The sequence below is a fragment of the Solibacillus palustris genome, assembly GCF_022549215.1.
Lineage (GTDB): Bacteria > Bacillota > Bacilli > Bacillales_A > Planococcaceae > Solibacillus > Solibacillus daqui.
This window is the reverse complement of sequence record NZ_JAKZFC010000007.1, coordinates 57,672-115,342: the sequence shown is the minus strand read 5'-3', so window position 1 is coordinate 115,342 and position 57,671 is coordinate 57,672. Positions and strand designations below refer to the sequence as shown.

Below are 57,671 nucleotides of genomic sequence, written 5' to 3'. Positions count from 1 at the left end.
AATGGAAGCGAAAAACAAGTTTATGAGGATTACGAATAAAACGGAATGCTCGATCGATTCACATCTTCAAGTAATGTCCGCTGCCTTAATGACAGAAAAAGATGTAGCGATCCTCATTTCCTATTCAGGTTCAACAAAAGATACGATCGAAGTGGCAAAAGTAGCAAAAGAACGCGGCGCAAAAATTATTTCCATTACAAGATTCGCAAAATCCCCTTTGACGAGCTTCTCGGACATTACTTTGCTTAGCGGTGCGAATGAAGGTCCACTTCAAGGGGGGAGTTTATCTGCAAAAATCGCGCAACTGTATCTTTTAGATCTTCTCTACTTTGAATATTTTAAACGAACGATTACGGAAGCAGTTCCCAACAAAGAACGAACTGCAAAGGCTGTTATTGAAAAAATGCTATAACGTAAAGATCTATAAAGTTATTTAATTAAACTGTTACGAAAAGTCAGGACCGTTTTGACTGATCGTAATAGTTTTAACTTGATACAGTAGAAGTCCCCCAGCGTAATATTACTGACAGTATAAATAAATGATGAGCATCTCAAGTAGGATCGAGTGATTCAACTAAGGAGATGCTTTTTTAGATGGTAAAAAATACACTTCCGATTGTCTTCAGTTCAATTTATGAACAATACTTAGTTAAAGAAAGACGCCTAACGATTGAATAGCAAAGCAAAAGAAAATATTGGTTGTATTGAAGACTGAAGATAGAAGGTTTATTTAATAAGTTTCATATTTTGTAATTGGAGTGTGAAGGGAAATACTTGATTTTTTAATGTATGGATAACGATGCCTAATTCCAATTTTTGTTATAAAATAAAATATACATAGTGTTGATTTTATTCAATTACAAATAACTGGATAGGGGGAGAAGGTTGAAAAAATTACTGGTGATTCTTGCTGTTGTGGGGCTTTTCCAATTTGCGAGCATTGTTTATTATGAATCAAAAATGCTGGAGAAACCGATTGTGATAGCTACTGAAGTCAATGGTGATACGAATCAAATTAACATCTCGTTTATTTCAAATTTGATGCGACCGAGTGAGTTGCAAACCATTGAAATTGATGGGATGCACTTCTATCCGGGGCATAATGATTGGTTTATGTATAATCCTTCAATGCAGCCAATTCAAGACCAAAGCTATGCCAAGTATGCGTATTATGCGATTTTTGCCCCAACCATTGGGCTACAAACGAAAGAATTAGCCAATCAATTAGCAAACGCAACAGAGGGAACATTGTATTTTACAGATGGCTATTCAGAGAAAGTCACGCTAACACATCGAAAAACAGCGCATAACGATTTCCTTGAATTTATCAGAAGCTCAGCTGGATCAAATGGCACGGAGGCACGCTATCGGCTACGTAAATCATTTACATTAACGGATGTGAACGTGGTGGGGGATAGGGTCGAACTGACAAGCTTCCAAATTAATAACAAGGAAGTGTCGCTACCTTTAGTGCAACCGATTGAATTAGATCGAAAAGATACGATTTTTCTTGCTACAACAGATGGTATGTCACGCTTTCAAATGGATCATTTTACAATTGACTTGGTTGGATTAGATGAATATAACAATGAAATCGTATTAACGCACAGCAATAGTTTAAATAGTCTTCCAAGTGCAGAGTGGGTAGAGGAAGTCGTGAAGGAGCGAGGGGAAAAATGAATTTTCATAGGCGTATCGTAATTAGTATGCTGTTTCTATTCATTGATTTTAATATAAATGGATTCGATATCATTCCGGATTTTATTGGCTATGTAATCGTGGCTTTTGCGTTTTCGAAGCTGACAGTTCCATACGCAGCGGTCGGCATGTATTGCGCGGTGCCATTGATGATAAATTCATTTGTCGAACTATTTCTACCAAAAACACAAGGGCTGTATTTATATGAGCCAGTCGCGTTCCCGATGCAAGTAGTGCAGATTGCCATCGGATTACTTTATATTTTCTATTTAGCCTGCATTTTTAGTGTGTCAAAAGAAATTGTACCAACGAAAAAAAGTATTTTTCCAAAGCTTTTTATTGGCCTGCATCTGTTGACACAGCTACTAATTTCAGTAGGCATTCACCTAAATATTAATGAGGTGGAAAATTATATTCCTATTTGGATCTTCATCTATCTACTTTTCTATGTCTTTTTCTTCGGCTTTTTATGGCGACGGGAATATATAGAGCTGGAGCTTCAACAGAAAAACAAACAACCCTTGCCGAGTAATTAGTTACGGGAGGTGTATAGTCTGGATTAGAATAAGCTATTGAAATAGCTATGAAAGGAGCAATACGATGTTCTTTATTCAAATGTCCGGTTTCCCAGGCTCGGGGAAGTCTACATTAGCACTAGAAATTGCCAATCGAACGGGCTGTATTATTGTAGACCATGATGTTACGAAAACGGCATTATTACAGTCGGTGGTTGAAGGCGAAATTGAAGAAAACGCTACCGGTAAAATTGCCTATAATATGGATTTTGCTTTAGTCGATTTTTATTTAGCACAGGGGAGAAGTGTCATTTTAGATAGCCCATGTTTATATAGTGAAATCATTGAGAGAGGTACTGCAATATCTCGCAAATTTGAAGTTAAATACAAATATATCGAATGTTATCTCAATGATTTTTCAGAGATAAATAGTCGTTTAACAAGTCGTCAAAAGCGATTAAGTCAAATTTCTGAGGTGAAATCCGTCGAGGCTTTTCATAATGCACTTAAGCATTGTAAAAAACCGCTGAATGACGATTTTCTTACGGTAAATAGCAAGGAGCCGTTAAATTCTTATATAAATCAAGTAATGGAATATATTTATAAGTAAACATGCAACAAAATTATTCAAAAGGAATTTTGCGTTTATTGAATAAATAGTATGCTTAAAGTTTTAGTTATTGACATATTTAAGAAAATATTAAATTTCTATAATTCATATAATTAATTAAGGTGAAATCATTAACTCTTGTTTGTTTCAATTTGCAGTTACGGAAAAAAAATTGTTTCATTTTAAGGGGGAAATATTGTATGGACGAAAAAGATAACTCTGCAAAAAATAAAAATAAAGAGGATATAAAAATTTCAATTATAATACCCGCCCTTAATGAAGAAAAGTACATTGGAAAATGCCTAGCATCGATTTCAAAAGCCTCGAAATTATTTGAAAATCAACTTGAAATCATTGTTGTGTTAAATCGATGTACAGACAGAACAGAAGAAATTGCAAAATCTTATAACTGTATTGTAATAAAGAATAACGATAAAAACCTATCTAAGATTAGGAACGCAGGTGTTGAAATAGCTAGAGGTGAAATCATCGTTACAATTGATGCAGATACACAGATGAACGAACTTTTGTTGTCTAAGGTAGAAGAGAACTTAATATCTGGAAAGTACATTGGCGGCGGAGTTACAGGGAAATTTGACAGAATGTCTTTAGGAATTTTTGTTTCAACTTTGTTATTAATTGGACCACTATTATTTAAATATGGTGCAATTTCTGTGGGAATCTTTTGGTGCTACAAAGAGGATTTCAAATCGATCAAGGGATTTAATGAACGTATGCTTATGGCAGAAGATGCAGATTTCGCTAAACGATTAAAAGAGTGGGGAAAAAAGAAGGGAAAAAAATACGGGACGATTCAAAATGGGATGATAACTTCAACTAGAAAGTTTGATAAACATGGAGACTGGATTTTACTTAAACGTCCGAAAATGATCTTAGCTTATCTAAAGGGAACAGACCAAAAATATGCAGATGAAGCATATTATGAAAATCAAGATAGATAAAAATAGTAATACCATAAGATTGTTTATAAGTTAAACTAAAGCTGATTTCAAGATGAGAGATAAAAAAAGGGAAACAGATTGTGAAATAATATACTTAACTAAACAGGAGCTTTAATCTAAGAAGGATTAAAGCTTTTTTGCTGAAGTAACAAACCCTTTATTCAAATACAACCATTTCTCCGACGTCTATAAATCCAAATCGCTTATAGATATTTTTCCAATCATCTGAAGCCTGTAATATAAAGGATTTCCCAACTCAACTATTGAATATATAAAGGATTAAAATACATAAAAATAAGGACTGGTTAACTAGAATGGAGATAACTTATAAAAGCTTTTTTAGGGAAGAACTGTCAGTAAAAGAGATTCAAGAAGCTATGGATAACGGAGAAATAACTTCAAAAGAATTAGTAATGTATTATTTGTATAGAATAGCAAAGTATGATCAGGATGGACCAAAAATTAATTCTATGCTTGAAATAAATTCTGAAGCGATATTTATTGCAGAAGCACTAGATAATGAAAGACAATTAAAAGGTGTAAGGGGACCTTTACATGGTATTCCAGTTGTACTCAAGGACAATATTGAAACGAATGATTTGATGCATACAAGTGCAGGAACAATTGCATTAGAAAATTATTTAGCTAATCACGATGCATTTCTTGTGGAAAAGCTCCGTGAAGCAGGTGCTGTTATATTAGGTAAGGCAAACATGACAGAATTAGCAAATGGAATGTCCAGTGAAATGTGGGCAGGGTACAGTTCTAGAGGAGGACAAACATTAAATCCATATGGTGATTCTAAACTTTTTGTTGGAGGCTCTAGTTCAGGGTCGGCAGTCGCAGTTGCTTCAAATTTTTCAATGTTATCTGTAGGAACCGAAACAGATGCATCAATTCTTAGTCCTGCAATTCAAAACTCGGTAGTCGGTATCAAGCCCACTGTTGGTTTAATTAGTCGAAGTGGTATAATTCCTTTTACATATTCTCAGGATACTGCAGGTCCCTTTGCTAGAACCGTTGAAGATGCAGCTATTTTATTAGGCGCATTAATAGGTATCGATAAGAAAGACGTTGCTACATATAAAAGTGAGGGTAGGTTACATCAAGATTATAAAAGTTATTTAATTCCAAATGGATTAAACGGTGCTAGGATTGGAATTTATAATAATGCTCCAAAAGAATATTATGAATCCGGTGAGTATGACGAACATTTATTTGAGAAAGCTATTCAAGTTATAATTGAACAAGGTGCAACCGTTATTGAAGACATCGAGATTCCTTCTTTCCATAGAAAATGGAATTGGGGTGTAACCTTATATGAATTAAAGCATAGTCTAGATAATTATCTTTCTAAATTGCCATCCCATATGCCGGTACATTCAATAATAGAATTGATTCAGTTTAATAAAAGTATAGAAGGCAAAGCATTGAAATATGGGCAGGACAAATTGGACAATAGAGTGAGATTTCCTAATACATTAAGAAATCCAGAGTATTTAAACGCAAAAATTGAAGACTTATATTTTTCTCAGGAACAAGGAATTGATTACGCATTGAAAAAATATGAATTAGATGCAATTCTTTTCCCTTCATATATTGGGTCTACAATTAGTGCTAAAGCTGGATATCCATCTATAGCTGTACCAGCTGGATATATGGAAAATGGAAGGCCATTTGGTATAACTTTTTCGGGCACTTCTTTTAGTGAAGAAGTTTTAATAAAATTTGCATTTGCATTTGAACAGGCAACCAAGTTCAGGAAGGCTCCAAAATTTGATGAAAAGTGTTAATATCTTATCCACGATATGGCGCGATTGTACAATAACACTTAGATTTTCAAACGACTTTACTGTTATTTTTTTTAGGATAGGTAAGTATCTTCAATAAAAATTAAACAACTATATTACTAACCCCGTCCTAAATTAGAACGGGGTAATTTTGTTTGAGCTTGTATAATTAAACAACTTTTTTTCATTTCACAGTTGTATGAATTAATATTGCTAAAAACTAGTTTTCAATTGAATATTGCTTCACCTTGTCAACCGCATTTAAAAGCTTGACGGTCACGATATCCGATTCTTCGATATGCTGCATCAGGATGGTATTCGTTTCGTCAAAAATAGAAGTTGAGCGCTTAAAATTATTAAGCACTTGTTCATTCGACTGCTTTTGTTTAGTAATTAAACTTAACAATGAGTGAATCTCAACTTGTACATTGTCAATCATGCCTAGTAAATGATCAATTTTTTCCGATGTTTCAGAGGTTGTTTTCATACCTTGTTCAACGATGTGCATATTGCGACTTGTATTTTCAGAAACCTTTTCAATTTGTAACTGCGTGTCCTTTGTTAGACTTACAATATTTTCAGCGCTCTGTTTTGTACTTTCCGCTAATTTTCTCACTTCGTCTGCTACAACAGCAAAGCCCTTGCCATGCTCTCCAGCACGTGCAGCCTCAATTGAAGCATTTAACGCCAGTAAGTTTGTTTGGTTTGAAATCGTACTAATGACCGTTACGATATCCTCAATTTCTTTTGAACGAATACTTAATTCGTTCATATTATGAGCCGTTTTTTTCGATTCTTGTCCTAATTCATCAATGATTGATTTGACGTCTGCTACGGCTTCGTGACTTTTTTGCGATACGTCCACCATCACATTTGATACCTCGATTAAATTACTGCTTTTATTTAGCGCATCAATAGAAATCTCATTGGATTGATGCGTACTTTGTTCTACCTGATTAAATTCCGCAAGAATATCCTTCACCATTGCACCCAATGTAAGATGTTGGCTATTTACTTTGTCATGCTGCTCAATCGCTAAAATGAGCTCTTTATGTAGTTCGTTTAAAAAAATCTGAAACGCATGATCTTTTTTATCTAATTTGGAATTTAAATCATCAATTTTTTGCTTAAATAAATCGATATCCTCTTTTTTTGATGTGAATATAGAAAGCATTGTCGTACCTCCATAAGATGAATTTACTATATATCTTTTTGGAAAAGTATAACATAAATTTCCTGTAATGAGCGGATGTATAGTTAATTCATTTGAAAAAATTGTGACGAAATTAAAGTAGTTCACAAATAAGCACTACTTTTTTTCTATAAATGCTATTTCTTATGTACGTATGTATTGAGCAAAATACACTAAAAAACTACGTCCATACGCTTAAAATTCGAAATTAAATAGAAAAACATACAACGCTTCTTTTCTCAGAAGGGCTGTATGTTTATGTATTCGATGCTTATCAAATTAGCAATTACTCATACCAAACTTCAAATTCAATTTCCTTTCCATTTTCAAAGATATGAATGGTTTCATATGCTTTATCTAATTTAAGGGCATAGACAATATCGTCAATTTCATCTGGTGTTTGATCGTCTTTTTGAGTGATTTGTACATTTAAAAGATTGTCCGATGGCTCTATCTCAACTGATACTGTGCCTGTCGCATTTAATAATAAATAACTCGTGCCGGTTTCGCTGTAAATAAACGAAGCAAATTTATCATCTTCTGTTATATCAACTAATGATTGCACGTCCTCATTGACATTTTCAACCTTGTCAATCGTTGGACCTTTTGCTTCTTTTTCACTACATGCCGCAAGTAATACTATGGTTGTAAGTACTAATAGCCATTTTTTCATTTTTGTCACCTACCTTAGCTTAACGCTACCATAACTCATGAAATACGTGCCACTATAAACGATTCAAAATCAAATAGAAAAAAGGCATATGAAATACAGTAATTTCATATGCCTAGGTGAATATTGGTTTAAAAATACTTCTAGACAATTCACTTATTGTGATAAATTAACCTCTAAATATGCTCATAATAGAACTGAATTGTTTGATCATATTAAGGCCATTATTAATTGTCCCCATATGACCCATAATCGTATTTAAATGATCGGGTCTTTCATTAGGACGTTGCATTGGCATTTGCTGATATGGCGAAAAAGGCTGCTGTCCCTGCCCATAACTATAGGGATTTTGCGGATACATTGGGTAATTAGAATTTCTTGGTGGTGTAAATGAATTTTGCATTGGATATCCAAATGGTTGTCTAGCAATAGGGGGAGGCCCAAATTGCTGTTGAGGCATTTGCATTCTATTTTGTCGCGAATAATATGTCACAGTGCTCACCTCCAATATAAAATAAATCTCAAAATAGTATATGTTGGCACGTTATTTCAACCTAGACGTTCAAAGGACTTTCATTATCTAAAAAATGCCGCGTAATTTTACGGCGATTCTTCTTTGTTTGAAGTGAAATAAAATAAGCCTTCTATCGGATGAATCTTAGGATAGAAGGCATACGTATCAATTTTGAAGGCAAATTCTGTTATTTAAATTCATTTTTTCGGGCTTTGAAAGCTTTTTCCTCCCTTATTTGCTTTTCCATTTGGGCAATTGACGATTTGCGGTGCGCATTTTTCTCCTCTAAATGTTCTAGTTCCTCGGGTGTTGCAAATTCCATGCTAATTTCAGCTTCTTGCATATTTTCCTTCGTATTATTTATCATTTTTCCTACACTAAGCCCATTTTTGGATGGCTTATTAAAGGTGTCGTGGCGGTCATTTTTCAAACTTTTTACCTCCTAAATGTTGAATTAGTTTCTTCATTAGTTTGTTTTTCTTTGTAGCATTTATGCAGATAAAATAATCTTCAATCAAATACTGTATATTAATCTCGCTTTTTAAATTTTGCAAAACAAATCGTAAATGTTAAAATATTCCTTTGAACTAAATGTAGAAAGGGAGAAGGCATGAGAGAAATAAAACTCTATGATATTACTAAAGGCTTTTCAAAGGATAAAAAATACGTCGCGGAGATGAACGGTGAAAAAGTAGTAGTGCGCTTGTTTGATAATCAGGAACGTAAAGAACGCGAATATGCGGTTATGGAAGAGGCCTATGGACGTGGTGTAAATTGCGCGAATCCGATTACGATTGAGACGGGCAAAATGGTGTCGTCTTTTATAGAAGGAATCGATGGGGAAGAAGCAATTCATACGCTATCCGCTCAGCAACAGTATGATCTTGGTGTTGCTGCAAGTGCGGACTTACGTAAAATTCATACGATTGAGGCGAATGAAAATACTTGGTATGAAGGTCAGGTTTCGAAATACCGCCGATACATAGCGCGTTATCAGGAACTGCCACTTAAAATTGAAGGGGATACGCAAATAATGCAGTTTATTGAAGAACGAATCCATTTGATGAAAGGCCGCCCAAGCGTATTACAGCACGATGATTTTCATTTACCGAATTTGATTGTGAATGATGGGCACTACAACGGCGTTATTGATTTCGGTAGATTTGATTACGGTGATCCAGTGCATGATTTTATTAAGCTTGGGATGTTTAGTGCGGAACTCAGTGTGCCGTTTTGCAAAGGTTTGCTTGAGGGCTATTATGGCGGTCAGCCGAGCGAAGCATTTTGGGAGTTATACGCGCTCTATTTAGCTATGGGTGTGTTTTCGGCCATTGTGTGGGGGCAGCTGATGGAGGATGGAGCGAATTTATTGCAGCATGCCAAACGTTTTACTGCCGACCATGATGGATTTACGCGCGTTGTACCGAGGTGGTATGAAGAATAAAATGGGACAAAGAGCTGATTGGAAGGAAGGGTAATTTAAATCATTTATTGAAAACTTCATTATATTTTTAAAAAGATCGCGAAAGGATTTAATTTACATTGAAAAAAGATATAAGTGCGATGTTATTGTTGAGTGCCGTCATGTTTTCAGGGTGTAATACAGATAATGGTGGAGATAACGTACAAAAACAAGATTTTAATGAAATATCAAGTGAACAACAAGTAACAAAAGAGGATATAATAGATGCCAAATTAATAGGATCATCTGAAAACAAAGAAGTAAAGCTATATGAAAAAGCAAATGGCGTAAAACTTGTTATGAATGGTAAGGTTAAAGATTTTAACTGGGAAAACCCTGGTGATACGGGCACTGACCCTCAAGTATTTTATAAAGATGTTACAGGCGATGGAGAGAAAGAAGCTGTTATTATTCTAAAGATAGGTAGCGGGACAGAGCTAAGTCTTTATGATATACATATCGTGGATAAGGATTTACATGAATTAAAGGTCCCAAGTTATGAGGAAATTGTTAGGAATCATATGGAGTCAAAAGTTGTAATAAAAGATGGAAATACATTAGGGATAACAGTGAAAGTACAAGGGGAAGAACATAATTTTGATTTTGCTATTGATCCACAAACAGATTTAAAGTTAGAGCAGGATGAACTTTATTTCGGTGGTCAAGTCACTTATTTTTTAGAAAATCAAAAGATAAAATTGAATTTTGTAGGATCTGTTGGAATATACGCTTCACCAACATATGTGGTTGATATTATAGTAACCTATGAATTCGATGACACTAAGAATGAATTTATTGTGAATCAACTAGATGTTAAACCTGTGCATAATAAGAAAGAATAAACATTTCATTGGATGAAGTAATGGACAAAGTAATAATCAAGAAATCAAAGGGAGGAAAGTTATTTGGGAAGATATAAAGCAATAATATTTGATTTAGATGATACCTTACTTGATAGGGATAAGGCAATAGTTCAAATGTTTTTAGTAATTTTAGAAAAATGTTATGAAGGCGTTCATCATTCATTCAAAAACGAAATGCTACAAAAGTTCAAAGAATACGATAAGAGCGTTTATGGTTACGGGGATAAAACCAAAATGATAGAATCATTTTTTGATGAATTCCCACCAAAACATCGATTGCCTAGCGATGACATTCAGGATTTTTGGAATAATAATTTCCCTAATTGTTTCTCGATTAGCCAAGATACCATAAAAATTATAAATACTCTAAAATCTCAAGTAAGCATTACAATTATAACAAATGGTGTAACTCAGAGACAGAAAGCTAAAATAATAAATACTAATTTAAATAGTTGTTTTGATATAATACTTATTTCTGAAGAAGTAGGATTTAGCAAACCCGACAGTCGCATATTCGAATTAGCATTGAATAAGCTTAATGTGCATCCAGAAGAAACTTTATTTGTTGGAGATGACCTAGAAAAGGATATAAGTGGTTGTCAAAAAGTAAATATAAAGGGTATATGGTTCAATCCTCATGGAATCGATAATAATACCGAAATCAAACCGTATGCCGAGATTAATTCTTTTGATAGACTATTTGATTTTTTGCAATAATGATAGTTGGTAAAGTTACTCAATATTTAAATGTAGGTACACAAGTGAAATGATCCATTTGTGTACCTAAACGGCAAAATTGCAAGTAGTTACCTTCTATTGCAAAACTACTATTTACTCTTCCTTCTCAAGCGATATTACCTTCGTAGCAACGGATTCTACGAACGTAATATCATGCTCGACAAATAACAACGTCGGCTTATAACGTGTAATCATTGCCTCGATTTGCTGCTGATTAAACACATCTAAGTAATTAAGTGGCTCATCCCATACATACAGTTCGGCAGGGGAGCCTAGTGATTTTGAGAATTCTACCTTCTTCTGCTGGCCATTACTCATATGTTCAATCGCGACATTAAACTCATCACGGCCAAAGCCTAAAATGCGTAAGTTAGTTAGAAATAATGTGTAATCAATATTGTGCGCATTAACAAAATCCTTGAGCATTCCAACATTGTCATGATGCTGCTGACGAATTGCACTTTGAGACAATCCATGAGGCATATAAACTTCTCCATGTACTTCGCCCGTAAATGTACCTTGTAAATACGATAAAAGGGACGTTTTTCCGCTACCATTAGGTCCAACGATTGCGACTTGGTCACCTTGTAGCACTTCAAATGTAAGTGGTTTGAACAGGGGCACTCCGTCATAACTTAATGAAAAATTCCTCACACGTAGCACCGGATTACGGTGGCTGAACTGACAGTTTATCGTTAAATCACTGACCGATTCAATATTCTTCAATAGCTTCGTTTTTTCCTCAATTTTTTCAGTAGTACGTTTTTCGATCGCTTTGGAACGTTTATTCATACGTTTCGCAATCGCATTCCCAAATGGGTCATTGCCAGACGGTTTTTCACGTTGTGCCGCCCAATCTGATTTTTCACGCGCCGTTTTTTGCAAGCGGTCAATTTCTGATTTTAGCGTGCGGTTTTGTTCAAGCTCAAACGCGTCTTGTAGCTGTTTTTGCTGTTCGTACGTAGTGAAATTTCCTTTATATAAAGCAATTTGACTTTTTTCAATTACTAATAGATGATCTACCACAGCATCAACAAATGCGCGGTCATGGCTAACGACGATGAAGCCTTTTTTCTTTTGTAAATACTTCGCAACAGTTTCGCGCGCTTTTCGGTCTAAATGATTTGTTGGTTCATCGAGAAGGGGAAAGCGGTGTTCCTCACAAAAGAGCGCAGCCAGTAATACCTTCGTTTGCTCACCGCCCGAAAGCTGTTCAAATGGTTGCCATAATAGTGCTTTATCAAGACCAAGCAACTGGCACTCACGCTCAAGCTTCCACAGCTCAACAGGCGTCACTTCATCAATCGCATAATACGTAATGTTGTTCGGATCACGAATTGTTTGTGGGAAATAAACAAATTCTTCATCGCTAAATATTTCACCGCGATACGATAATTTGTTCATAAGCATGTTTAATAATGTTGTTTTACCACGACCATTGCGACCTATTAAGCCGAGCTTCCAAGATGTATCCAGCGTTAAATTGACATCGTGAAATAACGCTTCATCTAATGTATCATAGCTAAAATGGACATGTTTGAATTCGATTGGCATATAGCATTCCTCCAAATAAATAGATACTGATTCTAAAAGTTTGAAAGTATACGCATTGACACCTTTGAAAAAAACGTGATGTATTTTTTCAAATAGGAGGATTAAATTGTATAGTGAATTGTTTAATGCCATAAAAAAATCCTTCTGAATAGTCAGAAGGATTAGTAAGTATACGTAAATAAGCCGAAAAAACGGCATTATAAAGGTATTATAAATGGGCAGACTAATCCTATTTTAAGTGAAAATGCGTATACATTTTACGTGTAAAATAGAATTATAATTTCATCGGCCATTCATCGTCCCTTCAAGTTAGATAGTGCTATTATGGCATGATTTTGGTGAAAATTCAAACATAATTTTACAAATAGTCATTCGCGTCATTTTGCGGAATCGTTACCGTAATTGTTGTGCCTGCACCGGTTGTACTTACTACATCAATGGTTCCGTTATGCAGCTGAACGATTTGTTGGGCGATCGCTAAGCCTAAGCCTGTCCCCTCAATTGTACGTGTTCGGGCAGAATCGACGCGGTAAAAGCGTTCGAAAATTCGCTGTTGCTCCTGTTCAGGAATCCCAATGCCGTTATCGTGAAAAATCACGGAAATTGCGTCTGAATCTTGCTGTAATTGAATGCCAATCATGCCAAATTCGTTTGTGTATTTAATCGCATTTGACAGTAAATTATCCCACACCATACTTAATAATTCGCTATCGCCGTAAATAGTTGTAGCAGGCAGGGAATAGCTAGCCATGAGATCCTTTTGTTGAAATTGCCATTGGTATTGATGAATCAGCTTTTGTAGCTGCTCGTCTAACGAATAGTTTTTGAACTTTACGGTACGTTCCTGCTGATCCAATGTCGTAAGTTGAAGCAATTGATTTGTTAACGTCGAGAGTCGATTAATTTCAGCATTGATCGATAGTGCATACTGTTCTTTAATGGTATGTTCGTTTTCGATTAATGTCATAAATCCTTTAATATTCGATAAAGGGGACTGGATATCATGCGAAATGTTCGAAATGAATTCCTTACGCTTTTCATCGACATATGACAGCTTTTTTGCCATTTGCATAAAGCTTTCCGATAGCTGACCCAATTCATCATTTCGATGATCCAGTTGAATTTTATAGTTTCCATCGGCAATTGACGATGTAGCTGCTTTCAATTTTTTAATTGGTTGAACGATAAATTTGGTACTGAGCAATACAAGAATTATGCTTAATAAAATCGTAAAAATAATGAGTGCTGCAAATAAATAATGCATTTCATTGAAAGCAATTTTAACATTCGGTCTTAAAAAGAAAGCATATGTTTCATTAGCATAGTGAAGGGGCACACCAATAGAATTTTTGAGCTCATTGGCAAAAAATCCAGTTACAAAAGTTTGTTGTGGAAATTCAGCAATGCCGTGAAAAATTTCACCGTTTAGCACTTTATCAATAGTTGTCTGGTCAAGGGCTGTATCGCGAAAAGGCTCGCCGAACATCTTGGTATTATTTTTGCTATCAATTAGCATTATGTGATAACCGGTCGCAGCACTATGCTGTAAGTAATTTGCTAATGGTAGCTCCGGATGCTTTTCAATGTATTGCACCATTTCAACTGCGAGCTCGGTTGTTTTCGCATCGTTTTTAGGCTTTAATGAAGATTGATAGTACAAATTAGAAATGAAAAATGCCGTTAAACTACTAAAAATCATAATAACGATCGTCGTGACGACAAATTTTGTATACAATGTTTTCATTTGCTTACCTCTATGGAATAGCCGACACCGCGCACCGTTTTGATGTGTAGATTAGGTGCTAATTGCAAAAGCCGTGCGCGCAAACGTTTAATATGCACATCAACCGTTCGTTCATCGCCAGCGAAATCAATATTCCATACTTCATCAATAATTTGTTCACGCGTCAAAACACGCCCATGATTTTTCACGAGATAGCTTAAGAGCTCAAATTCTTTCAATGGAAAGAGCAATGTTTGATCGCCAATTTGAATTTCATAGCGATTCGGGTGAATACTAAGCGGCCCAAGTCGTAAGGTATCAGTTGGGGTCGTGTCATATAGGCGCAATAATGCCTCCACGCGAAATTGTAATTCTTTCGGATCAACAGGCTTCACGACATAATCATCCGTACCAGCATGATAGCCTTGTTCCTTGTCCTCGATTTGCCCTTTGGCTGTAAGTAAAATTACGGGCAAATTATACAGTCTTCGAATTTCCTTTACAACGTCAATGCCGCTTAAATAGGGCATCATAACATCGACAATCGCCACATCAATAGGAACGGTTTTTAACGTTTCGAGCGCTTCAATGCCGTGCTGTGCCATTACAGTCGTATAGCCAATTTGCGAAAAATAAATGGAGATGACTTCCCGAACTTTCGGGTCGTCATCTACAATTAGGAGAGTTGTCATAGTTAAAACACCTCATCATATGAATTTGTACATTACGATTGCACAGGGGTTTGAATAATTTCTCCGTCCTGCATCGTTACAATGTTGTCTACAAAATGTAGCACTTCTTGGTCATGTGTGACAAGTAAAGTTGTTAAATTGAGCTCTTTTGTTAATGTTTGTAGCAATGCCATAATATCTTCTGTTTTTTTCGAATCAAGGCTCGCTGTCGGTTCATCGGCAAAAAGAATTTCAGGCTGATGAATTATGGCACGGGCAATGGCTACACGCTGCTTTTCACCACCAGAAAGGGAAGAAGGGTAGGCATTTTTACGATGGTCCATACCAACAAGCTGTAATACTCGCGTTACTTCGGCTTTATTGATCTTTTTATCGGCAACATCTAACATGAGTGTTAGCTGATCTTCCACTGTTAAAAAGGGAACAAGATGTGAAAACTGAAAGACAAAGCCGAATTTTTTGGCGCGAATGGCACGGATTTGTTCCGCGGATAATTTCGCTAAATCTTGGTTTTCAAATAAAATCTGTCCATCCGTTGCTTGTTGTAAACCAGCTGCAATCGTTAATAATGTACTTTTCCCAGAGCCTGATGCACCAACTAATGCTGTTAATTCGCCTTTATTTAACGATAAATCAATATTTTTTAAAATCACTTCTTCACGATCTTCAATGAAGAAGGATTTTTTAATTTGCTGTAATTTGAATGTCTCCACGTTACATCTCTCCTTGTTGAATCGCCTGAAGTGGCTGAATTTTTTTGATTTGTAAGCCCGATAAGGTAGCACCAATAAAGCCAATAATTAAGAAAATAGCTGCAAAAACTAAAGTCGTTTCAATTGTTAAATGGAACGGCATACCGTCTGGTGCAACTTGCTGGAACAGTTGACTTAAGCCGATTGATAAAGCAAGTGAAATCGCCGTAATAAATAGCATTTGCACCCACATCATGACGAATAATGTTTTCGTTTTGACACCAATCGCTTTTAAAATACCGAAGAGACTCGTTTTTTGAATGTTCATCATGTAGAAGAAAATAGCAAAGAGTAAGCCGCTAATGACAACTAAAAACCAAATAATCATGTTCAAGCTTAATTGCTCTGCAGAATAGCTTGGAATCGTGTTTAAAAATTCTTTATTCGTGTATGCAGTTAATCCATCAATTGAAGCCTCATCGCCAGGCATATAGATTAATTGTTTATCCAGTGTGCGATACATTTCGGCAAAATTATCTGGGTGAATAAAGGCTACGGCCGCGTGGTTAAATTTCGTTTGCTCTGAAAACCCAACGATTTTCCACTGTCCGCTATATTGATTGTTTGTTAAAATATCGCCCACTTTATAGCCATCTTCTTGTAACGATTTATCAACGATGATTTCACCGCTTTTGACTTGAGGGAACTGCTCAGAATCAGTTGACGTTGCAAATGCTACACTTTGTTGCTTGCCCTCTGCATTATAAAAAATCCCCATTTGAATTGACAGCGCCGTTGCATCATCATATTGCTTTAAAATGCTATCCTGCTGTTCAGGTGAAATGGCTGACAATGCATAATTATCTTCCGCATCCGTCGTCATATAAAAATGTCCATCCGGCATCTCTTTAATAAGTGCGGCATTGTCCTGTGATAGCCCGTTCGCTAATCCGGCAATCATAAATGTTAGGGTACTAATTAAAAAGACAATAGACCCGAAAATGAAAAATTTACTTTTATTTTTTTTCATTTCTTTAAATGCTAAGTTCATAGTAATACCTCCGTTAACTTGATGTACCTAGTATAAAAAATGAATATGAACGGAATATGAACGAGGGGGAGGAAATAAAAAAAGACCATTTCTTCGTAGTGGAAATGGCCTTTTTGGAATCATTTTTTTCAAGCATATTGCTGTGTTTTAATTGATCGACAAGATGTCTTTCGTTTGTTGTAGAAATAGTTTATGCTGCGCGATGTTGGCAATACCGCTATTGACGCGATCATAGCGAAATGCGCGGATAATTGAAAATAGATATGGGGCAAGATCGTTTTCTAATGATGCCCAAGGACGGAATTGCTGGTAGCCGCTTATAAATAATTGATATCTTTCCTCCGAAGAACTTTCGCCGTCATACGCTACATGCCAGCAACAATAAACGGCTGCTGCAATGCATTCATTTAATAATATTTCGTCACCAGCTAAATTAAAATCATAAATGCCGGTGATTTTATTATTTTCAAAAAGCATATTATAGTAACAAAAATCACCTTGTGTCGCAGCCTTCGGTAAAGTTGACCAATGCTGGCTTAATAAATTTCGGTGCGCGTTATACAGTTGCTCAATGGCTGAAAATGCTTCAAACTGCTGAAATGCTTCTTTAAAATCGAGAAAACTTAATTCATTTTCATCATAGTCCCCAATCGCCACTGTTGCATTGCCGCCAAACATCGACCACGAAGTTGCTTTATGTAAGGATAATTTATGTTTTAATGAAAAGGCATGTAATTTGCCAAGCATCGCACCAATTACTTCAATTTGCGCATCGTTTAGCTGCTGAATTTCAGCCCCGATGCCTTTTTGTTCAACTGTATAAACAAAACCATCTTTTTCTGTAGCGAAAGTTGAATCTGTTGTTTGGAGATAAGGTGATATTGGCAGCACAGTTTGCAGGCGATTCGCAAACTGACAAAAAGTCTCGACTTCCTGTAAAATTTGTTTTTCACCTTTTACAATGTACGTTTGCATTGGTGTGATGATTTCAAAAATGCGCTTTTCTTGATTGCGGATAATTGTATAGTCTTGGATAGTTATGTTCCATTTGTTTTCAATAAATGAATGTAGTTCTCGAAATTCCATGCAGTTTGTACACTCCTTGTAAAAAAATATTATAGTTCATCATATGAAGGGGGATTTCTGGAGATTCGTACATATCCACACAAAGCAGATATGTCGTAGCTCGCCTAAGCTTTACAAAAGCCGATTGGGAAAATCACTCCCAAGTTACGGTGGTGCGTTTATAGTATAACAATAAATGGTATATATTTACATAAGTGAATGATATGATAAACTAAATATCAATTTGTTAGTACAATAGAGAACCAATATTATTTGTATTTGAATTAATTTATAGGGGGGGATTACATGTTATCGATTCAGCAAATTGATGAGAAAAACTATCCTTTAGGGAAAAAAGTGATTTTTTCCTATCAATCAGAAAAGTATTTTAAAATTCACTCGGAAAATATAGGGCATCTGCAAACGTTTACGTTAACAGAAGATAAATTTGAGATTCCTTTTATAAAAGAACGGGAAGAAGAAATCTTTGAACCGTATAAAGAAGGTTCAGAAGTTTATTTGGCACAGTTTAACAACGAGGAAGCAGCAATTATGGTCATCCAGAAAATGGAGTGGAATAATACATTACTCATTCATGATTTATATGTGAACGAAGGATTTAAGCAAAAGGGCATTGGGAGAAGTTTAATTGAACTAGCGAAAAAGAGAGCAACAGAATTAGGCGTTAGAGCAATTGTATTAGAAACACAAACGTCTAATTATCCTGCGATTCAATTTTATTTAAAAAATGGCTTTCAGTTAGTAGGGTTTAATTTGATTTCCTATTCAAATGAAGATGTAAAAAATCATGAAGTTCGTATTGAAATGGGCTTTTTGTTCGAAAATCTTACTTAATTACTGAATTGAATTTGGGGAGTTAAAGAAAAACTCAGGTCGATATTCTCTTTTAATAGAAAACCGACCTTACCAGTTTGCTTAGTATTCTAAATTATTTTCATAATGAATATAGCTTCTTTTTAAAATCCACCCGCATATACGTTTTTTCATATGTCGCGCCATCTTCATTATAGTAGATGGCACTTTTTCCATATGGCTCACAAATAGCTACGTAGTGAAGTGTTGTCACAAGTTTTACCATTCTAGGGTTTTCAATCGGATCGACACTAACGAAAATTTCATCAAAGCAGCGTTCATATGCCAACTGCTCACGAAATTTGATGAGCGCATGACCAATACCTTGATGGCGAAATGTAGGCTTTACAAAAAGGTCACTCAGTTTCGGAATTAAAGGCCCATTCAATTTTAATAAGCCAAAGCCAACAAGCACATCTTCAACTTGTGCGACTGCTAAATAAGCTTGTTCGTCAAGCTGAAGTTGCAAGTAATTTAAAAATAGCGCTTCATTATTACGAATATGGCAGAGGGCATTTATGTCGTCACGATTTGCAAGTCGGATATGATATTTCATCGAATTATTCCTCATTTTTTGGATGGTCTATATACGTATTAAAAATCCAATTTGTGATGCCTTTATATTGTTGCTTTCGAATGAAATGCCCATATAACGAAAGCATGAATTTTTTTATATTCCAATGAATGCGATAATGTTTTAAGTACTCATCGTGTTGGAATTGAGATAGTTTTTCAAGCCAAATATTTAGGTCGGCTTCGGATAATCCCTTTTCTAATAATGCATCAATGACAGGCATCATGCGTTCATCTTCTTTATCGATATAAGCATAATCGGTACATAAACATTTTTCTACTATTGTAAGTACTTCAGCTGTTGTAGCGACGTTAGAAAATAGGGGATGGGAAACCGCCCGAGCAAGTAAATCACTACCATGTGCCACACTATGTGCCCAACCTTTATTGTCAATATAGCCGCGGTAATCGTGCTCGAACTTTAAATAATCAATACTTTTAGTGATGATATGTGCTGCCAATTGTTCCGTTAAAAATCGTTCGTTTTGGTCTTTGTATAAAACGAGTTGAATGGCAAGTGCCGAAAAGGAACGCGTCAGCACCGCATCACTTTGTGGTACGTTAATGTTGAAATAGAGATATTCATCATCACAGCAAGTTTTTGCAATTAAAATAAGCTGCGAATCTGATAGATGGTTGTTTAAAATTAGTTCGCAAAAGCCGCTGTAGATGAGGGTATCTCTTATATATGAGTCTGTATGACCGATTTGTTCAAGCATAAAAACTAACAGCGTATTTAGTTGCTCTGGTTGTAAATGTGTAAACTTTTTTTCATGAATTTGCGTTAAAAATTTGATTGATTCGTTCATTTTATCCTCCTACACCTGCAATACATAACTCAAAAGCGCATCCTGCTTTTGGAAGCCTGCTTTGTAGTACAGGCTATTTGCTTCGGTGTTCGTATTATTTACCGTTAATGTTACGTGCGTAATTGCGTCATTCGCAAAAATTAGCGTTAATGCCTCGTTTAATAGCTGCTTACCAAGCCCTAGTCCACGGTACGCTGGCGCAATTGCGATAAATTCTAAATGTGTAGAGTGTTGCGCGTCATCGGTTTCAAAGTAAGCATAGCCTTGTAAAGCATGATTTTCTTTCAAAACAATGAGCTGATGCGCGCTATTATGAAGCCTTTCTACAATTGTTCTTGCGCTATAGTATGTATTCGGAAATGCAAGTGAATGAATCGCTTCAAATTGTGCGAAATCCTGTTCAGAATAGGGTTCACTGCTTATTACTTCATAAGGCTGAAAAGTTTCCTTCATTCGTTTTAAATACAATTCGTCACTCGATTTTTTGGCATCAATCGTTTCCATGAATTGTTGCTGAAATGTATTTTCTTCGTTGATAAAGAATAAAAATTCCTTGACCTGATTTAGTTTTGAAGTAGCAAAATGCCAAAGCTGTATCTGGTTTTCAATCTGTTGCTCTCTTGAAAATGGTCCCCAAACTTCGGCCGTTCCGTCGTAAATGTCAAAGCCTACAAGTCCGGTAATTTTATCTGCGTTCCGTGTAACAAACATGTTCACTTGGCTCTCTTCAATGAAATCCTCGTGTAAATCACCTAAAATATCCTCTTTTTCCGTACCACAAAAGCCGATATGAAATTTCTTGTTTGAATTGAGTGCGGCAATATAAGCAGCTGCTTCTTCTAATTGATCGACTGTTAGTTGTTCAAAAGTTGTCATTGTATCCCCCCTAATTATCATTAATGGATATTATAACAAAAAATGGAAAGTTATTTTAGGTTCGATATTTCAAAATGATAAACGAAATAACTATTTGTTTATTGAAATGCTAATTAATTTTGTTTTGTTTACAAATAAATAAACGTATAGTATAAATGTTTATAGAGGTGATTATTTTGGAAATTCAAAATATTTCGGTAGATACATTAGTGAAGGGCTATGAACTTCACGAAGATCGTTATAAATGCTTGTTTTGCTCGCAGCAATTTCAAGCTCATGAAGTATTTCCAATGGAAGGGCGCTTTTTTACAGCAGAGGGCATGATGAAAAACCATATGGAACAAGTACATACATCGCCATTTCATGCGTTGTTAGCGCTCGATAAAAAGGTGACGGGTTTATCCGATGTACAGCTTGATATGCTGCAATACTTTTTTGAAGGAAAATCCGATCAGGAAATTGTCGCTGAAAGTAATTTGACGAGTGTATCAACTGTACGTCAGCATCGATTTAAGCTACGTGAGAAAGAAAAGCAGGCGAAGATTTTTATTGCGTTAATGCAGCTAATGAAAAACCCAGAGCTTTACACGATTCATAAGGGAGCGAGACAAGTGGACGAACGTTATAGTATTGAAGAAAAAGAACGTGAAAAGGTATTAGCAACTTATTTCAAACACGGTTTAGACGGTGGGATTGACACGATTCCAAGTAAGGAAAAGAAAAAGCTTATACTATTGCAACATATTTTAAAGCGCTTTGACATGAGCAAGCGTTATAGTGAAAAAGAAGTGAATGAAATATTAAAAACAGTCAATGCGGATTTTGTATCTCTACGCCGTCATTTAATAGAGTATGGCTTTATGGAGCGCAGTAATGATGGTTCGGAATATTGGGTGAAGAAGTAGGGGGGATTTTAGATGAATGTGGAATTAACGCGGTATCGTGTAAAGGCTGGTAAATCTTCTAAAGTGGAAGAATGGTTAAACTTTTTGAATGACCATATGGAAGATGTACTTGTTACACTTGAAGGAGAAAAAATGTATGTTGAAACGATTTTTCATGAGGTTTTGAATGGCGAAGAGTATTTATATTGGTATTCAGTTCGTGGACATGGTGGCGATAATGTCGATGATTCTACGCATTGGATTGATTTAAAACACCTGGAATATTGGAAAGAATGCATCGATGAAAGCTTTGGTTCTTTCGATTTAACAACAAAAGTTGTAATGATTCCGAAAAAAGTCCGAGCAAGTATGGATTTTTGATTTGGATTGTTATACTTTCAAAAACCATATACAGGAGGATGATTGTTTGACGATTGTAAGATTAGCAACTTTAGACGATATAGATGCTTTGGTTCAAATGCGTTGGGATTTTTCTGAGGAAGATAATGGTGTTAGTGCAGTTCGTTTTGAGGAGTTCGATCTGATTTGTCGTAAGTTTTTGATGAAAGCAATGGAAAGTGGAGATTGGTATATTTGGGTGGCAGAAGCTGAAAAAGAAATCGTTTCACATATGTATTTGCAGCTGATACATAAAGTACCCAGACCTGGGAAAACGTCAGACCCATATTACGGATATGTGACGAATGTCTATACACGCCCGGCGTATAGAAGCCAAGGTTTAGGAAGCGAGATACACGCTGCTATGGAAAAATGGTCAAAAGAAAATGGGGTTGAATTTCTTATCCTTTGGCCGAGTAGTGACAGTGTGCCGTTTTACGAAAAGAACGGATTTGCTCGATGTGAAGAAGCGATGGAAAAACATTGGTGATGACATAGTCATTACTCATAGTGAGCATTTTTCAATACAAAATTTGGATTCAAATGTATTAATCTAATAGTCCGTTCTTCTATGTTACGGGGGACGTTTTTCTGGGGGCGTGGTTTCAACGCGTTGACAAACGCTTTGCGACGAGTAACCGCAGGAGCAACTTTTCTTTTTTCCGCACACACTTACTTGATTCAGGGGGGTGAACCCCGCTGAATCAAGTTAATAACGATGTACCTCGAAACAAGGAAATCTGAAGATGGATGAACAAGCTAAACTTACTAGCTGTTCACCCATTTTGATACTTAACTTTGTACAAATATATTGCAATACATCAAAGTCGCTACGAAAATAAACGTCAACGTAGCACATAATCGCTTTTGGTCGCGTATTTGTCGTTTAATGTAACACCCTTCTTTATTTTGTAGCACGCTCTAAATATTTTCGAATCACAATTTTATCTGGTGGGCTAATATTCTCAGGCAGCGCATCTAATCGAAAGAACTGTAAATCTTTTGCTTCTTCAAGATCACAGCGTAAGTCACCGCTATAGTCAGTACAAATATAGGCGGTTGTGACGTTATACACAACATCGCCATGCGGATATTGATAATAAAAATCTTTGCCAGAGAAAATATCAAATAGCGCTAAATCATGTGCAGTGAGACCTGTTTCCTCATACATTTCACGTAAGGCAACTTCTTCTAACGTTTCACCTAATTCCATCGAGCCGCCTGCTAATCCCCAGCAATCATTGTCAATTCGATGCTGCATTAACAGTTCATCACGCTCATTAAAAATCAATACACACGCACCTACCATAAGTATCGGGTCAGTACCAATTTTTTTACGTAAATTCATGATATAACCCACAATCACAACTCCTTTTGTCTATTATTTACAAAAGACGTTTTGAGAAAGAATTAGTTCCTTATATTTACAGCCAACTTTCAATACAGGTAATCGTTTTTTCAATCGTATTGACGCGAATATTTTTCCCGATTGCGAGTGGGAACATTGGATGTGTATGTGAACAATCAACTTCAGCTAAAATCGGAATGGATTTGCCATCAAGCTGCTCTAAAAGCAGGTCAAGCTGTGTTCTGCCAGTGCCCTCATCATCAAAAAGCTCATGCTTCCCGAGTACTATTGCACCTACCTTGTCAAAAATTCCGTGTAGCTTAAGCATGGCAATGTTTTTTTCAACGGTTGAAGCATCTTTAAGTGAATCTTCAATGAGCAAAATGTCCCCATGCTTGATTTCAGGGAAATAAGGGGTACCGATAAAGCCGTACATCGTATTGTTATTTCCACCAATTAAGCGTCCTTCGACTATTCCTTCATTAACCGCAATCCACTCATTTTCATAAAGCGTTTTTGGTTTTTCGAATTCAAGCCAGTTTAGCCTTTCATCTGACCATACGGCCGACTTTTTTAACGTATATGGTAGTGTCGGATTACAAAAATAGCGTTCGAAATAATCATACGTATCCTGAACAAGCGGCTCAAACTCACCAAAAGAGGGAATGAGTGCAGGACCATAATAGGTTGGAATATTCGTTTTCGCAAAGAGTGCTAGTAAAATCGCAGTTGTGTCTGAATAACCAACGACAATTTTAGGTTCGTTTCGAAATGCCTCATAATCGATATAGGGCAGAATACTGTTTGAGTTTGTCCCACCAATCGTTGACATGATCATTTTGATGGAAGGATCACGCAAAAGGGCATTCAATTCTTCAGCGCGGTCCTTTGGAGTTCCAGACCGATAGAAATCTTCCTTCCCAGTTAAACTTCCTTCAACAATTTCAAAACCCTTATTCTCCAAAAAAGCTTTCGCGCGCGTGTAGCGTTCCTTTGCAAATACCGTTGCAGGATATGAAGAAGAGAAAATGCCGATTTTATCACCTTTTTTTAGTGGTTGAAACATATGATTCACCTAACTTTCTTTAAATGTTGATAGGACTTTTTCATAATCAATAAGTGTTAATTTTTCCCGCATTAAGGGGCAGTAAGTGAGAGATCAACTGCCCCTAAAAGCCCGATTGGTGAAAACTAATGATCGGTGGGGGATGAAGAAAACCCCCACCGATCAAAGTTTCACTTTATCCGAAATTTTATGCTCGTCGATTTTGACATAGCCTAATTTTTCATAAAAATGATGATTGCGCGTGTTCAAATGCGGCGTATCAAGCGACCTGCTATGCGCATCAGGGAATTCATTTTCAATTAGCTGCATTATTTGTGAACCGAGGCCTTTATTTTGAAAAGCATCTGCAATAAAAATTCGATTGAGACGATAATGGTTGTTTGATAGCTTGCGAATATCAATACCACCAATGATTTACTCATCAAACCAAATTGTAAAATGCTTGAAATGCGCTAGTTTATACTGTAAACGTTCAATCGGTTCATTCACAGGGCTTGAAGTGACGTTCTCGTATGTTAGTAAATCCGCTTGAAATGCTTGTTTTTGGATTGCTTAGAGTATTGCTGCTTCATGTTGGTTAGATCTTTTAAGCCTAAAAGTCATCAAAATACCTCCAATTAAATTGAATTATCGAGCGGCGATTTTTTGGTTAAGCGTAATAGGATGAAAAAGAACACGCATAATAAAATCAACTTTGTCACTTCGATTATATGCAAAGGCAATTGCATCTCTATCCCATCACCAAAGTAAAGCACATTCATTAATCCATGAAAAATTGCGGCTGGGATTACAGAATGGCTTTGTTCTCGTAAATACGAGAGGATGTAAGATACAATAAATAAGATGGCGAGATAACTAAATGTCCCGATTGCAATATTTGAATAAGATTTATAGAAAAGTGCGATAGGTAGATGCCAAAAACTCCATATTAATGCAGTGATGCAGGCTGTTTTGTGAAATGAATAAATTTTTCTTATTTGACTATGTAAGTAGCCACGCCAGATGATTTCTTCTAATAGTGCTGAAAAGGTAGCAATGGTCAGTCCAATAAATAGTAAAGGTAATAGCTCTGAAACATGTTCAAATAAGAAAATGCCTTTTTTTGAATAATAGAACACGCCATCAATTAATAATCCTAAGAGAATAGGGGGAAAAATGGATAATAGTAAAGCTTTTTTCCTCGGTAGATGTAATGCTAAGTCTTGCTTGATTGGCTTCTTAAATAATATGATATGGATTAATAAATACGAAAATAGGGGAATCGCCATTAATAGCCCTAGGTTCGGATTATTCATTTGAGCCATTGTAATATGAAAAATCGATGAAAAGAAGAAAATAATAATGAGTAGCCATTTTACTTCTTTTGAAATCATTCAATCACCTCAATTCAGTTTTAGCTATTTGTTAAAATTATACAATACAAAGTGATGCAAGGTGAGAAAAAATATCATATAAAAATACTTTCGCTCTTTTCGTAAAATATCTTTACTATTTTCTTTTACCAAAACAATTAGATACTTTAAAAACGCTCAAGTTAAAAATATTGCGAGGGGGAAGCTAATTATTTCGATTAGCTAGAAGATAGATGAAAAACATACAAATAATATATGAAAACACAAAAAAAATGACTCAAAAGGGCAAGGTTGCATCCTATATTCCTGCTTTAGCTGAAGCAGATTCTACTGCATTTTCGGTAAGTCTGATGTCAATGGATGATAAAATTGAGCTTGGAGATTGCACAAAAACGTTTACGCTTCAAAGTGTTGTCAAGGTGCTAAGTTTCATGGTGGCTGCGCATCATCATGGTATAGAGGAAATCATGCGTTATGTAGACGTTGAGCCAACAGGGGATTCGTTTAACTCAATTGTGCGCTTAGAAAGTAACAATAACAAGCCGTTCAATCCGATGATTAATGCAGGAGCAATTACCATTGCATCGTTATTACCCGGGCAATCAATGTTTGATAAGGTGAAGTCTGTAACATCTTTCATTGAAAAAATATTAAATAAACAAGTATCGGTAAATAATGAAGTGTATATGTCAGAATATCATTCGGCTGATTATAACCGTGCCATTGCCTACATATTACAAGCGAATGGCTTCTTAAAATCCGATGTTGAGGAAGCGCTACAAGTATACTTACAGCTTTGTTCGATTTCAGTGAATTCTTCAGATTTAGCGAAAATCGCACTGTATTTAGCGACAAATGGTCAAAATTGTGAAGCCGCGTGCAGCAAAAATGTTATCAACATTGCTAAAGCGTTAATGATGACATGTGGCATGTACAATTTTTCGGGAAAATTCGCTGCATTTGTTGGTCTGCCAGCAAAAAGTGGTGTATCAGGTGCCATTATTGCCGTTGTAAAAGACGGGGAAATCGAGCATTTAAAGGGTCCAATTGGGATTGGACTTTACGGACCAGCGATTGATGATGTTGGAAATAGTGTTGCCGGCATTGATTTTTTAGCGAAGTTATCAAAGCAATACGATTTGTTTTGCTTATAAAAAGAAGCCTGCATGTTACGTGCAGGCTTTTAGGCGTTATTTTATTGTCACCTCTATAATTTTCAATAAATTATCTTTCATTTCATCGCGTTCAAAACCCAGAGCAAAAAATTGATTTAAGTTTTCCTCATCATAAAAAGATAGTTCAAAATTGCAATTGAAAATTTAAATTATAAATATAAGATGTCCCAACTAATAAACTTTTCAAAGGAAAATTGACCGTGAATTCATTGTAAAATGACATTACAAATAAGAAACTATTTTCTGTTATGACTTCTAGTTATTATTATTTGCGATTTTTGATGTTTGCTAGAATGAGCTGGAGTAAAATGGGTCAATACTCTATACAAAAATTCTGAATAATGTAATAATATGGATAATCATGAAACATGGGCTTGATTTCTCTAATCGGCTTTAGATGGGCTACTACTTAATCGAGATTTATTGGATACGTGCGATTTTTTGATTTTACGTGCGATTTTACGTAAGATGCGTGCGAATTTCTAAGGTATACGTGCGAATTTCGAGCATTTGCGTGCGATTTTTGAAAAATACGTGCGAATTTCTATTAAATACTATTTAAGCGGACTATGAAATCCTATTTTAATGAAAAATCATGACGCATCCCCAACTTATGGTGATGAGCCAATAATGGTAACGGGAGGAATTTAATATGATCATTCGAATTGCAAAGCTAGAAGATGCAGCCAATATTGCCAAGGTACATGTAGATAGTTGGCGCACTACTTATAAAAATATTATTCCACAAAGCTTTTTAGACAAGTTAAGTTATGAACAACGCACAACGCTATGGCAAAATAATATGGCCAATCCTGCTAGAAATATTTTTGTCGCAGAAACGAACGATGAAATCATCGGCTTTGTTGTAGGAGAAAAGCGCGACACGAATACTGAACCAGGTGCAACGGATTTATCAGCCATTTATTTATTTGAACACTGCCAAGGTAAGGGTGTCGGAAAGCTTTTGTTAAAACAGATAATGCATTCGTTTAAAGAACAAGGCTTTCACAAAGTATATGTCGAAGTACTAGCTGACAATAAGTCACGTGAGTTTTACAAATACTACGGTGCGGAGTTTGTGAAAACTATTCCAATTACAATCGGTGGGGTAACAATCGATGAAGAAGTATATGTGTGGAACAGTGTGGATACTGTGTTAGAAAAGTTTTAGTTGAAAAATTTTAAGAAAGAAGGCGAGCATATGTGGAAACAGCATTTCATTGAAACAACACGTGGAACATTTGAATATTTTACAAAAGGGCAAGGTGCACCACTTGCAATTACGCATTATTTTTCACATTTTGATGCGCGTGGTAATTTGTTTGCCAATCCATTTACAGAGCACTATGAAGTGTTTTTAATTAATGTGCGCGGTGCAGGGAATTCATCGCCAGTCACAGCAGATGAACAAATGAAATTTCCAGAAATCATTGCAGATTTAGAGGCGATTCGCGAGGCATTAGGTTTTGAAAAATGGGCATTTGCAGGACATTCTACAGGTGGCATGCTGGCATTACAATACGCGGTTTTAGCACCTCATTCCTTAACGAAAATGATTGCGGGCTGTACAGCGGCGAGTAAGGCTTATGCAAGTCATCCTGAAAGCATGTACTGCGCGGACAATTCAAATTTTGCACGAATCATAGAAATCATGGAATTATTAAATAACCCCGCTACAACGGTGGAAGAACGGCAAAAATACTCATATGAATGGTCATTAATGTCGTATTACGATGAGGAAAAATTAAAGCTAGCACTATCATTACCGAACAGTGGCAAAACAAACGGCAGAGCGCTTGATTATTTTAGAAAAGTAGAAGTGAAGAGTTATGATGTTCGTGCAGCATTAACAAACATTACGATTCCAAGCTTTATATTTGGCGGGCGCTTTGATGCACAATGCCCGATTGAATTTACATATGAAATAGCAAAACTAATACCACATGCACAGTTAACCGTATTTGAACAATCCAATCACCATCCGTATATTGAAGAGCTTGAACACTTTGAGGCCTTTGTCAAGGAGACGATAGGTATCTTATGAGGCAAAATGTATCGAACAAATCCACAAGGGGATAAATGTTCTTTGAATATTAGATAAGGTGGGAATGAATTGAAATACTATCTAAAAACTAGCGCACCTTTTATTCTACTTTTAATACTATTAATGCTCACTTCCTGTACGCAAACTGAAGAAAAGGAGAAAGAGCAAAATACGGATGACAGTGACATGATATATACATTTGAGAACCCTCAAACTCAACAAAAGTTTAAAATCGTTCATGCCACTCCGTTAGTTAAACAGTATATTGAAAAAGTGAAGGAAAATCCGAAAAATTCAAACTTGGTATTATACAAAGAAGAAATTATTCAACCTGTTTACAAGGATTGTTTTGAAAATGGAGAATTTATTTACATGGCAAAAAATCTTCTCCATTCCGTTCCTGAAAATTTTACGGAATTGGAATCAATTAGCCAAAAAATAGAGGATAGGAAAATAATAATTAATGCACTTATTCAAGAGGCACTTTTGAAATCAGCAGAACTATTACCTTCTCATAAAGACGTTGCGGTATGTGTATTTCCTACTACTGATTTTAATGCGCCCTTCGTTACGGTTGGGGCAGGAAAAATCATTATTCCCTATAATAAATATGTTGATGACGATTATATAAAAGTTGGTGTTGCCCACGAATATCATCATAGTTTTTGGGCAGAAAAGTATTTAGGTAACAATTCTTTATCTGTTTTAGATAATCTTATTTTTGAAGGAAAGGCAGTCATGTTCGAGAAAACCGTTTTTCCCTATCTTGACTATAGCCCAGTAGATTTAACTTTTAACAAAGAACTGTGGTCTAAAATTGAACCTGATTTAAACAAAAAGGATTTGAATCGTTCAAGAGAAATTTTATTTGGTGGAAATGATTTACCGTTGCTATATGGTTACAATGAAGGGTATAAGATGATTAAATCCTATCTCGACTTACATCCTAACCAAACTCCTGAAGATTGGACAGCATTAAGTTCACAAGAGATTATTGAGAAGGGAAAATACTTTGATAAGTATAAATGAATTGGTATATAAGTGTTCTAATGAAAGAATCGGTTGTTTATTCGATAATATTTTAATGATTAATCTATACAACATCATATAAAATAACGTTCCCAAATAAAAGATTGGAAACGAACTAATAAGCTACAAATGTTGTGACATCAACGTTTCGTGGCTTTTCTTATGATCATTATTTATACAGCTTTTTATACAGGAAGTGCAAACGATTAATGTAGCAGTATTTTTACTTGTTTGGTTCGTCACTTTGCATAAATTTCTTAGCGCTGTGAATTTGCGGTCATCTTTACTCCAATGTGAGAACTATAGGAATATCAGGGTTCTCACATCCTATACAACTATTCAATGTATATTAGGAAAAGCATTGTATCAGTAAGTGACAGACGGTTATCTCCTCGCATCTTCTGGGGAATGAAAGATAAAAGCCATAAATATGTTATACTTGCTGTACTAATTTGATTGATTTTCAATAAAATCAATCTTCCGCAATCGGGCATGATTGCTAAAGAATCATTAGAAAAGGGTAGTATAAAAAATAGGAAGAGAGGGAGTATGCTAGATGAAAATCCATAGAATAGATCATGTTGGTATAATCGTCAATGATCTACCTGCTGCGAAAGCATTTTTTCTTGACTTAGGCCTTGAAATGCTAGGTGAGGGAAAAGTGGAAGGTGAGTGGGTGGATCGCATGGAGCGAATAATGGGACTTCAAGATGCTAGAAAGGAAGTTGTAATGTCGCGAATGCCAGATAGTGATGCAAATATTGAATTAGTATTGTTGCGAACGCCAGATGGAGACGTAAATATAGAACTATTAAAATTTCACACGCCAAAAGATGAAATTGCCATACAGCATCCTTTAGTAAATAATCTGGGTATCCAGCATATTGCCTTTGCTGTTGAAGATATTGAAGCTCTTGTTACCAAATTGACAAACAAAGGCGCAGAACTTATTGGTGAGATACAAAACTACGAAAATGCTTATAAATTATGCTTCGTTCGTGGGCCAGAAGGGATTATTTTAGAGTTGGCGGAGAAAATAAAATAAGTATTGTCTCATCATATAACAGTTATTAAAACGATTCATCAATATTTGCAAGATATAGTTTGTCATTAACTTGAATGGCAATAGCCTTTTCGACACTTCTATCCTTTACCTTAAAAATTTTACTCGGATTTTTAAAAGGGTTTTGGTCTTCTGAATAAGAAACAAGCACCTGAATCTGAGTAACCTTTCCTATTTGATCTTCAACCTCATTAGTAGTTAAAACTTCATCAGTCAATAGATAAGTAATGTTATCCATTTTAATTTCGGCTGGTGTAACGTTCGTAAATTCAGCATCGCTTAAATTGATTGAATTACATCCTGAAAGAATAATCGAAATAAAAATTAAACTAATTGTTATTGCTTTTTTCAATTTACTCACCTCTTTCTTCAGTATTTATAAATAACCACCAAATAGTGAAATGATATTTTAATTGTAGCATATAGGGAAATCCCCAGAATTCAATGAATAAGAATACTGCTTATTATTATTATTAGGTTGCCTAACGACGCTTTTGGGACTTTGTTTGCTATGGTGTAAAGTAATTGGTATATTTAGTAAAATAATGTAAAGTTCAGGGGTGTGGATTAGGTGAAAAGAATAATAGGATGCTTGAGTCTTATGTTTATTCTCGTTGCTTGCTCAGATAATAATCGCGATAACTCTACAAATAGTGATGATATAGATGAAGTAAACGCTTCGACACAGCTTCTGGAAGATAAAACTACTCAAATAGACAAACTAGAAAAGCAGAATGAGGAACTTCAAGCTGATTTGGATAATATTCAAACTGATTTTAATTATAAGAAAGAGGAAGCCGATTATTATAAACAATTGATAGATGACCTTATTAAAGGCTATAGTAACGCTCAATTAAAAGATTTAGCAATAAAGTTATGGGATTATGAATTGGAAATAAACGGAGTAACTGTTCCACCAAATGGTATTGTTGAAATACATGAAACTGCCATTGAGATTTCTTTGATGGAAAGGCAACCCGTCTATCTTGTGTTGCCAAATAAAATAACTATGCAAGGACAAATAAATGGGAATTATCCAGAGCACATAACAATGAATTCAAAACCTACTGAAACATATTTCACTGATGGAACGGTTGTTACTGGAATACATCATAAATTTGTAGGGGTAGAGGAAGGCTCAACTATTTCATTTACTATTACTGAAGAATTAAAAAAACGACTAGGATTAGAGACCACTCAGATTACAATTAATAATCGATGAACATTTCATTTTCTACGGAGGTACTTATGAAAACTCACTATTATTTAGGTTGGTTTAACGATTTTTTTCCAGAAAAACTAGGCAAGGTGTTACGGGAGGATATAGCTGATAGAAAATCACTCACTATGATTAGCTCGAATCCATTAAATGATGAAGCCGATGGTGCTACGGAACGCTCGTGGCTGGATCAGGCCGGCATTATGTTTGATGAATATCATTTAATTAACTATCACGTGCAGAAGGAAGATGCCCAAAGATTAATTCAAAATGCTTCGGTCATTTTCTTGTTGGGTGGAGATACTCTAAAACAAAATAAGTTTTTAATGGAGTATGAATTGTCGGATGTGATTAAAAAAAGCGAAGCCGTTGTGATGGGGGCAAGCGCTGGAGCGATCAACATGTCTGCAAAATGGGTATGCTCGAAAAACTTAGGCTATAATGTTGAAAAAAGCTCTGTTTACGATGGCATCGGCCTGAACGATTTTTCCGTCCTTTCTCATTTTGATCTTGAAAACAACATTGCGTTGGTTCAAGACGAACTGTCGCCCTTATCGGAAGAAATGAATATTTATGCTTCGAACAAAGATTGCGCGGTACGTGTAAATGGAGACAAAATTGACATTTTAGGTAATGTTTATTTAATTTCCCACTCAAAGATTCAGAAATTGGATGAGAAGCTCTAGTTGTGGGGAATGGCTATGGCATAACTGAATTAAAATCATTATGCAGAGTTTCCCCTTCTCAAGAAATAAGATTTCCTATTTTAATTGAACATAGCGATGTGAACAGCAAGATTCACATCGCTTAAAGTAGCCTTATTTAAATGAACCTTCGAATACGATTTCTTCTAAAGGACGGCGACCAGATGGTGTTTCACGTTGTTGTAGCTCAGGTGAAAGCATTTCTTTATCACCTTTATAACCGATAGCAATAGCTAAGTGAACATCAAACGTTTCTGGAATATTAAATGCTTCTTTTGCTACGTCTTTATAAATACCGCTCATTGGGTGAGTGACTAAGCCTTCATTTGCAGCTTGTAATGATAAGAAGCCCCAAGCTGTCCCTGCGTCAAATTCATGAGAGCCCTTTGTATTATCAGATACAACTAAAACAAGTACAGGTGCATTTTTTGCCCAAACTAAATTGCCTTCCATTAATACAGGATGGAACTTCGCTAAATCCTCTTCCGTTTTCGCAACGATGAAGCGCCAAGGCTGGTTATTACCAGAAGATGGGGCCCATCGAGCTGCTTCAAAAAGACGGTTTAATACTTCCTCTGCTACCGGTGTGTCTGCGTATGCACGTGGTGACCAACGATTTAAAAATACGTCGGCAATGTCATGCTCCGCTGTACGAAATTCTTTTGCTTGAAATGTCATATGAAAATCCTCCTCATTGTATGTAAGTAATACAATACTTATTTTGATATAGTTACTTACTTTTTGCAAATAATCTGATTACATAAAGTAAGTAGATAATTTATGGTTAGTGGAATATGCCTTGCAAATTTTTCAAAAGGTAATAATTACATAAAAAATTATTTGATTACGGGCTTAACTATTAATAGTTGTATTTCGCAGTCGAAGTTATTCATTTCCTTCAGCAGAACGAGTTTTTTCATTTTCGTAATTGCCCCATTTTAAGATAGTAAAAACACAATCACTGTCTAAGAATTTTGGACAATTCACTTGACTTTATACCTGTAGGGGTATAAGTTTAGGGGGTAAGTTGCTTTTAAATTAAAACACGTAATGTTTGGAGAGTTTTAGTGGAAAATCATCATGTACTCCAATAGTAGGTCAATTGGACATACTGACAATGCTATCAAGTAATGTCGATCTCCACTACGAGACTGTTAGCCGCAGTCTGAAAAAAATGGGGCGAAATGTGCGCTAAGTAAGTGAGCAAATATTACACCATTTAGTATGAATTAATTATAATTTTTTGGAGGTTATACGTATGGCTATTGTACATGCAACAGATCAAACATTTGAAAAAGAAATTTTAGAGGGAGTTGTGTTAGTCGATTTTTGGGCAGCTTGGTGTGGCCCATGTAAAATGATTGCACCAGTCCTTGAGGAAGTAGATGCAGAAATCGGTCATGATGTAAAAATCGTAAAAGTAGATGTGGATGAAAACCAGGTGACAGCTGCACAGTATGAAATTATGTCGATTCCATCCTTGCTTTTATTTATAGACGGAGAAGTAAAGGCAAAAACAGCAGGCTTCATGCCAAAAGAGCTATTAATCGAGTTCATTAGCGACAATAAATAAGGGTGTGATTGGTCGTATGCATATTGTATACGACCGTTTGCCTTTTTAGTGGATAAGAAAGATAAGATTTTCAATGTAATCCACAAGAAAAAGACAGCATTTTGCGCTATTATGTGTTTTTCTAGTTTTCGATATCGAAAGGAATGTTCAAAATGAACCAGTGGGATGAAAAATTCAAATCAGATACGTATTTTTATGGGACGAAACCGAATGCGTTTTTAGAACAACACGTGAATGCCTTCGAACAGTCGAAACGGATTGCGTGTTATGCAGAAGGTGAAGGAAGGAATGCGGTTTTTTTAGCAACAAAGGGTCATGATGTTACTGCATTTGATTACGCACAGGAAGGGTTACAGAAAACGATAGCATTAGCGAAGTCGCAGCAAGTACAAGTAAAGACAGAATTAAAAGATTTAATTAAAGACTCTATTGAAGAGGATTTTTATGACGGAGCGGTCATGATCTTTGGTCATTTTTCAAAAGCCGATCAATACGAAGTGTTAGATAAAATTGTTGGTTCTTTAAAAGCGGATGGTATCTTTTTAATGGAAGTGTATGAAGATGCACAATTGCAGTATCAAACTGGTGGGCCAAAGCAAATCGATTTTTTATATAACGAATCAGCACTACACAATTGGGCAAACAAACATGACGTACTTCATTTCATGTGTGCTGAAGTAGAGCGAATAGAAGGAATTGGTCATAACGGGAGAAGTAAAGTGCTTCAATTGATATTGAAGAAAAGAATATAAAGTGATGAAACGTCTTTCCGTTACAGAGTCAGGACATAAGAAAAAGTGAAACCGTTGACTGCGATTTCACTTTTTTTATTTATTATTGAACCGTAATGAAATGAAAATAGGAAGTCATCTGACGAACTCATTTTTTGTGATACATCGAATAGTATAACCCTTGTTTTGCTAATAATTGTTCTTCGGTACCAGATTCTACAATTTGTCCTTGCTGCATGACAAAAATGCAATCAAATTGATCTAGATTTGTTAGCTTATGTGTAACCATGATTAACGTTTTTTTATGTGCTTCGTTCATAAGCGTGTTAAATAAGGCTTGCTCTGTTTGTATATCTAAGCTTGTAAATGGCTCGTCTATAATCCATAAATCACTTTCTTTTAAAAGGAGTCGAGCAAAGGCTAAACGCTGTTTTTCACCACCAGAGAGATTGCCACCTTTTTCGAAGATAGGGTCTTCTAAATTTTTTGTGAGGCATGCTTTTGTAAGTGCCTGCTGTAAGGTAACGTCTGCTGCTTTAAGATTAGCAAACAGTAAATTACTTTTAATCGTGCCAGAGAAAAAATGATTGTGCTGTAACATCGTACTCATATGCTCGTATAGAGAAGAGATACGAATGCGATCAATGTCATCATCTCCAATAAAGAATTCCCCATGATTTCTTTTAAATTCCTTCATGAAAAGCTGCAGCAGTGTAGATTTACCAGAGCCACTCGGTCCGATAATCGCCACTTTCTCACCCGCTCGGATGTCCATTGTAATATTTTCAATCGCTAATCGTGTAGCTGAAGGATACTGATAGGATACATTCCTTAACTGAATGGACTGCTTTAAATCAATTAAATCTATTGTGCCATCTGTTATTTTTTTCGAGGTAATCTCTTCAAGTTGTTCTATCGCTTTTTTCGTATGTTTTGCAAAAATAGGCACCATTGAAAGTGGTACGGCGGATTCGAAAACGGTTAATGATACGAGCACAATCATCGCTAAATACACACCTTCTAATTGCCCGATCGTAGTAAGGTAAGCACCGACAAAAACAACACTAAAGCCTGTAAGAAGGGCAATGAGCTGGTTCCATAAATAAGAAGTTTGTTCTCGGTCAAGCTCTTTTCTACGAGTTGAGGAGTAGCTTGTGTGTAATGTCGATAACGTCTTTTTACTCGCTTGTAATTGATTATGAAGAAGCAGATCTCGATAACCATAAAAATATTCCGTTGCGTTGACAGTTAGCTGCTTTTTTTCTGCAGTTGCTGTCTGAAATGGACGACGAAATAAAGCATACGGAATGACAATACTTGTTAACACTATTCCAATTAGTAAAATGAAGGCAATCCATGGCGAAAAGAATAATGTAAATAAAATCGTTGCCAAAAATACAAGTAACGCAATGAAAGGTGGATACAGTACACGTAAAAAGAAGTTTTGCAGCATTTCAACATCATTTGTAATACGTGCCAGCAAATCGCCACTTTTATAATTATTGAGTACATGTGCTTGCGGCAATAGCTTTTTAAAAAAATCCAGTCGCAAAATACTGATAAATTGAAACGTCACGCGGTGTGAAATATAACGTTCAGCGTATTTACTTGCAGATTTTGTGACACCAAATAATTTTAAAAAGGCGGTTAAAATCAAGATGACGTAAAAGGGTGGCATAAGGGCTGCCTTTGAAATTAATAGACCGCTTTGCGCAAAGAGGGCAACCGCAGTTAAACCGCTCACTGTACCAGCTAATAAGGCAAGGAGCACATTTTTTTTATCAGTCCATATCATCTGTAATAACTGTTGCATGATTAAGCCCTCCTTTACGTAGGTTTTCGTAAAATGGATGATTTTTTAAGGATTTCGGTGTTCCAGATGCTGTGATGTTGCCATCTTCTACAATATGAATAACATTTGCGAAACGTATGCTTTCATATTGATGTGCAGCTATAATAACCGTAGCAGTTTCACGTAATACACGTATCGATTGCATTAATAACTTTTCAGTGATCACATCTAGTCCCGCAGTTGGCTCATCAAAAAATACGATAGCAGGCTTTTTCACAAATGCTCGTGCAATGGCTACTCGCTGTTTTTCACCGCCTGATAAGCCAAGTCCACCTTCTCCAATGGGTGTTTCGAGCCCCATTGGTAAATGATTTAGCCAGTCGAGTAAATGTGCCTTTTGTAGCGCTTCATTAATTTCTTCATCTGGTATCTCAAGTCCCATACAAATATTTTCTCTTAATGTGCCTGCAAAAATATAAGGATGCTGTGAAATATAACTTGTTTGTGCATACCAATCTTCAGCTCGATATGAACTACGTGGTGCGTCATTTAATAGCAGTGTGCCGCCATCTAGTTCAGTTAAGCTCGCTAACATATTCAAAATCGATGTTTTCCCTTGACCGGTTTGTCCGATAAAGGCGACCGTTTGCCCACGGTGAATTGTCAAAGATAAAGGACCAATCACTGGACCATTTGAATAGCTAAATTTTGCATCTTGCAATGAGATTGTAGGTTGAATTGCTAAGGGGGTTGTTCCCCAGTGAACCGGCTTTTCTGGTTGTTTAAGCTGTTCTTCAATCAACGCTGCAGCGCCTAAACTACCACGACCTGTGTGAAATGCAGCGCCCAATTCTTTTAACGAATTATAGTACTCGGGTGCCAGTGTCAAAATAAAAAATGCAGGCGCAAAAGTGAGTGTTTTAAAAACAATCATTTGGAAGCCGATTTCGAGTGCAACGAGTCCGATGCCAAGTGTAGCAATTAATTCGATAAAGAGCGTAGAAGCAAATGCTATTTTTAAGACACTTAACGTACGTGACATAAAGCCCGCGTTACTGTCGGCTAAAATTTGCTCCTGCTGTTTACTTTGACCAAATAATCGAATCGTTTGCAAGCCTTGTAGTAAATCTAAAAACTTTCCTGAAAAGCGATTCAGTGCATCTAATTGTTCTTCCGATTTTTTCTTTGTTTGCATTCCGATGATGATGTAAGTGATTGGAACAAAAGGAGCGGTAATCAACATAATCCAACCGCTATTTGGATGAACGATAAAGATCGTAATTAATATCATGATTGGTACGATGATTGTTTTAATCACTTGAGGGATATATTCTCTGTAATAACTTTCAAGCTGGTCCACTGTATCAATTAAAAGCGTGACTTTTTCGCCGGTTTGAGAGGCGACGTGCTTTTCCATTGCTGTGAGAGACCAATGTTCGAATAATTTCTCTCGAATCGATTGTTTCACGCCTTCCGCTAAGAGCCCCCCAATTCTTCCCATTGTAAACTGCGCTACCAATCTTACAATAATCGCTAATAGAAAGTGCGCGAAGAACATATATGTCTGTGAAAAATCACCTTTTTCGATAAAAACATGGTTCACGATTTTTACGATGCTCATTCCTTGTAAAACAATGCTGCCCCCAATAAGAAATGAGAGAGAAAATAACATAAATAATTTAGATTTTTCTGCATGTATGAAATGCTGTAAAAACTGCATATCATCATCTCCTTTCTTATATAATAGGCTAATTTTTCTAAAAGAAAACTAGGGGTTTTCCACTAAAAAAAGCATGATTTGATAAGCGGGAAACCCCTTTATAATTTATATTGCTTTATTTATGATGAGTTTGAACAATTCAGACATTATTAGAATGCAGGCAGGATTGTTTAAAAAAGAAGCTATAAGAGGGATAATAAATAAAGAGGAGGAGAGTGACATGACATCTCGTTCACCGATTGATTATTTAAAAGATATTTATGAGCATATTCAAGATGGCATTATTATAATGAAAGCGAATCGTAAAATTATGATGATGAATCCAGCGGCCAAAAAATTAACAGGCTGGAATATTAGTGACATTGTGCCGTTTTGTACATTTTGTATGGAAAGGCAAAAAGAAGAGGGCGAACCTACCTGTTATTTGATAGCAAATAGTGAAGTTCCTTCTTTTCTATCTCAAATGCCTACCTATCACGGCATGAAAATTGACGTAGAAATGAGTACGGCTGCCATTTATTCGAGTGATGAAACAGGTGAGACAGAATACTTACTTGTACTGCGAGATCAAGAGACATTTAAAAAAGCACAAGAGGTAGAAACAACCAAAAAAATGATTCGAGCCTTAATAGAAGCTAAAGAATCTGAGCATAAGCGTCTTGCTCAAGAACTACATGACGGGGTCGGACAATCATTATTCACCGTTTCAGTGGCTTTACAAGCCGTTGATTCATTTATAAAAGATAATGACAAACTAAATCAATATATTAAAGAGGTACAGCAGGAACTTCAAAAAGCGATGGATGATGTTAATGCCTATTCGCATCAATTACGTCCACACAGCCTAGATCAATTAGGTTTAGAACCGACGATTCGGATGATGATTGAAAACATTATGAAAAATCTACCTTCTATTTCAATAGAGCTTTCAACAAAAGGCTTAGACCGTTGTGATCCGGTAGTAGAAATTAACTTATATCGAGTTATTCAAGAAGCTCTACATAACGTAGTAAAATATGCAAATGCCAATAAGGTTCAAATTCGCATTGTAAAGGATAAAACGCATATTTATATGAATATTCGGGATAACGGCATTGGATTTAAACGAGAAAATATACAAAGTGAGGGCTTAGGATTGAAGCATATGGAGGAACGCATTGATTTACTAAATGGAAAGTTCGACATTGATTCAACGATAGGAAATGGTACATCGATTGACGTCGTCGTACCTAGTTGGAGATCGGAGCATGATTAACGTTTTATTAGTGGATGATCATATTCTCATTCGTAAAGGAATTGCTTTATTATTAGAAAATCAGGGTGATATTTCTGTAGTAGGAGAAGCGAATGACGGTGAGGAGGCCATCCAATTAGCGTACCAAAAGAACCCAGATGTAATATTAATGGACATTTCGATTCCAAATGGTATTGACGGTTTTACAGCAACAAAGGAAATTAAAAAGAATCTCCCTCATATAAAAATTATTTTTTTAACAATGCATAATGAAGTTGCTTTTATCCAACAAGCAATCGAAGTTGAAGCTGATGGCTATATTTTGAAAAATAGTCAAGGTGGCATTATGTATGAGGCAATTCAAGCAGTGATTCATAACAAAACCTATTTCGAAGTTGGATTACCGCCTGAGCAAATTGAAAAATTATTTAAAAATAAAGGAAAGCAAAAAAGTGATGTACTTTCTACACGGGAACAAGAAATTGTACGCCTAACAATTTTAGGCTATACCAATGTACAAATTGCGGAAAAGCTATTTATTAGCTCTAAAACCGTAGAAAGTCACAAGTCTAACATTATGCAAAAATTAAAAGTCAAATCTAAGGCAGAAATAATTCAATACGGCATAGCGAATGGCTATATCCAATAATACTGATGAAGCTCAATACCTGTTAAACGGTGTTGGGCTTTTTTTATATAATTTTGTCCACAATCTGCTCAAATTTTTAAGCAGTTATAGTGGTAAACCCCTATATTTTAAGATGAATTATCTTACTATAATAATTTACATTAGTAAGATTGATCTTTTAAAAGAGGTGAATAAAAATGAAAAAAAGGTTTTTGATTGCAAGTTTCACGTTATCGTCCATTGCGATGGTGGCTATTGTTTCAGCGATTTTCTAGTGGATAAGAGAATATAACTTTTTCAAGGAAATCCATATAAGTAAAAACATCATTTCGCGCTATTTGGCTCGAAATGTGTTTTTCTAAGGAATAGGAGGCAAATAACATGGAAAACTCAGCCGTATTTTGGAGCAGAGCATTAACAGAATTAACTTTATCCTTCCATATACTATTTGCAACACTTGGTGTCGGTGTACCACTCATGATTTTAATTGCTCAATATGTAGGATATAAGAAAAATGATGAGCACTATACATTAATGGCTCGTCGTTGGGCACGGGGCTTTACGATCACAGTAGCGGTAGGTGTTGTAACGGGCACAGTAATTGGTCTACAGCTATCTTTATTATGGCCGCAATTTATGGAGTTGGCAGGACAAATTATTGCACTGCCTTTATTTATGGAGACTTTTGCATTCTTTTTTGAAGCAATCTTTTTAGGGATTTACTTATATACTTGGGATCGCTTTAAAAACCCAAAGCATCATATGTTGTTACTTATCCCAGTAGCAATTGGTGCTTCGATGTCAGCTGTATTTATTACGGTGGTCAATGCCTTTATGAATGCACCACGTGGCTTCGATATAGTTGGTGGTGAATTAATTAATATCCAACCAATTTTAGCAATGTTTACGCCAGCGATGCCAACAAAAATTGGGCACGTATTAACATCAAGCTTTATGACGGTTGCCTTTATACTGGCTGCAATTGCTGCGTATAAGTTATTAAAAGGTGAGGAACAGGTATACCACAAAAAAGCACTTTATTTAATGATGAAACTAGGGATTATTTTCTCGATCGCGACAGCTGTTGTTGGTGACTTCTCTGCGAAATATTTAGCAGAGTATCAACCTGAAAAATTAGCGGCAGCGGAATGGCACTTTGAAACAGAGGAAGGTGCTGATTTAATCTTTTTCGGTGTTTTAGATGGCGAGGAAGTCAAATATGAAATTCGAATTCCAAAGGTTTTAAGTTTCTTAGCGAGCGATGATTTTAATGCTGAAGTTACAGGGTTAAATGAGTTTTCAGAGGATGAAAGACCACCATTAATCATTCATTACTTCTTTGATATTATGGTGTTAATTGGTGTGCTGATGATTTTCCTTTCTCTATCCTTTGTACTAGGGAAATGGAGAAATTGGGGATGGATTGAAGCTCGTTGGTTTAGATGGCTGATTGTCTTAAGTGGGCCTTTATCGCTTGTAGCCATTGAAGCAGGATGGTGGCTAGCAGAGCTAGGACGTCAACCATGGATATTATATGGATTAATGCGAACAGAAGCTGGTGCTACGACAGCAACTGGTGTCGAATGGCTGTTCATTGCCTTTGGTATTGTGTATTTAATTCTGGGTATTGGAAGTGTGGTTGTGCTTCATCGAATGTTTAAAAACAACCCTGTTGAAAAGGAAATTGCAGCACGTAAAGGCGGTGTACATCAATGAGTTTAGAAATATTAGGTATTTCCGTTCTTTGGATTTTCTTATTTGGTTATGTTATCGTGGCGTCGATTGATTTTGGGGCAGGATTTTTTAATGCATATAGTTTGATTACAGGTAAAAATCATATTTTATCGAAAGTCATCAAGCGTTATTTATCGCCGGTATGGGAAATTACAAACGTCTTTTTAGTGTTCTTCTTTGTTGGAATTGTGGGGTTCTTTCCGCAAACAGCTTATTATTACGGAACAATTTTATTAGTTCCAGCATCTGTAGCGCTAATTTTACTGACAATTCGAGGTAGTTACTATGCATTTGAATCCTACAGTGGTATGCGAGGTCATAAAGGGTATGCACTGGCTTATGGGTTAGCAGGATTATTTATTCCGGCATCTCTATCTGTTGTTTTGACGATTTCTGAAGGTGGCTTTGTGATGATGAACGAGGCGGGTCCTCAATTAGACTACGGGGCATTACTTACCAGTCCGCTCGCTTGGTCGATTGTCGCCTTAAGTGTGACAGCCGTACTTTATATTTCCGCTATATTTTTAACATGGTATGCACAAAAAGCTGGAGATCAAAAGGCGAGTGATTTAATGCGTAAATATGCACTAGTATGGGGTATTCCTTTAATTATCAGCGCATTTGGCGTCATAATTGAACTGCGATCTACTGACAATTGGCATTATGAGCAAATGATTGATTTATCATGGTTATTCATTGTGTCAGGAATCTTATTTTTAGCGACGTATTGGTTACTTTGGGCAAAAAGTAAGTATGGTTTAGCCGTGACCTTATTAATCTTCCAATTTGCGACAGCATTTTTTGCCTATGGGATTTCACATTATCCATACTTGTTGTACCCATATTTAACGGTTCACGATAGCTTTACAAATGAAACGATGGCCATTGTACTTGTTGTAGCATTTATTGCGGGACTTTGTTTACTTGTACCATCTATTTATTTAGTATTTAAGCTATTTATCTTTAACAAGGGATATATTTCAGGAGAAGATGAAACGCATGTATAAGGAGAGGAAAACATGAGTGACTTTTTAATATTCTATGCACCATTTATGATCGTATTGCTAGCGATTATTGCAGCGTTCGTTGTCGCAACAAAAACAAAATCACATTAATCTATCTTGAAACAGGAGACGCCTAAATGGTATTAGGTGTCTCTTTTTATTGAAGCATTTTTAGAAAAAATTAGTTCTTTTTAGCAATCCAAAAATTTTTTGAAATAGTAATCGCTTACAAAATTGACATCCTCCAAATGATGGAATAATCTGAAAATATATCGTCTGGAGGTGGGTAATAATGAAGCGTTTAACGGATCCTAAGCCATTTAAGGAAATAATGCCGAAAGTTTTGCAAATGATTTTGAATGTCGGTTTAACGGTGCTTGCGTTAGCTCTATGCGTCATGCTTATTATTGAAATGGTGGAGTTTTTAAAGTTTATTGTTGGCGGTGAAAAGCAAGAATACAAATATTTTTTTGCGAAAATTCTAGTATTCTTCCTGTACTTCGAGTTCATAACTATGATTGTAAAATACTTTAAAGAGGATTATCATTTCCCGCTTCGCTATTTTATGTATATTGGAATTACGGCGATGCTACGGCTTATTATCGTTGAACATGATTCCGCAGTGGATACACTTATTTTTGCAGCGGTTATATTAGTTTTAATCATAGGTTACTATATTATTAACATTACCCCGAGAGAGCGACCCCTGCGAAAATCGTAAATTTACGCCTACTTGTATGACGCGAGTAGGCTTTTGTTAAGAGATATAACTGATATACTATTATTTAGTGGAATTGGAATTTGAGTAAGATATTATCATAAATATGTCAACCATATAAGAAAAGGTGTAAGATGAAAACTTTTTATCATAGTTTAATCATGTGGATACCAATTGTGTTGTTGTTTTCCTGTGCAGCATTTGGCGTAGAATTGTTAGAAGGAAATAAAATAAGGACTTCGGAATATTTTGGACTGAATGATTTTGGACCATTTTTATTATTCATTTATACCTCTTTACTTGTAATGTTATATCCTATTTCGTTTTTACCTCTAACATTTATCGTAAGTAAATATGGGAAAAAACCTGAATTCAAAATGATAATATTTACTTTGTTTGGCGGGGGAATGGGGACAATTGTTTTTAAAATCATCTATGATGAGCGTTTTATAGAAGAATTTAATCTAAGTATAATTAGTTCAATTATTCTTTTTAGTGTTGCAGGTTTACTCTTTGCATTGGTTGAAATTGCTATTAAGAGAAATATAAAATTTGTTTGATAATGGTGTTGTTAGTTTGATTCATTTATCTTTCATAATCAAAAAACAGAATCCATTTTTTAATCACTGGAGGGTATACCATTGCCAGCAAATAAATTGTCATTTTTATGTGTAGCCTTCAATGTAACGTTAAGTATAATCAGCTTTTTAGCGGGCTATTTTGACGGTATTATTTTTCGGGTTTTTAGTATAGGTATCTTTTTTTTACCACCAATGGTGACATTTTGCGGAGTTCTTCTAGGAATAGGTGCAATTGTGTTAAAAGAACCTTTCATCAAATCAATTACTGCGATAGGACTAAATATTGCATTCATATTTGCATATTACTATGTTTTCACTAATTTTTAGATTGAATGTGAAGAAAGCTCATTCTATTATACTGCTTTAGGTGAAGTGCTCAAAAAAATCGTATGTGCCCATTAAAGGTTCACATACGATTTAGTTCACTTTAGAGCTGAAAATTGAAATTATTTAATCGGAATCCAAATTTCAGAATAACAGTCAGGGCTAGATGGATCATCCTCAGTGTATACCTCTAACTCAGGTGTTCCGGCTGGTGTATAAGGATGGGCAGGGAACCATTCACTATAAATTTGCTTCCACGTATTTTGCATCGCATCTGGCATCGCTCCATGTACTTCAAACTTGACCCATTTTGAAGCAGGAATCGTTAAAGTCTCAAAGCTATCTGAATGTGCAGTTGACGATGTCGCAATCCAATAGTCAATCATATCGGTATGTGCATAGTCGGCATGGGCAACACAAACACCAAGTATTCCGTCAATGACCCCATCATTTTGCTGAAATAGCAGTTCCGATATGCCATTTGCATTGGCCTCGTCCCAAAATAACGGGATATTTTTTGTGTTTTCACCTGTTTTACAATTGTACGTGCGTTTTGAACCTAAAATTTGAAAGCTGTCTTTGTCAATAATTTGATAATTCATGGGTTCCGCTCCTTTCAAGCTCACATGTATTGTTAATGGGAGATAGCTCGTTATAGTACCTTCTTGCTTTCTCACTTCTGAAGGGGAGAGTTGATGCTGCTTACGAAAAGCTTTCGTAAAGGATTCAGGTGAATCATAGCCATACTTTAATGCAATCGTAATAATTTTTTCGTCTGTACTAATTAATTCCTGTGCGGCAAGTGTCATTCGTCGTTTTCGAATGTAGTCAGCAACGGTCATATTGGTTAAAATTGAAAACACACGCTGGAAATGAAATGCTGAACAATGTGCCTCTCTTGCAATATCCTCGATCGCTATTTCTTCTAATAAATTTTTCTCAATATAAGTAATGGCTTGCTGAATCGATTGAATCCATGTCATTTTATCTGCTCCTTCTAAAAACAGTATAGCAATTTGCAATGAGTAGAACCTGTCCATTTATGCGTTCTTTGGACAGGTAAAGATAGTAGTCTCATTCACAATTAAATTAATCATATCCTTTTTTTGCAAAAGATTAAATACATTATTTTGGCTCTCTTGAAAAAATCACCTGAAAAACTGCGGTTTCTTTCTCTAAATCTACTATGATAAAATGATAAATATTTGATATTTGGAGGAAATGATGAAACCGTTTTTATGTACACTTTTGTTGCTTTTTGGTTTTTCACTTCAGGTGAATGCAGAGGAACCATTAAGCGATTATTTAAAAAATACAGCCTTTTGGCATGAGGGTGAGGTACTAACTGCACCTACTTCAAAATATTCAGCAGGCTATGAAAGATACGGTTATTATCGAATTGAAGTCGCAGAGGATTCGCTGTATACCTTTACCTTAATAAAGGATACGAGCATCAAGTTAATCTACGGAAGTCCGACAAAACAGGGGGATATTATTTGGCTGAGCTCAAATGTAAATGACGGAGATCCTGAAAAGACCGTGCATCAAATTCAATTGAAAAAAGGGACATACGGTATTTACATTAGTAATTCACCTGAACAGCCCTATGAGGCGAGTTATCAAGTGTCAGATATAATCAGTCTTTATTATCTAGAACCGAATAATAGTCGTCAAGAAGCAATCGATATTCCGGTCAATACGGTGATTGAGCAAGTGACATCAAGTGATGATTTGTATCAAAGTGATTATTATCGTTTTACATTAACAGTGCCAAGTCTCGTAAAAATTAATGGCTCAGTTGCCAATAAAGACTATAACTCGGTAAGCGTTTCAATTACGAATGCAGAGAAAAATGTGTATGATTTTGGGAGAGATTTAAAAGCGGGCGAGCAATGGTTTGCCAATAAAGGGCATGTGGTGGAAGTGTTACAGCCAGGAACGTATTACGTATCAACTTTTACGCAGAATCGTGTGTATGATCGTCAATATCGTTTTGAAATAGAAGCACAGCCAATTGAAAATCCTGAAACATTCAAGCGCGGTGATTCTGACACACCGATTATGCTCAATACAAAATATCGCGGTGTCATTTCTCGTAATGACGATTTCAGCTTTACGCTACAAGAGTCAAAGAAAATAGGCGTAGTTGTCAATAGTGAGCTAGCGGAAGAAAATGGTTTACAAATGCAACTTATAAAACGCGACCAACAAGATTTGTCGAAGGATATCTATATAGAATCTGATATTTATGCAAAGTCCAATCGCGTTCATTATACGTATAATCTCGAACCAGGGAAGTATACTCTTATTCTAAGATCTAGTTTTGATAGACCACAAATCGACTATACAATTTCGGTATATGATGTACCGTTTTCAGATATCACATCAAAAAATGCGTATGTTGAGGAAATTATGTATTTAACAGACAAAGGAATCATTAAAGGCTATGAGGATGGTACGTTTAAGCCAGCAAATTCGATTAACCGCCGACAAGTGTTCTTAATGCTTTCTCGCGATACCAATTTACAATTTAAAAAAATTCGTCCAATGACGTCATTCCAAGATGTAGCGGAAAATAGTGAGGACTATACAATCATTACACCATTTTATGAAGCAGGGATTATTGATGGCAGCTACGGTAAAATGCAGCTGTCACAATCGTTAACACGTGCCCAATTAGCGAAGATTTTAGTGAATGCATATAACTTAAAAATGCAAGCACCAGTCGCCGATTTTAACGATGTCAGCAAAACACATTATGCTTATCATTTTATTAAAATATTAGCATCAAATGGCATTTCAATCGGCTATAAGGGCAACTTTAAGCCGAATGACCCTGTAACAAGGGAGCACTTTTCAGTATTTTTAGCTCGAATGCAGTAATATATTGCCACAATATATTTTCAAAAAAAAACAGCCACAAAACGTTGAGTTCACAACGTTAGTGGCTGTTTTTTTCACTAACTCATTAATTTTTCAACATGCGATAGCCGACACCGATATGCGTTTGGATATACTTTTGGTGATGATCTGATTCGATTTTTTTTCGTAAGGTAGCCATAAACACTCTAAGCGAAGCCACATTATTCTCCCAGCTATTTCCCCAAATTTCTTTTGTAATATAATTATGTGTTAAGACTTTGCCTATATTTTTGGAAAGTAGAACAAGCAATTTGTATTCAATGGGTGTTAAATGCAGTTCTTTTTCGTTTACATACGCACAACCACCAGCGTAATCAATGGTAAGTTCTCCATTAGTAAAGAGGGCATTTTGTTGCGTGTTTTCTATAGTGCTATAGTGAATACGTCGAATGGCCACGCGTAAACTGGCGAGAAGTTCCTCAACAGAAAAAGGCTTCGTTAAATAATCATCAGCACCTGCGTCAAGTGCATCAATTTTGTCTTGATCCGTACTTCTTGCACTCACCACAATGATGGGTATCATCGACCAAGAACGGATTTTTTTTATAATGTCAATGCCGTCAATATCGGGTAAGCCTAAATCTAAAATGACAATGTCCGGATTATGCGAAACCGCCTCTAGGATCGCTTGACTACCATTTCCAGCAGTATGAAAATGGTAGTGCTGTGTTTCTAATGTTGTTGCGATTAAATTTTTGATGGCTTCATCATCTTCTACGATTAAAATAAATGGCTTGATCATAGTTCAACCTCCTGTGATTGTAGCGTGAATCGGAAAATAGCACCGGTTGGCAAGTGGTCATGGACTGTTAATGTACCCTCATGTGCTTGAATAATGGACTTACATAGAGCAAGGCCAATACCCATTCCTCTTCGGCTATCGGCAATACTTTGCGATGTGGAATAAAACATATCAAAGAGATGCTCCTTTGCTACGTCGTCTATGCCGAGCCCATTATCTGCTACGTCTACTACAATCCAATCTTTGTGCTTTTTAGCTGAAATCATAATTTCGGATCCGGCCGGTGCAAGCCGCCAATTCATGGATGGACATTAAAATGGATGATGGAGCGTTCTGATTTCATCACAGACGAAAAGCTAAAAGAAATATATGATCCGTTAGTTAGGTGGACGAATTGGTGGTTTAATTATAGAGATGATGACGGCGACGGGATCCCGCAGTATAATCATGGCAATGATAGCGGATGGGACAATAGCACAGTTTTTTCAAAGGGAATTCCCGTTGAAACTCCTGATTTGAGTGCTTTTTTAATCATTCAGATGGATGTGCTAGCAACCATTGCAAAGCGGCTTGGAAAAATGGATGAAGGAAAAGACTGGAAGCAAAGAGCAGATGAGATGTTTAACAGAATGATGGATCATTTTTGGACAGAAGCAGGTTTTCAAGCTTGTCTGTCAGGGTCTCATGAATCTATTTCATCTCAAAGCTTAATTTTGTTTATTCCCTTCATTTTAGGTGAAAGATTCACTAACTCCCAAAGAGAAGTATTAGTAAATCGTTTAATCGAACAACAATTCGAAACAGACTATGGGTTTGCTACTGAAAGTTTGGATAGCCCTTTTTATCGTCAAGATGGCTATTGGCGCGGACCGATTTGGGCGCCATCCACTATGCTTTTAGTAGACGGCTTAAATGCAATAGGTGAAAAGGATTTCGCAAGGAAGACAGCTGAAAAATATTGTATGATGGCAAATCAATCCGGTATGGCCGAAAATTTCAACGCTAAAACAGGAGAAGGGCTTCGAGACCCTGCCTTCACATGGACTTCTAGCGTGTTTCTTATTCTAGTGCATGGATTGTGGGAAGAACAAATTGATAAAAGAGAAGCATTTATAATGGAATTATAAGAGAGATCTAGTTCTATTTGAGAACTGCTAGATTGGTGTCTGTCCACACGAATTTTCCGTATGGACAGGCATTTTTTTTATTCCCAGATTAAGAACTTCCCATCAGGTAAACACAAGAGTAGATTATTAGTAATAATATTTAGTAAAATATTCTAAAAAATTTAGTGTGAATATATTGAATATTCAAAAGATTGAAGGTAAAATAAAGTAGTAAACATTTTAGTAAAACTATTTTGTTGGATTTTTCTTACTTAGAATTTGAACAACAAGTTTTGAAAGGGTTTTCTAAAAAGCCAAGGAGGAATGAGATTGAGTACTCAAGATTATTTCGGATTAAAGGATAAGGTAGCTGTTGTAACAGGGGCTGCCTCAGGAATTGGGTTGGCAACAGCTGAACTATTAGCGGAAGTCGGTTCGATGGTGATTATGCTTGATATTAATGAAGGGAATGGGAAAAAAGCAGCTGCTGATTTAAATAAAAAAGACTATAAGGTAGTGTTTTTCCGCTGTGATGTTACGAACAAAAACGATTGTATCGCAGTAAAGGAGCAGATTGAGGCAAATTACGGCAAGGTGGATGTACTTTTTAATAACGCTGGCGTTATAAGGAGAAAAACGGTTGTTGATTTAGAAGAGTCAGACTGGGATTTAGTGATCGATGTTTCCTTAAAGGGAGTCTATCTACTTTCCAAATATTTAATTCCTTTAATGGAAAAAGACGGAGGGAGTATTATTAATACCGGATCTGGCTGGGGACTTAAGGGTGGAGACCAAGCGGCTGCCTATTGTGCGGCTAAAGCTGGTGTAGTGAATATAACGAAAGCAATGGCCATCGATCATGGCCCACAAAATATCCGAGTAAACTGTATTTGCCCAGGAGATACGGATACGCCGCTATTAAGAAGTGAGGCAAAGCAATTGAATCTACAGGAAGATGCTTTCTTAGTTTCATCTGCTAAAGGACGACCATTAGAGAGACTTGGAACACCGAAAGATATTGCTAAGGGTGTTTTATTCCTAGCAAGTGATCTGTCAGCTTGGGTAACAGGAACACATATTACAGTTGACGGTGGTGGGTTAGCGTAGGCTAGTAGCTTCATAGCTCATGATCAAATGATAAAAACATGACAGGAGGTAATATGAATGTCACAAAAGGTACATCCTTATATACCGAATATGGTGCCTGAAGTACAGGCTGAAATGTTAAACGTTATCGGTGTTGAAAATATTATGGAGTTATATTCCTGCATACCAGAAGAGTTAAAGCTGAAAGAAACTATGAATCTTCCACCCGCTCTAACGGAGTATGAGCTAAGACGTCATATAGAAGGAATCCTCAACAAGAATACGAGTACGAAAGAATTTACAAATTTCTTGGGAGCGGGCTGTTGGCAACATTTTATCCCGGCTGTATGTGATGAAATTAATCAACGTTCCGAGTTTTTAACGGCATACGCTGGTGAGCCATATGAAGACCACGGACGCTTTCACGCACTTTTTGAGTATCAGAGTTTAGTAGCTGAATTGGTAGATATGGATGTTGTCAATGTTCCAACTTTTGATTGGGGTCAAGCTGCTGCTACTTCTGTTAGAATGGCTGCTCGGATTACTGGGAAGAAAAAAGTGTTGCTTGCGAAGACAACAGCCCCAGAGCGAAGCAAGATTATCATGAATTACGGTACACCAGATTTGCAATTTGAATTTGTTCAGTTTGATGTGAAGAATGGGGCAATGGACCTCGAAGATTTGAAAGCAAAATTAACAGAAGACGTAGCCGCTCTTTATTTTGAGAATCCGTCGTATCTTGGGTTTATTGAAGCACAAGGTCCGGAGATTTCGAACCTATTAAAAGAAAATGATTCATTAATGGTAGTAGGCGTGGATCCGATTTCACTCGGAGTACTTGCACCACCTAGTCATTATGGCGCTGATATTGTCTGTGGAGACCTACAGCCACTTGGCATGCACATGAATTTCAGTGGTGGACAGGCTGGTTTCATTGCTACTCGTGATGAAGTGAAGTATGTTCAGGAATATCCTTCAAGGTTGTTTGGTATTGTTCCAACGATAAAAGAAGGCGAATATGGATTTGGTGATGTGTACTACGACCGGACGTCCTTTGCTCTTAGGGAAAAAGGAAAAGAATCAGTTGGTACACAAACGGCTTTATGGGGAATTACAGCGGGTGTTTATTTAGCATTACTTGGACCAGAGGGCATGCAAGAGGTTGGCCAAACCATTATGCAAAATAGCCAATATGCGGTGCAACAATTGAATCAAATTTCTAATGTAACGGGCTCTCGTTTACAATCGCCATTTTTTAAGGAATTCGTTGTTGATTTCAATGAAACCGGATATTCAGTTGAAGAGATTAATGAGCGCCTGCTAGAGAAGAAGATTTTCGGCGGAAAAGATCTTTCACTAGAGTTTCCTGAATTTGGGCAGTCAGCATTATTTTGTGTAACAGAGATTCATACGAAAGAGGATATAGATCATTTAGTTCAATCGATTAAAGATGTTATTACCAAATAGAGAGGAGTGTTTTAATATGGAAAGGATAAAGCGATCAAGCAAAACACGAGATTTCCATCAAGCAAAATGGAATGAGCCGATCATTTTTGAACTCCATCAGCCTGGAGAAAAGGGAGTAGAACTGCCTCCTGTCAATAAAGAAGTAGCGGCAGCTGTTGGTGATGGTACATCAGTTATTCAGGAATCGATGCAAAGAAAAAGCAGACCGAATCTACCCGAAATTGGTCAAGCACGTGTGTTGCGTCATTATTTAAGACTGTCTCAAGAAACACTAGGGTCTGATTTTAACGTAGAAATCGGTCAGGGCACATGTACGATGAAGTACATTCCAAAAATTAATGAGCTATTGATTCGTGATCCAAAAATGATGGAGCTACATCCCCTGCAAAATGAAGGAACCGTTCAAGGAATGCTTGAAGTTTTCCATAATCTTGATCTTTGTATGCGTGAAATATCAGGAATGGATTGCTTCTCCTTCCAGCCGAGCAGTGGAACACAAGCACTGTTTGCAATGGCATCGATTGTAAGAAAATATCATGAAACGAGAGGCGAAAGGGATAAGAGAGACGAGATTATCACAACCATTTTCTCTCATCCATCGCAAGCTGCAACAGCGGCTGTAAAGGGATACAAGATTATTACGTTGCATCCAGATGAAAACGGTTTCCCTGATATAGAAAAATTAAAAGCAGTAGTGTCTGAGAGAACAGCAGGCTTCGTTGTAGCAAACCCTGAAGATACAGGAATTTTCAATCCAAGAATTAAAGAATTTACAGATATCGTTCATCAAGCAGGCGGTTTATGCTTCTACGACCAAGCAAATGCTAACGGTTTATTAGGGATTACGAGAGCGAAGGAAGCTGGCTTCGATATGTGTTTCTTCAATCTTCATAAAACCTTTGCAGCACCTCATATGTGTGGGGGGCCAGCAACGGGAGCACTTGGTGTCACGGCTGAATTAAAGCCATTCTTACCTGCACCGATTGTTGAGCTCAAGGACGGCAAATATACACTTCAATATGATTTAGAGCATTCCATTGGCAAGGTTCGTACCTTCCACGGTGTCGCTCAAACGGTATTACGTTCTTATGCGTGGATTCGCGCACTTGGAGCAGAAGGTCTTAAGGAAGTAGCAAAAATTGCTGTATTAAATAATAACTATATGTACCATAAGGTTCTAGAAATTCGCGGAGCTAGTGCTCCATATGTGAAGGGTCACCGTCTGGAGCAGGTTCGCTACAGCTGGGAGCAAATGACAAATGAAACGGGTGTAACGACTGAAGATGTAACAAGAAGAATGACAGACTTTGGTCTTCATTACTGGACAAGTCACCATCCATATATTGTTAAGCAACCATTTACCTTAGAGCCTACAGAGTCCTACTCTAAAGAGGATTTAGATGAGTATATTCACGCACTAGAGCAAATTTCAAAAGAAGCATATGAAAACCCAGAAATCGTTAAATCGGCTCCACACTGTAGTACAATCCATAAAATGGATGAGCAAGATTTCCTTGATGATCCAGAGAAATGGTGTATTACTTGGCGCTCCTATTTAAAGAAGACAGCAGTATGTGAAACGATTAAGTAAGAAGCAGAATAACAATTATTTTTGAGGGGGACCAATATGAAAAAGTATTTGTATGGTGTGCTTGTTGTGATTCTAATAATTTTATCTGCTTGCTCAAATAAATCATCTGGTGATGAAGTGAAAACTGGTGATTCCAAAAATCCTGCAGGGACGATCACTATTTGGGGCTGGGATGTAGCAGCAGATACGATGAAGGCTTCTGTTGAAAACTTCCAGAAGAAATATCCAGATGTAGAGGTAGTAGTAGAAAACTTCAATAGCGGTGATCTTTATGAGAAGTTAACAGTCGGTTTGGCAGCAAGGGGCTCAGGTTTACCTGATATTGTCCTAATGGAGGATGAACGTATTCCGGGATATATCCATCAATTTCCTCAAGGGTTTTTACAACTAGATAAGCTGGGATATGACAAATACAAGGATTCGTTTAATCCTGCTAAAGTAGCGGCAGTTCAAGATAAGGACGGGAAAATGATTGCTGCTCCTTGGGATATTGGTCCAGCTGGTGTGTTTTACCGAGTTGATTTATTTGAGAAGGCAAATGTGGATCCAAATTCAATTCAAACATGGGATGACTACATTGAAGCAGGAAAGAAAATTAAGGAAGCAACTGGTGCAAAGCTCCTCCCTATTGACATTTCCAACTATGATGGAGTTTTCCAAATGATGATGCAACAGCAAGGGCTTTCTTATTTTGATAAGGATAATAATATTACTCTTCAATCCCCTGAAGCTATTCGTGCGATGGATGCCATCAAAAAGCTTTATGATGAAGACTTAGTCTTTAATAACAGTGGCTGGGATGGCATTGTTACGGCTACAGTAAACGGTACAGTTGCAACAGTACCTTACGGTGTTTGGTATGCTGGAACAATCATGGACCAAGCGCCAGATTTAAAGGGAAAATGGGATGTGTTTTATCTACCTAGCTTTGAAGAGGGTGGCACTAGGTATGCAAATGTAGGAGGGGCCTCATTGTTAATTCCCTCTACTAGTAAAAATCAATCTGCAGCGTATGCATATGTAGAATTTTTTACAACCGATCAAGAGTCACAAATGTTAGGATTTGAAAAATATGGACTTTTCCCATCATTAAAGGACACTTATAGTCTACCTGAGTTCACAGCAAATAATGAGTATTTCAATAACGGTCCGGTGTTCAAGAAGTTTGCAGATATTGTTGATGAAGTGCCAGGGATTTATATCAACGAAAATTATGCGAAAGCAAGCAAGATTACAAGTAACGTCCAATCAGCCATCTTATTAGAAAATAAAGAGGTTGAAGATGCCTTGAAAAATGCTCAAAAGCAGCTAGAAAATGAATTGAAAAAATAAAAGTTAAAGGGAAATGAGAGGATGTGATCTATCCTCTCATTTCTAACCTTGAAGAAATGTACTTAAGGCGATTGCGCTTATTATGAAGAAACTTTATTGAAAATCAGTGAGGTGACTTAGGTGGAACGAGTAGAAACTATAGCAGAAACGCAAAAAAAATATCAATTAAAAACGAGGAAGAACTGGCTAACTCCTAAACGGGCTCCCTATCTTTTTATTGGTCCAGCAGTAATATTAATGCTCATTTTTACTGTATATCCAGTAATTTCGTCGTTTGTATTAAGCTTTCAAGAGGTACGCGGTGTAGAGAAAACATTTGTCGGTGTGGCTAATTATACTCGATTAATCCATGACCCTGTTTTCTATAAATCTCTACTTAATACATTCCAGATATTAATTATTCAAGTGCCACTTATGATTTCTCTAGCATTAGTCATAGCGGTTGCACTTCATTCAACTTTAGTAAAGGCTAAGGCATTTTTTCGAGTTGCTATTTTTATGCCAGCCATTACGGCGCTTGTTGCTGCATCCATTGTATTTATGATTCTACTAGATGAACATTTTGGATTAGTCAACTATTTTCTATCATTTATTGGAGTAGACAATATTGCATGGCTCACAAGTCCTTTTTGGGCCAAGGTATCTGTAATTCTCGTCATGACATGGAGATGGACTGGTTATAATGTGGTCATAATTTTAGCAGGTCTGCAAAATATCCCTTCAGATTTATATGAAGCAGCAAGTATAGATGGTGCAAGCAAAATGAGACAGTTTTTTATGATTACGATTCCACTATTAAAGCCTGTTTTCATATTTACAATTGTTATGTCTACAATTGGGACTTTGCAATTGTTTGATGAGCCATTTATCCTCACGGCTGGAGGACCAAACAATGCCACAATGACGATTACGCTTTATTTATATGAAACAGGATTTAAGTATTTTGAGTTTGGCTATGCGTCAGCTATTGCTTATGTTCTCGTTCTAATTACTGCAGTAATTTCTTGGATTCAGATGAAATTGGTAGGTGACGATAGTAAATGATCACTTCAAATAAACGATTAATCAAAATAGGAATCTATAGTTTTTTATTATTAGGTGTAATTCTATCCATTGCACCTTTCTATTGGATGATTGTCGGCTCTACGCTGCAGTCAGGGGAAATCTTTCGTGTCCCGCCAAAGCTAGTTCCTGGTGATTTTTTAGTTCAAAACTTCCAATCTCTTCGTGAATCTTTAGGGATTACGAGAATATTTTTTAACTCATTGTTTATTGCGATTGTTTATACGGTAGCTAGCACACTTATAAGTGCGATGGCAGGGTATGCCTTTGCTAAATTTGATTTTAAGGGAAAGAATATTTTCTTTTTCGTCATTTTATGTTCATTAATGATTCCTTCACAGGTTACGTTAATCCCGTTATTTGAAATGATGGTGTCATTTAATTGGCTCAACACATACCAAGCCATTATTTTGCCAGGCTTGGCTGCCCCGTTTGCGATTTTTTTAATGAGACAAAACATGCAGGCTGTTCCTAATTCGATTATCGAGGCATCTCGAGTAGATGGAGCAGGAGAATTGAGAATTTTCTTTTCAATCATTTTACCAATGACAAGACCAGCGCTAGCTGCTGTTGCTATATTTCAGTTCATGGCCCAATGGAATAGCTTAATTTGGCCGCTTATAACATTAAACTCTAAAGATATGTTCACATTGCCTGTAGCTCTATCTAGTTTAATAGGAATGGCAAGAATAGATTATGGGCAATTGATGTTGGGAACAACATTAGCTACCATTCCCATCATTGTTTTCTTCTTATTCTTGCAAAAACATTTTATTTCAGGAATCTTAGGTGGATCTGTTAAAGAATAATAACTAAGAGGTGTAGATATGAAAAGTCTAAAGAGATGGGAAGATATCAGAACGGATGAAATTAACCGCATGAAAGCTCGTGCTCATTATTTAAGCTATCCTTCCCGAGAGTCAGCGAAAACTGGTGAGCTGATAAAAACACACTATTATCAAAGCCTAAATGGAAAATGGAAGTTTATTTATCTAGAGGCGCCTGAATATGGGCCAGAAGACTTTTTCCATGATGGTTTAGATACGTCCCAATGGGATGAGATTACGGTTCCTAGTAATTGGCAGCTTCAAGGATACGGAAAAATGCATTATTCAGATT

62 protein-coding genes and 2 pseudogenes (2 of these 64 cut by a window edge) are annotated in these 57,671 nt (G+C 36.4%); 39 read left to right on the top strand and 25 right to left on the bottom strand.

What is annotated here, in order from left to right:
• From LZ480_RS16045 to LZ480_RS16025, 5 genes are all read left to right on the top strand, one after another.
• Positions 1-412: the end of a MurR/RpiR family transcriptional regulator gene (locus tag LZ480_RS16045; protein WP_241370558.1), read on the top strand. It extends 443 nt beyond the left edge of the window; the window shows 412 of its 855 coding nt (coding positions 444-855); its start codon lies off the left edge, out of view; its stop codon occupies positions 410-412.
• Positions 413-885: 473 nt separating this feature from the next.
• A complete protein-coding gene (locus tag LZ480_RS16040; protein WP_241370557.1) occupies positions 886-1,680 on the top strand; it encodes a hypothetical protein in 795 nt (264 codons plus the stop codon).
• Positions 1,677-2,234, top strand: coding sequence for a hypothetical protein (locus tag LZ480_RS16035; RefSeq protein ID WP_241370556.1), 558 nt, complete (start codon positions 1,677-1,679; stop codon positions 2,232-2,234). Before LZ480_RS16040 ends, LZ480_RS16035 begins: the two co-directional genes overlap by 4 nt.
• Before the next feature lie 64 nt (positions 2,235-2,298).
• Positions 2,299-2,823, top strand: a complete 525-nt coding sequence (locus LZ480_RS16030; protein ID WP_241370555.1) for an AAA family ATPase — start codon at positions 2,299-2,301, stop codon at positions 2,821-2,823.
• Between the two features lie 200 nt (positions 2,824-3,023).
• Entirely contained in the window at positions 3,024-3,785 is a 762-nt protein-coding gene (locus LZ480_RS16025) for a glycosyltransferase (RefSeq protein ID WP_241370554.1), read from the top strand.
• A 157-nt stretch (positions 3,786-3,942) separates the two neighbouring features.
• On the opposite strand, the pseudogene LZ480_RS16020 reads toward LZ480_RS16025, so the two are convergent.
• A pseudogene (locus LZ480_RS16020) lies at positions 3,943-4,035 on the bottom strand (GNAT family N-acetyltransferase); the annotation flags it as partial.
• 64 nt (positions 4,036-4,099) lie between these two features.
• On the opposite strand from LZ480_RS16020, the gene LZ480_RS16015 reads away from it, so the two are divergent.
• Positions 4,100-5,578, top strand: a complete 1,479-nt coding sequence (locus tag LZ480_RS16015; protein WP_241370553.1) for an amidase family protein — start codon at positions 4,100-4,102, stop codon at positions 5,576-5,578.
• 217 nt (positions 5,579-5,795) lie between these two features.
• Here the strand turns inward: LZ480_RS16015 and LZ480_RS16010 are convergent, their stop codons facing one another.
• The 4 genes from LZ480_RS16010 to LZ480_RS15995 all read right to left on the bottom strand — a co-directional run bounded on the left by LZ480_RS16010 (position 5,796) and on the right by LZ480_RS15995 (position 8,381).
• Entirely contained in the window at positions 5,796-6,749 is a 954-nt protein-coding gene (locus LZ480_RS16010) for a methyl-accepting chemotaxis protein (protein WP_241370552.1), read from the bottom strand.
• Between the two features lie 304 nt (positions 6,750-7,053).
• Entirely contained in the window at positions 7,054-7,440 is a 387-nt protein-coding gene (locus LZ480_RS16005; RefSeq protein WP_241370551.1) for a hypothetical protein, read from the bottom strand.
• 166 nt (positions 7,441-7,606) lie between these two features.
• A complete protein-coding gene (locus LZ480_RS16000) occupies positions 7,607-7,930 on the bottom strand; it encodes a hypothetical protein (protein ID WP_241370550.1) in 324 nt (107 codons plus the stop codon).
• A 208-nt stretch (positions 7,931-8,138) separates the two neighbouring features.
• Positions 8,139-8,381: a spore protein Tlp gene (locus tag LZ480_RS15995; RefSeq protein ID WP_241370549.1), complete on the bottom strand. Its 243-nt coding sequence runs from the start codon at positions 8,379-8,381 to the stop codon at positions 8,139-8,141.
• Positions 8,382-8,561: 180 nt separating this feature from the next.
• On the opposite strand from LZ480_RS15995, the gene LZ480_RS15990 reads away from it, so the two are divergent.
• The 3 genes from LZ480_RS15990 (at position 8,562) to LZ480_RS15980 (ending at position 10,993) form a co-directional block, all read left to right on the top strand.
• Positions 8,562-9,395, top strand: coding sequence for an aminoglycoside phosphotransferase family protein (locus LZ480_RS15990; RefSeq protein ID WP_241370548.1), 834 nt, complete (start codon positions 8,562-8,564; stop codon positions 9,393-9,395).
• A gap of 98 nt (positions 9,396-9,493) precedes the next feature.
• Positions 9,494-10,255: a hypothetical protein gene (locus LZ480_RS15985; protein WP_241370547.1), complete on the top strand. Its 762-nt coding sequence runs from the start codon at positions 9,494-9,496 to the stop codon at positions 10,253-10,255.
• A gap of 81 nt (positions 10,256-10,336) precedes the next feature.
• The gene (locus tag LZ480_RS15980; protein WP_241370627.1) at positions 10,337-10,993 is read left to right on the top strand and encodes an HAD family hydrolase; all 657 of its coding nucleotides are present in this window, start codon (positions 10,337-10,339) and stop codon (positions 10,991-10,993) included.
• Positions 10,994-11,107: 114 nt separating this feature from the next.
• On the opposite strand, the gene abc-f is transcribed toward LZ480_RS15980, so the two are convergent.
• The 6 genes from abc-f to LZ480_RS15950 all read right to left on the bottom strand — a co-directional run bounded on the left by abc-f (position 11,108) and on the right by LZ480_RS15950 (position 17,812).
• Positions 11,108-12,568, bottom strand: a complete 1,461-nt coding sequence (gene abc-f / locus LZ480_RS15975; protein ID WP_241370546.1) for a ribosomal protection-like ABC-F family protein — start codon at positions 12,566-12,568, stop codon at positions 11,108-11,110.
• A gap of 358 nt (positions 12,569-12,926) precedes the next feature.
• On the bottom strand, positions 12,927-14,312 hold the full coding sequence (locus LZ480_RS15970) for a HAMP domain-containing sensor histidine kinase (protein ID WP_241370545.1): 1,386 nt from the start codon (positions 14,310-14,312) through the stop codon (positions 12,927-12,929).
• Positions 14,309-14,983: a response regulator transcription factor gene (locus LZ480_RS15965; RefSeq protein ID WP_241370544.1), complete on the bottom strand. Its 675-nt coding sequence runs from the start codon at positions 14,981-14,983 to the stop codon at positions 14,309-14,311. The genes LZ480_RS15970 and LZ480_RS15965 overlap by 4 nt, the downstream gene beginning before the upstream one ends.
• A gap of 32 nt (positions 14,984-15,015) precedes the next feature.
• The gene (locus LZ480_RS15960; protein ID WP_241370543.1) at positions 15,016-15,696 is read right to left on the bottom strand and encodes an ABC transporter ATP-binding protein; all 681 of its coding nucleotides are present in this window, start codon (positions 15,694-15,696) and stop codon (positions 15,016-15,018) included.
• A gap of 1 nt (position 15,697) precedes the next feature.
• Positions 15,698-16,726 (bottom strand): ABC transporter permease, encoded by a 1,029-nt coding sequence (locus tag LZ480_RS15955; protein ID WP_241370542.1) that lies wholly within the window; start codon positions 16,724-16,726, stop codon positions 15,698-15,700.
• 147 nt (positions 16,727-16,873) lie between these two features.
• Complete coding sequence (locus LZ480_RS15950; protein WP_241370541.1) at positions 16,874-17,812, bottom strand: phosphotransferase; 939 nt, start codon at positions 17,810-17,812, stop codon at positions 16,874-16,876.
• 285 nt (positions 17,813-18,097) lie between these two features.
• On the opposite strand from LZ480_RS15950, the gene LZ480_RS15945 reads away from it, so the two are divergent.
• The gene (locus tag LZ480_RS15945; RefSeq protein WP_241370540.1) at positions 18,098-18,646 is read left to right on the top strand and encodes a GNAT family N-acetyltransferase; all 549 of its coding nucleotides are present in this window, start codon (positions 18,098-18,100) and stop codon (positions 18,644-18,646) included.
• Positions 18,647-18,746: 100 nt separating this feature from the next.
• Here the strand turns inward: LZ480_RS15945 and LZ480_RS15940 are convergent, their stop codons facing one another.
• From LZ480_RS15940 to LZ480_RS15930, 3 genes are read right to left on the bottom strand one after another with little or no spacing between them, the layout of a single operon-like run.
• The gene (locus LZ480_RS15940; RefSeq protein WP_241370539.1) at positions 18,747-19,220 is read right to left on the bottom strand and encodes a GNAT family N-acetyltransferase; all 474 of its coding nucleotides are present in this window, start codon (positions 19,218-19,220) and stop codon (positions 18,747-18,749) included.
• A gap of 4 nt (positions 19,221-19,224) precedes the next feature.
• Positions 19,225-20,046, bottom strand: coding sequence for a DUF2785 domain-containing protein (locus tag LZ480_RS15935; protein ID WP_241370538.1), 822 nt, complete (start codon positions 20,044-20,046; stop codon positions 19,225-19,227).
• 9 nt (positions 20,047-20,055) lie between these two features.
• Positions 20,056-20,922, bottom strand: coding sequence for a GNAT family N-acetyltransferase (locus LZ480_RS15930; RefSeq protein WP_241370537.1), 867 nt, complete (start codon positions 20,920-20,922; stop codon positions 20,056-20,058).
• A gap of 176 nt (positions 20,923-21,098) precedes the next feature.
• Here LZ480_RS15930 and LZ480_RS15925 point away from each other — a divergent pair, with 176 nt between their 5' ends.
• From LZ480_RS15925 to LZ480_RS15915, 3 genes are read left to right on the top strand one after another with little or no spacing between them, the layout of a single operon-like run.
• A complete protein-coding gene (locus tag LZ480_RS15925; protein ID WP_255731496.1) occupies positions 21,099-21,827 on the top strand; it encodes a DUF2087 domain-containing protein in 729 nt (242 codons plus the stop codon).
• A 12-nt stretch (positions 21,828-21,839) separates the two neighbouring features.
• Positions 21,840-22,187 (top strand): DUF6176 family protein, encoded by a 348-nt coding sequence (locus LZ480_RS15920; protein WP_241370535.1) that lies wholly within the window; start codon positions 21,840-21,842, stop codon positions 22,185-22,187.
• A gap of 46 nt (positions 22,188-22,233) precedes the next feature.
• Positions 22,234-22,695, top strand: coding sequence for a GNAT family N-acetyltransferase (locus LZ480_RS15915; protein ID WP_241370534.1), 462 nt, complete (start codon positions 22,234-22,236; stop codon positions 22,693-22,695).
• A 414-nt stretch (positions 22,696-23,109) separates the two neighbouring features.
• On the opposite strand, the gene LZ480_RS15910 is transcribed toward LZ480_RS15915, so the two are convergent.
• The 4 genes from LZ480_RS15910 to LZ480_RS15900 form a co-directional block, all read right to left on the bottom strand.
• Positions 23,110-23,565: an NUDIX hydrolase gene (locus LZ480_RS15910; protein WP_241370533.1), complete on the bottom strand. Its 456-nt coding sequence runs from the start codon at positions 23,563-23,565 to the stop codon at positions 23,110-23,112.
• Between the two features lie 64 nt (positions 23,566-23,629).
• The gene (locus LZ480_RS15905; RefSeq protein ID WP_241370532.1) at positions 23,630-24,619 is read right to left on the bottom strand and encodes a S66 family peptidase; all 990 of its coding nucleotides are present in this window, start codon (positions 24,617-24,619) and stop codon (positions 23,630-23,632) included.
• 162 nt (positions 24,620-24,781) lie between these two features.
• A complete protein-coding gene (locus tag LZ480_RS20125) occupies positions 24,782-25,021 on the bottom strand; it encodes a GNAT family N-acetyltransferase (protein ID WP_408641630.1) in 240 nt (79 codons plus the stop codon).
• Positions 25,022-25,236: 215 nt separating this feature from the next.
• Entirely contained in the window at positions 25,237-25,992 is a 756-nt protein-coding gene (locus LZ480_RS15900; protein ID WP_241370531.1) for a CPBP family intramembrane glutamic endopeptidase, read from the bottom strand.
• Positions 25,993-26,204: 212 nt separating this feature from the next.
• On the opposite strand from LZ480_RS15900, the gene glsA reads away from it, so the two are divergent.
• The 5 genes from glsA to LZ480_RS15875 all read left to right on the top strand — a co-directional run bounded on the left by glsA (position 26,205) and on the right by LZ480_RS15875 (position 31,264).
• Positions 26,205-27,125: a glutaminase A gene (glsA, locus tag LZ480_RS15895; RefSeq protein ID WP_241370530.1), complete on the top strand. Its 921-nt coding sequence runs from the start codon at positions 26,205-26,207 to the stop codon at positions 27,123-27,125.
• 673 nt (positions 27,126-27,798) lie between these two features.
• Complete coding sequence (locus LZ480_RS15890) at positions 27,799-28,317, top strand: GNAT family N-acetyltransferase (RefSeq protein WP_241370529.1); 519 nt, start codon at positions 27,799-27,801, stop codon at positions 28,315-28,317.
• Positions 28,318-28,347: 30 nt separating this feature from the next.
• Positions 28,348-29,190, top strand: a complete 843-nt coding sequence (locus tag LZ480_RS15885; protein WP_241370528.1) for an alpha/beta fold hydrolase — start codon at positions 28,348-28,350, stop codon at positions 29,188-29,190.
• 69 nt (positions 29,191-29,259) lie between these two features.
• Positions 29,260-30,219, top strand: coding sequence for a DUF2268 domain-containing putative Zn-dependent protease (locus LZ480_RS15880; protein WP_241370527.1), 960 nt, complete (start codon positions 29,260-29,262; stop codon positions 30,217-30,219).
• Between the two features lie 556 nt (positions 30,220-30,775).
• Entirely contained in the window at positions 30,776-31,264 is a 489-nt protein-coding gene (locus LZ480_RS15875; RefSeq protein WP_241370526.1) for a VOC family protein, read from the top strand.
• A gap of 25 nt (positions 31,265-31,289) precedes the next feature.
• Here the strand turns inward: LZ480_RS15875 and LZ480_RS15870 are convergent, their stop codons facing one another.
• Positions 31,290-31,634 (bottom strand): hypothetical protein, encoded by a 345-nt coding sequence (locus LZ480_RS15870; protein WP_241370525.1) that lies wholly within the window; start codon positions 31,632-31,634, stop codon positions 31,290-31,292.
• Positions 31,635-31,883: 249 nt separating this feature from the next.
• Between LZ480_RS15870 and LZ480_RS15865 the strand changes: the two genes are divergently transcribed.
• Both LZ480_RS15865 and LZ480_RS15860 read left to right on the top strand, forming a co-directional pair.
• Positions 31,884-32,504, top strand: coding sequence for a hypothetical protein (locus LZ480_RS15865; protein ID WP_241370524.1), 621 nt, complete (start codon positions 31,884-31,886; stop codon positions 32,502-32,504).
• Positions 32,505-32,530: 26 nt separating this feature from the next.
• The gene (locus LZ480_RS15860) at positions 32,531-33,187 is read left to right on the top strand and encodes a Type 1 glutamine amidotransferase-like domain-containing protein (protein WP_241370523.1); all 657 of its coding nucleotides are present in this window, start codon (positions 32,531-32,533) and stop codon (positions 33,185-33,187) included.
• Positions 33,188-33,319: 132 nt separating this feature from the next.
• Here LZ480_RS15860 and LZ480_RS15855 read toward each other — a convergent pair whose 3' ends face one another.
• Complete coding sequence (locus tag LZ480_RS15855; RefSeq protein WP_241370522.1) at positions 33,320-33,883, bottom strand: nitroreductase family protein; 564 nt, start codon at positions 33,881-33,883, stop codon at positions 33,320-33,322.
• 580 nt (positions 33,884-34,463) lie between these two features.
• Between LZ480_RS15855 and trxA the strand changes: the two genes are divergently transcribed.
• Both trxA and LZ480_RS15845 read left to right on the top strand, forming a co-directional pair.
• Positions 34,464-34,778 (top strand): thioredoxin, encoded by a 315-nt coding sequence (gene trxA / locus LZ480_RS15850; protein ID WP_241370521.1) that lies wholly within the window; start codon positions 34,464-34,466, stop codon positions 34,776-34,778.
• A gap of 152 nt (positions 34,779-34,930) precedes the next feature.
• A complete protein-coding gene (locus LZ480_RS15845) occupies positions 34,931-35,530 on the top strand; it encodes a class I SAM-dependent methyltransferase (RefSeq protein ID WP_241370520.1) in 600 nt (199 codons plus the stop codon).
• A 127-nt stretch (positions 35,531-35,657) separates the two neighbouring features.
• Here LZ480_RS15845 and cydC read toward each other — a convergent pair whose 3' ends face one another.
• Together cydC and cydD are read right to left on the bottom strand one after the other, a co-directional pair.
• On the bottom strand, positions 35,658-37,322 hold the full coding sequence (cydC, locus tag LZ480_RS15840; protein ID WP_241370519.1) for a thiol reductant ABC exporter subunit CydC: 1,665 nt from the start codon (positions 37,320-37,322) through the stop codon (positions 35,658-35,660).
• Entirely contained in the window at positions 37,291-39,021 is a 1,731-nt protein-coding gene (cydD, locus tag LZ480_RS15835; RefSeq protein WP_241370518.1) for a thiol reductant ABC exporter subunit CydD, read from the bottom strand. The genes cydC and cydD overlap by 32 nt, the downstream gene beginning before the upstream one ends.
• 220 nt (positions 39,022-39,241) lie before the next feature.
• On the opposite strand from cydD, the gene LZ480_RS15830 reads away from it, so the two are divergent.
• From LZ480_RS15830 to LZ480_RS15800, 8 genes are all read left to right on the top strand, one after another.
• Complete coding sequence (locus LZ480_RS15830) at positions 39,242-40,276, top strand: sensor histidine kinase (protein ID WP_241370517.1); 1,035 nt, start codon at positions 39,242-39,244, stop codon at positions 40,274-40,276.
• Entirely contained in the window at positions 40,269-40,904 is a 636-nt protein-coding gene (locus tag LZ480_RS15825; RefSeq protein WP_241370516.1) for a response regulator, read from the top strand. The genes LZ480_RS15830 and LZ480_RS15825 overlap by 8 nt, the downstream gene beginning before the upstream one ends.
• Positions 40,905-41,264: 360 nt before the next feature.
• Entirely contained in the window at positions 41,265-42,599 is a 1,335-nt protein-coding gene (locus tag LZ480_RS15820; protein WP_241370515.1) for a cytochrome ubiquinol oxidase subunit I, read from the top strand.
• Entirely contained in the window at positions 42,596-43,624 is a 1,029-nt protein-coding gene (locus LZ480_RS15815) for a cytochrome d ubiquinol oxidase subunit II (protein WP_241370514.1), read from the top strand. Before LZ480_RS15820 ends, LZ480_RS15815 begins: the two co-directional genes overlap by 4 nt.
• Before the next feature lie 12 nt (positions 43,625-43,636).
• Positions 43,637-43,732: a cytochrome bd oxidase small subunit CydS gene (cydS, locus tag LZ480_RS20120; RefSeq protein ID WP_408641627.1), complete on the top strand. Its 96-nt coding sequence runs from the start codon at positions 43,637-43,639 to the stop codon at positions 43,730-43,732.
• Between the two features lie 181 nt (positions 43,733-43,913).
• The gene (psiE, locus tag LZ480_RS15810; protein WP_241370513.1) at positions 43,914-44,342 is read left to right on the top strand and encodes a phosphate-starvation-inducible protein PsiE; all 429 of its coding nucleotides are present in this window, start codon (positions 43,914-43,916) and stop codon (positions 44,340-44,342) included.
• A 131-nt stretch (positions 44,343-44,473) separates the two neighbouring features.
• Positions 44,474-44,899 (top strand): hypothetical protein, encoded by a 426-nt coding sequence (locus LZ480_RS15805; protein ID WP_241370512.1) that lies wholly within the window; start codon positions 44,474-44,476, stop codon positions 44,897-44,899.
• A gap of 81 nt (positions 44,900-44,980) precedes the next feature.
• Positions 44,981-45,247, top strand: coding sequence for a hypothetical protein (locus tag LZ480_RS15800; protein WP_241370511.1), 267 nt, complete (start codon positions 44,981-44,983; stop codon positions 45,245-45,247).
• 119 nt (positions 45,248-45,366) lie between these two features.
• Here LZ480_RS15800 and LZ480_RS15795 read toward each other — a convergent pair whose 3' ends face one another.
• Positions 45,367-46,227, bottom strand: coding sequence for an AraC family transcriptional regulator (locus LZ480_RS15795; protein WP_241370510.1), 861 nt, complete (start codon positions 46,225-46,227; stop codon positions 45,367-45,369).
• 241 nt (positions 46,228-46,468) lie between these two features.
• Between LZ480_RS15795 and LZ480_RS15790 the strand changes: the two genes are divergently transcribed.
• Positions 46,469-48,127, top strand: coding sequence for an S-layer homology domain-containing protein (locus tag LZ480_RS15790; protein ID WP_241370509.1), 1,659 nt, complete (start codon positions 46,469-46,471; stop codon positions 48,125-48,127).
• An 85-nt stretch (positions 48,128-48,212) separates the two neighbouring features.
• Here LZ480_RS15790 and LZ480_RS15785 read toward each other — a convergent pair whose 3' ends face one another.
• Both LZ480_RS15785 and LZ480_RS15780 read right to left on the bottom strand, forming a co-directional pair.
• The gene (locus LZ480_RS15785) at positions 48,213-48,908 is read right to left on the bottom strand and encodes a response regulator (RefSeq protein WP_241370508.1); all 696 of its coding nucleotides are present in this window, start codon (positions 48,906-48,908) and stop codon (positions 48,213-48,215) included.
• Positions 48,905-49,210 carry a sensor histidine kinase gene (locus LZ480_RS15780; RefSeq protein WP_255731494.1) on the bottom strand — a complete coding sequence of 102 codons (306 nt, stop codon included), beginning with the start codon at positions 49,208-49,210 and terminating at the stop codon, positions 48,905-48,907. The genes LZ480_RS15785 and LZ480_RS15780 overlap by 4 nt, the downstream gene beginning before the upstream one ends.
• On the opposite strand from LZ480_RS15780, the pseudogene LZ480_RS15775 reads away from it, so the two are divergent.
• The 8 genes and pseudogenes from LZ480_RS15775 to ebgA form a co-directional block, all read left to right on the top strand.
• A pseudogene (locus LZ480_RS15775) lies at positions 49,196-50,035 on the top strand (amylo-alpha-1,6-glucosidase); the annotation flags it as partial. The gene LZ480_RS15780 and the pseudogene LZ480_RS15775 overlap by 15 nt on opposite strands.
• A 309-nt stretch (positions 50,036-50,344) precedes the next feature.
• Positions 50,345-51,121 carry an SDR family NAD(P)-dependent oxidoreductase gene (locus LZ480_RS15770; RefSeq protein WP_241370505.1) on the top strand — a complete coding sequence of 259 codons (777 nt, stop codon included), beginning with the start codon at positions 50,345-50,347 and terminating at the stop codon, positions 51,119-51,121.
• Positions 51,122-51,178: 57 nt separating this feature from the next.
• Positions 51,179-52,567 (top strand): aminomethyl-transferring glycine dehydrogenase subunit GcvPA, encoded by a 1,389-nt coding sequence (gene gcvPA, locus LZ480_RS15765; protein WP_241370504.1) that lies wholly within the window; start codon positions 51,179-51,181, stop codon positions 52,565-52,567.
• A 16-nt stretch (positions 52,568-52,583) separates the two neighbouring features.
• Positions 52,584-54,158, top strand: coding sequence for an aminomethyl-transferring glycine dehydrogenase subunit GcvPB (gene gcvPB, locus LZ480_RS15760; RefSeq protein WP_241370503.1), 1,575 nt, complete (start codon positions 52,584-52,586; stop codon positions 54,156-54,158).
• Between the two features lie 36 nt (positions 54,159-54,194).
• Positions 54,195-55,490, top strand: a complete 1,296-nt coding sequence (locus tag LZ480_RS15755; protein WP_241370502.1) for an ABC transporter substrate-binding protein — start codon at positions 54,195-54,197, stop codon at positions 55,488-55,490.
• A gap of 237 nt (positions 55,491-55,727) precedes the next feature.
• Positions 55,728-56,534, top strand: coding sequence for a carbohydrate ABC transporter permease (locus tag LZ480_RS15750; RefSeq protein ID WP_255731506.1), 807 nt, complete (start codon positions 55,728-55,730; stop codon positions 56,532-56,534).
• Positions 56,531-57,361 (top strand): carbohydrate ABC transporter permease, encoded by an 831-nt coding sequence (locus LZ480_RS15745; RefSeq protein ID WP_241370500.1) that lies wholly within the window; start codon positions 56,531-56,533, stop codon positions 57,359-57,361. Before LZ480_RS15750 ends, LZ480_RS15745 begins: the two co-directional genes overlap by 4 nt.
• Before the next feature lie 18 nt (positions 57,362-57,379).
• A protein-coding gene (gene ebgA / locus LZ480_RS15740) for a beta-galactosidase subunit alpha (protein ID WP_241370499.1) crosses the window boundary here: on the top strand, positions 57,380-57,671 show its 5' portion. Its footprint extends 2,765 nt past the window's final position; the window shows 292 of its 3,057 coding nt (coding positions 1-292); the start codon lies at positions 57,380-57,382; its stop codon lies off the right edge, out of view.

Coding starts and splice junctions, on each gene's coding strand:
- LZ480_RS15860 (WP_241370523.1), top strand. CDS start 32,531: ATGAAAACTCACTATTATTTAGGTTGGTTTAACGATTTTTTTCCAGAA.
- LZ480_RS15865 (WP_241370524.1), top strand. CDS start 31,884: ATGTTTATTCTCGTTGCTTGCTCAGATAATAATCGCGATAACTCTACA.
- LZ480_RS15755 (WP_241370502.1), top strand. CDS start 54,195: ATGAAAAAGTATTTGTATGGTGTGCTTGTTGTGATTCTAATAATTTTA.
- cydD (WP_241370518.1), bottom strand. CDS start 39,021: ATGCAGTTTTTACAGCATTTCATACATGCAGAAAAATCTAAATTATTT.
- gcvPA (WP_241370504.1), top strand. CDS start 51,179: ATGTCACAAAAGGTACATCCTTATATACCGAATATGGTGCCTGAAGTA.
- cydC (WP_241370519.1), bottom strand. CDS start 37,322: ATGCAACAGTTATTACAGATGATATGGACTGATAAAAAAAATGTGCTC.
- LZ480_RS15905 (WP_241370532.1), bottom strand. CDS start 24,619: ATGTTTCAACCACTAAAAAAAGGTGATAAAATCGGCATTTTCTCTTCT.
- LZ480_RS15780 (WP_255731494.1), bottom strand. CDS start 49,210: ATGAATTGGCGGCTTGCACCGGCCGGATCCGAAATTATGATTTCAGCT.
- LZ480_RS15885 (WP_241370528.1), top strand. CDS start 28,348: ATGTGGAAACAGCATTTCATTGAAACAACACGTGGAACATTTGAATAT.
- cydS (WP_408641627.1), top strand. CDS start 43,637: ATGAGTGACTTTTTAATATTCTATGCACCATTTATGATCGTATTGCTA.
- LZ480_RS15950 (WP_241370541.1), bottom strand. CDS start 17,812: ATGGAATTTCGAGAACTACATTCATTTATTGAAAACAAATGGAACATA.
- psiE (WP_241370513.1), top strand. CDS start 43,914: ATGAAGCGTTTAACGGATCCTAAGCCATTTAAGGAAATAATGCCGAAA.
- LZ480_RS15830 (WP_241370517.1), top strand. CDS start 39,242: ATGACATCTCGTTCACCGATTGATTATTTAAAAGATATTTATGAGCAT.
- LZ480_RS16025 (WP_241370554.1), top strand. CDS start 3,024: ATGGACGAAAAAGATAACTCTGCAAAAAATAAAAATAAAGAGGATATA.
- gcvPB (WP_241370503.1), top strand. CDS start 52,584: ATGGAAAGGATAAAGCGATCAAGCAAAACACGAGATTTCCATCAAGCA.
- LZ480_RS15920 (WP_241370535.1), top strand. CDS start 21,840: ATGAATGTGGAATTAACGCGGTATCGTGTAAAGGCTGGTAAATCTTCT.
- LZ480_RS16010 (WP_241370552.1), bottom strand. CDS start 6,749: ATGCTTTCTATATTCACATCAAAAAAAGAGGATATCGATTTATTTAAG.
- glsA (WP_241370530.1), top strand. CDS start 26,205: ATGAAAAACATACAAATAATATATGAAAACACAAAAAAAATGACTCAA.
- trxA (WP_241370521.1), top strand. CDS start 34,464: ATGGCTATTGTACATGCAACAGATCAAACATTTGAAAAAGAAATTTTA.
- LZ480_RS15815 (WP_241370514.1), top strand. CDS start 42,596: ATGAGTTTAGAAATATTAGGTATTTCCGTTCTTTGGATTTTCTTATTT.
- LZ480_RS15890 (WP_241370529.1), top strand. CDS start 27,799: ATGATCATTCGAATTGCAAAGCTAGAAGATGCAGCCAATATTGCCAAG.
- LZ480_RS15790 (WP_241370509.1), top strand. CDS start 46,469: ATGAAACCGTTTTTATGTACACTTTTGTTGCTTTTTGGTTTTTCACTT.
- LZ480_RS15745 (WP_241370500.1), top strand. CDS start 56,531: ATGATCACTTCAAATAAACGATTAATCAAAATAGGAATCTATAGTTTT.
- LZ480_RS15945 (WP_241370540.1), top strand. CDS start 18,098: ATGTTATCGATTCAGCAAATTGATGAGAAAAACTATCCTTTAGGGAAA.
- LZ480_RS15930 (WP_241370537.1), bottom strand. CDS start 20,922: ATGACAACTTTTGAACAACTAACAGTCGATCAATTAGAAGAAGCAGCT.
- LZ480_RS16030 (WP_241370555.1), top strand. CDS start 2,299: ATGTTCTTTATTCAAATGTCCGGTTTCCCAGGCTCGGGGAAGTCTACA.
- LZ480_RS15940 (WP_241370539.1), bottom strand. CDS start 19,220: ATGAAATATCATATCCGACTTGCAAATCGTGACGACATAAATGCCCTC.
- LZ480_RS15970 (WP_241370545.1), bottom strand. CDS start 14,312: ATGAAAACATTGTATACAAAATTTGTCGTCACGACGATCGTTATTATG.
- abc-f (WP_241370546.1), bottom strand. CDS start 12,568: ATGCCAATCGAATTCAAACATGTCCATTTTAGCTATGATACATTAGAT.
- LZ480_RS15805 (WP_241370512.1), top strand. CDS start 44,474: ATGAAAACTTTTTATCATAGTTTAATCATGTGGATACCAATTGTGTTG.
- LZ480_RS15900 (WP_241370531.1), bottom strand. CDS start 25,992: ATGATTTCAAAAGAAGTAAAATGGCTACTCATTATTATTTTCTTCTTT.
- LZ480_RS15875 (WP_241370526.1), top strand. CDS start 30,776: ATGAAAATCCATAGAATAGATCATGTTGGTATAATCGTCAATGATCTA.
- LZ480_RS15845 (WP_241370520.1), top strand. CDS start 34,931: ATGAACCAGTGGGATGAAAAATTCAAATCAGATACGTATTTTTATGGG.
- LZ480_RS15965 (WP_241370544.1), bottom strand. CDS start 14,983: ATGACAACTCTCCTAATTGTAGATGACGACCCGAAAGTTCGGGAAGTC.
- LZ480_RS16015 (WP_241370553.1), top strand. CDS start 4,100: ATGGAGATAACTTATAAAAGCTTTTTTAGGGAAGAACTGTCAGTAAAA.
- LZ480_RS15825 (WP_241370516.1), top strand. CDS start 40,269: ATGATTAACGTTTTATTAGTGGATGATCATATTCTCATTCGTAAAGGA.
- LZ480_RS16035 (WP_241370556.1), top strand. CDS start 1,677: ATGAATTTTCATAGGCGTATCGTAATTAGTATGCTGTTTCTATTCATT.
- LZ480_RS15955 (WP_241370542.1), bottom strand. CDS start 16,726: ATGAACTTAGCATTTAAAGAAATGAAAAAAAATAAAAGTAAATTTTTC.
- LZ480_RS15935 (WP_241370538.1), bottom strand. CDS start 20,046: ATGAACGAATCAATCAAATTTTTAACGCAAATTCATGAAAAAAAGTTT.
- LZ480_RS15750 (WP_255731506.1), top strand. CDS start 55,728: ATGCTCATTTTTACTGTATATCCAGTAATTTCGTCGTTTGTATTAAGC.
- LZ480_RS15785 (WP_241370508.1), bottom strand. CDS start 48,908: ATGATCAAGCCATTTATTTTAATCGTAGAAGATGATGAAGCCATCAAA.
- LZ480_RS16005 (WP_241370551.1), bottom strand. CDS start 7,440: ATGAAAAAATGGCTATTAGTACTTACAACCATAGTATTACTTGCGGCA.
- LZ480_RS15990 (WP_241370548.1), top strand. CDS start 8,562: ATGAGAGAAATAAAACTCTATGATATTACTAAAGGCTTTTCAAAGGAT.
- LZ480_RS15820 (WP_241370515.1), top strand. CDS start 41,265: ATGGAAAACTCAGCCGTATTTTGGAGCAGAGCATTAACAGAATTAACT.
- LZ480_RS15795 (WP_241370510.1), bottom strand. CDS start 46,227: ATGACATGGATTCAATCGATTCAGCAAGCCATTACTTATATTGAGAAA.
- LZ480_RS15855 (WP_241370522.1), bottom strand. CDS start 33,883: ATGACATTTCAAGCAAAAGAATTTCGTACAGCGGAGCATGACATTGCC.